Source organism: Paenibacillus sp. SN-8-1 (assembly GCF_050995535.1).
GTDB lineage: Bacteria > Bacillota > Bacilli > Paenibacillales > Paenibacillaceae > Fontibacillus.
Window position 1 is genome coordinate 2,623,307 of sequence record NZ_CP194782.1, and the last position, 41,694, is coordinate 2,665,000.

32 protein-coding genes and 2 rRNA genes (2 of these 34 only partly in view) are annotated in these 41,694 nt (G+C 46.3%); 9 read left to right on the forward strand and 25 right to left on the reverse strand.

The genetic code is table 11. The annotated features are described in order from the left end of the window. Window positions 1–552: the 5' portion of a DMT family transporter gene (locus tag ACRRNK_RS12545; protein WP_433943088.1), read on the reverse strand. The gene continues 336 nt to the left of window position 1, outside the view; the window shows 552 of its 888 coding nt (coding positions 1–552); its start codon is at window positions 550–552; its stop codon lies beyond the left edge, outside the window. A gap of 230 nt (window positions 553–782) precedes the next feature. On the opposite strand from ACRRNK_RS12545, the gene ACRRNK_RS12550 reads away from it, so the two are divergent. After that, complete coding sequence (locus ACRRNK_RS12550) at window positions 783–1,469, forward strand: futalosine hydrolase (RefSeq protein WP_433943089.1); 687 nt, start codon at window positions 783–785, stop codon at window positions 1,467–1,469. Continuing rightward, complete coding sequence (locus ACRRNK_RS12555; protein WP_433943090.1) at window positions 1,466–2,317, forward strand: 1,4-dihydroxy-6-naphthoate synthase; 852 nt, start codon at window positions 1,466–1,468, stop codon at window positions 2,315–2,317. The genes ACRRNK_RS12550 and ACRRNK_RS12555 overlap by 4 nt, the downstream gene beginning before the upstream one ends. Before the next feature lie 257 nt (window positions 2,318–2,574). On the opposite strand, the gene ACRRNK_RS12560 is transcribed toward ACRRNK_RS12555, so the two are convergent. The 8 genes from ACRRNK_RS12560 to ACRRNK_RS12595 all read right to left on the reverse strand — a co-directional run bounded on the left by ACRRNK_RS12560 (window position 2,575) and on the right by ACRRNK_RS12595 (window position 13,243). After that, window positions 2,575–4,530, reverse strand: a complete 1,956-nt coding sequence (locus tag ACRRNK_RS12560) for an ATP-dependent DNA helicase (protein ID WP_433943091.1) — start codon at window positions 4,528–4,530, stop codon at window positions 2,575–2,577. A gap of 319 nt (window positions 4,531–4,849) precedes the next feature. Then, window positions 4,850–6,115 (reverse strand): DUF445 domain-containing protein, encoded by a 1,266-nt coding sequence (locus tag ACRRNK_RS12565; protein WP_433943092.1) that lies wholly within the window; start codon window positions 6,113–6,115, stop codon window positions 4,850–4,852. Between the two features lie 184 nt (window positions 6,116–6,299). Next, window positions 6,300–7,208 (reverse strand): radical SAM/SPASM domain-containing protein, encoded by a 909-nt coding sequence (locus tag ACRRNK_RS12570; protein ID WP_433943093.1) that lies wholly within the window; start codon window positions 7,206–7,208, stop codon window positions 6,300–6,302. Window positions 7,209–7,359: 151 nt separating this feature from the next. Further along, the gene (locus tag ACRRNK_RS12575) at window positions 7,360–8,007 is read right to left on the reverse strand and encodes a phosphatase PAP2 family protein (RefSeq protein ID WP_433943094.1); all 648 of its coding nucleotides are present in this window, start codon (window positions 8,005–8,007) and stop codon (window positions 7,360–7,362) included. A 31-nt stretch (window positions 8,008–8,038) separates the two neighbouring features. Beyond that, window positions 8,039–8,833 carry a polysaccharide deacetylase family protein gene (locus ACRRNK_RS12580; RefSeq protein WP_433943095.1) on the reverse strand — a complete coding sequence of 265 codons (795 nt, stop codon included), beginning with the start codon at window positions 8,831–8,833 and terminating at the stop codon, window positions 8,039–8,041. A gap of 309 nt (window positions 8,834–9,142) precedes the next feature. Next, on the reverse strand, window positions 9,143–10,036 hold the full coding sequence (gene gnd, locus ACRRNK_RS12585; RefSeq protein WP_433943096.1) for a phosphogluconate dehydrogenase (NAD(+)-dependent, decarboxylating): 894 nt from the start codon (window positions 10,034–10,036) through the stop codon (window positions 9,143–9,145). A 33-nt stretch (window positions 10,037–10,069) separates the two neighbouring features. After that, window positions 10,070–11,521 carry a glucose-6-phosphate dehydrogenase gene (zwf, locus tag ACRRNK_RS12590; RefSeq protein ID WP_433943097.1) on the reverse strand — a complete coding sequence of 484 codons (1,452 nt, stop codon included), beginning with the start codon at window positions 11,519–11,521 and terminating at the stop codon, window positions 10,070–10,072. 249 nt (window positions 11,522–11,770) lie between these two features. Continuing rightward, window positions 11,771–13,243, reverse strand: coding sequence for a DHA2 family efflux MFS transporter permease subunit (locus tag ACRRNK_RS12595; RefSeq protein ID WP_433943098.1), 1,473 nt, complete (start codon window positions 13,241–13,243; stop codon window positions 11,771–11,773). 230 nt (window positions 13,244–13,473) lie between these two features. Between ACRRNK_RS12595 and ACRRNK_RS12600 the strand changes: the two genes are divergently transcribed. Then, a complete protein-coding gene (locus ACRRNK_RS12600; protein ID WP_433943099.1) occupies window positions 13,474–14,118 on the forward strand; it encodes a TetR/AcrR family transcriptional regulator in 645 nt (214 codons plus the stop codon). 34 nt (window positions 14,119–14,152) lie between these two features. Here the strand turns inward: ACRRNK_RS12600 and ACRRNK_RS12605 are convergent, their stop codons facing one another. After that, window positions 14,153–14,374 (reverse strand): hypothetical protein, encoded by a 222-nt coding sequence (locus tag ACRRNK_RS12605; RefSeq protein WP_433943100.1) that lies wholly within the window; start codon window positions 14,372–14,374, stop codon window positions 14,153–14,155. A 28-nt stretch (window positions 14,375–14,402) separates the two neighbouring features. Then, window positions 14,403–15,521, reverse strand: a complete 1,119-nt coding sequence (gene rpoD, locus ACRRNK_RS12610; protein WP_433946883.1) for an RNA polymerase sigma factor RpoD — start codon at window positions 15,519–15,521, stop codon at window positions 14,403–14,405. 598 nt (window positions 15,522–16,119) lie between these two features. On the opposite strand from rpoD, the gene ACRRNK_RS12615 reads away from it, so the two are divergent. Further along, entirely contained in the window at window positions 16,120–17,118 is a 999-nt protein-coding gene (locus ACRRNK_RS12615; RefSeq protein ID WP_433946884.1) for a permease, read from the forward strand. Window positions 17,119–17,134: 16 nt separating this feature from the next. Beyond that, window positions 17,135–18,001 (forward strand): TIGR03943 family putative permease subunit, encoded by an 867-nt coding sequence (locus ACRRNK_RS12620; protein WP_433943101.1) that lies wholly within the window; start codon window positions 17,135–17,137, stop codon window positions 17,999–18,001. Between the two features lie 37 nt (window positions 18,002–18,038). Here ACRRNK_RS12620 and ACRRNK_RS12625 read toward each other — a convergent pair whose 3' ends face one another. From ACRRNK_RS12625 to ACRRNK_RS12660, 8 genes are all read right to left on the reverse strand, one after another. Beyond that, a complete protein-coding gene (locus tag ACRRNK_RS12625; RefSeq protein WP_433943102.1) occupies window positions 18,039–18,443 on the reverse strand; it encodes a DUF350 domain-containing protein in 405 nt (134 codons plus the stop codon). Between the two features lie 16 nt (window positions 18,444–18,459). Then, window positions 18,460–19,800 (reverse strand): glutathionylspermidine synthase family protein, encoded by a 1,341-nt coding sequence (locus tag ACRRNK_RS12630; protein ID WP_433943103.1) that lies wholly within the window; start codon window positions 19,798–19,800, stop codon window positions 18,460–18,462. Between the two features lie 7 nt (window positions 19,801–19,807). After that, a complete protein-coding gene (locus ACRRNK_RS12635) occupies window positions 19,808–20,113 on the reverse strand; it encodes a hypothetical protein (RefSeq protein WP_433943104.1) in 306 nt (101 codons plus the stop codon). After that, window positions 20,113–20,655: a hypothetical protein gene (locus ACRRNK_RS12640; protein ID WP_433943105.1), complete on the reverse strand. Its 543-nt coding sequence runs from the start codon at window positions 20,653–20,655 to the stop codon at window positions 20,113–20,115. Before ACRRNK_RS12640 ends, ACRRNK_RS12635 begins: the two co-directional genes overlap by 1 nt. After that, window positions 20,616–21,239: a DUF1796 family putative cysteine peptidase gene (locus ACRRNK_RS12645; RefSeq protein WP_433943106.1), complete on the reverse strand. Its 624-nt coding sequence runs from the start codon at window positions 21,237–21,239 to the stop codon at window positions 20,616–20,618. Before ACRRNK_RS12645 ends, ACRRNK_RS12640 begins: the two co-directional genes overlap by 40 nt. Window positions 21,240–21,369: 130 nt before the next feature. Then, a complete protein-coding gene (locus ACRRNK_RS12650; RefSeq protein ID WP_433943107.1) occupies window positions 21,370–22,254 on the reverse strand; it encodes a DUF2167 domain-containing protein in 885 nt (294 codons plus the stop codon). Window positions 22,255–22,757: 503 nt separating this feature from the next. After that, window positions 22,758–23,504 (reverse strand): NlpC/P60 family protein, encoded by a 747-nt coding sequence (locus ACRRNK_RS12655; protein WP_433943108.1) that lies wholly within the window; start codon window positions 23,502–23,504, stop codon window positions 22,758–22,760. A 317-nt stretch (window positions 23,505–23,821) separates the two neighbouring features. Continuing rightward, window positions 23,822–24,670: a DegV family protein gene (locus ACRRNK_RS12660; RefSeq protein ID WP_433943109.1), complete on the reverse strand. Its 849-nt coding sequence runs from the start codon at window positions 24,668–24,670 to the stop codon at window positions 23,822–23,824. 289 nt (window positions 24,671–24,959) lie between these two features. Between ACRRNK_RS12660 and ACRRNK_RS12665 the strand changes: the two genes are divergently transcribed. After that, a complete protein-coding gene (locus ACRRNK_RS12665) occupies window positions 24,960–25,850 on the forward strand; it encodes a hypothetical protein (RefSeq protein ID WP_433943110.1) in 891 nt (296 codons plus the stop codon). A 190-nt stretch (window positions 25,851–26,040) separates the two neighbouring features. Further along, window positions 26,041–28,491, forward strand: coding sequence for a fibronectin type III domain-containing protein (locus ACRRNK_RS12670; RefSeq protein WP_433943111.1), 2,451 nt, complete (start codon window positions 26,041–26,043; stop codon window positions 28,489–28,491). A 41-nt stretch (window positions 28,492–28,532) separates the two neighbouring features. Here the strand turns inward: ACRRNK_RS12670 and ACRRNK_RS12675 are convergent, their stop codons facing one another. The 4 genes from ACRRNK_RS12675 to ACRRNK_RS12690 form a co-directional block, all read right to left on the reverse strand. After that, window positions 28,533–29,846, reverse strand: a complete 1,314-nt coding sequence (locus ACRRNK_RS12675) for a hemolysin family protein (RefSeq protein ID WP_433943112.1) — start codon at window positions 29,844–29,846, stop codon at window positions 28,533–28,535. A gap of 81 nt (window positions 29,847–29,927) precedes the next feature. Continuing rightward, window positions 29,928–31,091, reverse strand: coding sequence for a hypothetical protein (locus ACRRNK_RS12680; RefSeq protein WP_433943113.1), 1,164 nt, complete (start codon window positions 31,089–31,091; stop codon window positions 29,928–29,930). A gap of 188 nt (window positions 31,092–31,279) precedes the next feature. Beyond that, window positions 31,280–37,012 carry a HAMP domain-containing protein gene (locus ACRRNK_RS12685; RefSeq protein WP_433943114.1) on the reverse strand — a complete coding sequence of 1,911 codons (5,733 nt, stop codon included), beginning with the start codon at window positions 37,010–37,012 and terminating at the stop codon, window positions 31,280–31,282. Window positions 37,013–37,344: 332 nt separating this feature from the next. Beyond that, window positions 37,345–38,562, reverse strand: coding sequence for an MFS transporter (locus tag ACRRNK_RS12690; protein WP_433943115.1), 1,218 nt, complete (start codon window positions 38,560–38,562; stop codon window positions 37,345–37,347). 219 nt (window positions 38,563–38,781) lie between these two features. On the opposite strand from ACRRNK_RS12690, the gene ACRRNK_RS12695 reads away from it, so the two are divergent. Together ACRRNK_RS12695 and ACRRNK_RS12700 are read left to right on the forward strand one after the other, a co-directional pair. Continuing rightward, on the forward strand, window positions 38,782–39,132 hold the full coding sequence (locus ACRRNK_RS12695) for a hypothetical protein (protein WP_433943116.1): 351 nt from the start codon (window positions 38,782–38,784) through the stop codon (window positions 39,130–39,132). Window positions 39,133–39,194: 62 nt separating this feature from the next. Further along, on the forward strand, window positions 39,195–39,545 hold the full coding sequence (locus ACRRNK_RS12700) for a hypothetical protein (protein WP_433943117.1): 351 nt from the start codon (window positions 39,195–39,197) through the stop codon (window positions 39,543–39,545). Between the two features lie 269 nt (window positions 39,546–39,814). Here ACRRNK_RS12700 and rrf read toward each other — a convergent pair. Beyond that, a 5S ribosomal RNA gene (gene rrf, locus ACRRNK_RS12705) occupies window positions 39,815–39,931 on the reverse strand. Window positions 39,932–40,156: 225 nt separating this feature from the next. Then, window positions 40,157–41,694: ribosomal RNA gene (locus ACRRNK_RS12710) — 23S ribosomal RNA — on the reverse strand; it runs 1,514 nt beyond the window's last position.

Below are 41,694 nucleotides of genomic sequence, written 5' to 3' on the forward strand. Positions count from 1 at the left end.
TTGCAGGGTTGCGATCCAGATCGAGTCAACCTTGCCGGTGATTTTCTTCATATAGACGGTACCCAGCGTCCAGCTGACTGCACTCCCAAGCGCGAGCATAACGCCAACCGGAGACAGGCTTCCGGTAAGACCTCCCCCGCCAATCACCCCGACTCCCAGGAATCCCAGAATCAGACCTATGATCTTAAGTCCATACATCCTCTCCCCGAGCCATAACCAGGCACTAATCCCAAGCAGAACCGGCTGCAGGAACACAATGGCGGAGAATAATCCTGCCGGCAAATAGTTCAGGCCGATCGTCTGAAGACCATAGTACAGAATAATATTGAAAATGGCAGAGATGAAATAAAGAGGCCAGGTCTCTTTGAGCCTCAGCTGTCTATACCGTGGGATGGCGATCAACAGCAGCAGAACACCTCCAAGAATTAGACGCAGCCCCGCGAACAGCAGAGGCGGCGAGTATAATAACGCATGTTTGGACAAAGGCCAGTTGACTCCCCATACAAGTACTAAAAATATAAGGTACACCACTGTCCGGGTACGAGATAACACCGTTAATCAACACTCCTTCGTATGCAGCATGCCTCAGGCAATAGAGAACCGGTTTCATGACTGCTTTATAATACTTTCTCTCTTCGTTGCTGTAGCTTGGATATTATAGCGCTTTAACCCATTACTATGTCAATACATATATATCAAATACTCCTATCCGAGTTGTCGGCTAACGAAAATTGGCTTACACTGTATAGATCAGCATCCAACCGATCTAAGGAGATTATGCAATGAATAACCATTTAAATATTCCTGTCTTCAGGCGAGTCCTGATCATGACCGCGGTTCCTGCGGAGCAGGAAGCTGTTCAGCGCGGACTGCTCGGCCGCCCTGGCGCGGCGGCCTTCGATGTTCATCTTGCCGGGGTCGGCTCAGCCGCTGCTGCTGCAAGCACGGCAAGGATACTAGCCACAGCAAGGGAAGGCTACGATCTGGTCATCAGCGCCGGTATCGGAGGCGGCTTCCCCGGCCTTGCCGAGATCGGCACAGTTGTCGTGGCGAGCAATATTACTGCAGCCGACCTGGGTGCGGAGACCCAGGAAGGCTTCTGCAGTGTGGACGAGCTTGGCTTCGGCTCGTCCCGCATTGCGGTCCAGGCGGAGCTTGTCGCCCGCTGGACCCACACCCTTCAGGTTGCGGGAGTCCCCGTCCAATCGGGACCGATTGTAACGGTAACGACCGCAACCGGAACTTCGGCCACGGCCGAGGCACTTGCCGGCCGTGTTCCCGGGGCTTGCGCCGAAGCCATGGAAGGCTTCGGCGTAGCCATTGCTGCAGAGCAAGCCGGGCTGCCGGTGCTTGAGATTCGCGGAATCTCAAATGCCGTCGGCCCGCGCGACCGGTCCGCCTGGCGGATCGGCGATGCGCTTGCTGCACTTGAGGCAGCTTTCACTCAACTTCAGGAGGTACTCAAATGAAAATAGCTTTCTCTCCGTGTCCGAACGACACGTTCGTCTTTCACGCTTTAGTCCATGGATTAGTCCCGGGAGCACCGGAATTCGAAGTCACCTACGCCGATATTGATATTACGAATAATTGGGCCATTGACCGTACAGGCCCTGAGATTCTCAAGATCTCCTATGCAGCCCTTCCCTGGGTTCTTGAAGACTACGCGCTTCTCCCCTGCGGAGGAGCCTTGGGACGGGGATGCGGACCCCTGGTGTTGACCCAGGGTGGCAGTACAGATAAACCTGATCCTGCCGCGCTCAGCGGACGCCGCGTAGCTGTTCCAAGCGAGCGTTCCACCGCTTATCTCTTGTTCAGACTATGGGCGGCAAGAAATGTCCCGGGGGGCGTGGGCGAGATTGTCGTAATGCCTTTTGACAAGATCATGCCCGCAGTCAGAGACGGACAGATTGATGCAGGACTTGTCATACATGAAGCCCGCTTTACTTATCCGAATTACGGATTAGCCTTGATGACCGACCTTGGCAGCTGGTGGGAAGAGACCACAGGGCTCCCCATTCCACTCGGCGCTATCATCGCCCGCAGGTCCCTCGATTTGAAGCGCATCGCTGGCTGGATTCAGGACTCTGTCCGCTATGCATGGGAGCATCCAGAGGTCTCTCGCAGCTATATAGCGAGTCATGCCCAGGAGATGGCACCAGAGGTAACCCAAGCGCATATTGATCTATATGTGAATGAGTTCACCGGGGAACTCGGGGAAGAGGGCTATAACGCGGTCAGCGCCCTGCTGACTCTGGCTGCGGATGAAGGCCTGGTACCTAGAATCGACCCTTCACGGCTTGTCTGGAAGCCGGAGTAAATCTATATTGTCCCAGATACAACGAAGAGAAGCCTTCGGACCATGTCGATTATATGGCCGGAAAACTTCTCTTTTTTGCTGCGCTTGCTTATTCTTGTGTTAGCCAAATCCTTACCTTAGGGCAGTAACGAACAAGATCGGTACGTCAGAGATACCTATACCTCTTCAGATCTTGGTTTGTCCACTTTTGCCCAGTTAGTTGAATCCTGAAGCACTTCTCTCTGCTAAGTTCCACGCACTAATGCTTGAACAGCACACTACTCGCCAAGCACGCTGAGCTGTACTCCTGGCGGGAGTACCGAGATCACGTGTCTTGCTACCTCGGAGTCTGCCTGGTGGAGCGTGCCTCCCAGGATCGCTGCAATACCCTGGTCACTTGAAGTTCGTATCAACCTGCCAAGGCCCTGTCTGAGCCGCAGCTTCATATAGGGAAGGTCAACTTCCTCGAACGGATTATCCACAGATTGATGCTTGGCCATGAATACCGGGTCCTGAGGAGGGAAGGGCAGCGACCATATCACAACATTCGATAACGATGGTCCGGGCACATCAAGTCCCTCCCATAAGCTGACCGCACAGAGAATACTCGGCTCCTCAGATTGGAATCTTGCAATCAGATGACTGATCTCCTGATCCCCTTCATAATAGAACTGATACTCAGCCAGTTCCCCATTCACCTCGGACTGCTGCTTGAACTGACGAAGGTCCTCCATCGTCCGGAACAAGATCAGAGCTCTCCCCTCGGTCTGCTTCAACAGTTGAGTGGCAAGCTTCATCTTCTCTGCAAATGAGCCTTCTTCTCTCCACGCAGGAGCAAATATCTTCATCATATTTGAGTAATCATAAGGTGAAGCCGCTGAGAATGAGAGGTAATCCTGTATCCCAAGGCTATCCGCTACATAATGAAACGAACCATCCACAGACAGGGTCGCCGAGGAGAACACAATCGGGATTCTCAGATTGAACACACGGTCCCTCAGAACTTCCTTAACCGTCTTGGGCATAATGGACAAGGTCAGACCTTCCTTATGCAAGGTTGTCCAGCATATTGGAGCCTCTTCACGCTGAAAAAGGCTTAACGCCTTCTGAATCATTTCCAGATGCTCTTCTACAATACGGAACTGATAATCATTTAATGTGTAGAGTTCTCCCTCAAATACAAGCTCTTCCTCAATCTGATCAAGCAGATTTCTGAACTTCGCAATCTCGCGCAGGAGCTGACTAGTCAGGTCCACCTTCATTCGGTCGGAACCTGCCACTTCGGAGCTGCTGTTCTCAAGCACATGGAACATGATTTCGCTCTGCTCTATCGCCTGGTCAATTAGCACAGCCAAGCTTTCCCGAATCTCACCCTGAAGGAGTCTCAGGACAATCTCTTCAAATACTGTGTGCTTCAAATTATAGCTCAGTGCCTTTTGGGCGGCCGTCTCGAGCAAATGCCCTTCGTCGAATACAACCGCACAGTGATCCGGGAGCAGCGGAAGCTGACCCTCCTGCTTGCGGCCCTCGTAGGTCCATACATGCTCCATGTAATAATCGTGTGAGCATATGATCAGATCTGAAGAAGCCCGGTAGTGATCACGTGATAGCGTCTGCCCGCATCGATGTCTGCGGTCACATACGAAGCAGTCCTGGAATGAATCCCAGCTGATCTTGTGCCACTGCTCGTCATTCAGATCGGGGTAATCCTTCCGGTCACCATAGGCATGGAACGACTGCATGGTCTCCGGAGTTCGCACAAACTTCGGCAGCCCCTCATAAATTTCATCATAGTGCGTGCCTTCCATCTCTCTCGCTCTTGCCTCATCCAGCTTAACCAGACACACATACTGATCCGGCGATTTGCCAAGACGCGCATCAATAGCGAAGTTCAAATGCTTGATCAGCTTCGTGATATCGCCTTCGGGCTTTACGAGCTGTTCTATTAGCGATTCATCCGCGCACGCAATAATCGCGGGCTTCCGCATATAACGGGCATATGCGGCAGCGTAGAGGAGATAGACCAAGGTCTTGCCGGTCCCCACTCCCGCTTCTGCAAATATCGTCTTTTTCTCCGCAAATGCCCTTTCTAATTGATAAGCCATGTAAATCTGCTCATCCCGCACTTCAAAGCCAGCCTCTGGCAATATATCGTAGAACACATCCGCAATCCACTCACCAAGCTGGGGAATGAAGGGCTGTGAGGAATCAAATTCAAACGGGTAACGATCCACTGTGTCTGCCTCCAAGTCAAATCTGTATTGCTATATGGAATGAACTAAAGAAATGAGCGCATGGACCAAGGCTAACACTTGTTATGCAACAGAATCGATCACGCAGTCTTTAGTTCAATCCATATAATAATCAATACGCACAAAGAATTATTATCACATGCTTACCGCCAAAATACAATGTGTGCCGATTCAGATACATGTTAATCTCTTCGCTCTACTAAATTGCTGCCTGTCATTTCGGTCTTACGCATTCCGACAATAAAAAGAAGATGCACGCCCGTACGTTACGGAAGTACATCCTCTTGCCCATCTACTCACTTTATACTAGCGCCCTAATCAGGCTGAGTCCAACGCCAACCAGAAATCCGCAAATCGCCCCGTTAATCCGAATCCACTGAAGATCTCTGCCCACTTTCCCCTCAATGAATGTGACCAGCTCCGCATTGCTAAGCTTATTCAAGTTCTCTCTGACCAGCGCTCCAATCTTGGAGTAATGCTTCTCAATCAGTTGAACGGCCTGCTGCTGGATCCACTGTTCAGCCTGTTCAATCCGCTCCGGGCTCTCTTCCAACCTTTCCAGCATCGTTCTCATGAATGGGGACAACCACTGTTCCTGGAACTCCCCGCTCTCAACAATCCCTTGAAAACGTGTAATCAGTGATTCGATATACGCTTCGATCTTATTCTCCAAGTCCAGCTTCTCCAGAAGGTTGTCCTTCCAGCTTCTTATCTCCTCAAGCAGCTCTGGACGCTCTAGCGCATGGTTCACCTCAACATGAAGGATCGCGAGTAGCTTGAGCCGGTTCAAATTATCCGGATCTCTGAAATTCTCTACCTGTTTCAAGACGAAGCCCTGAATAAGATCCCCCATCTTATCTTCACTAAGGTACCCAAGAAATGCATTTACAGCGAACTGCATCAAGCCACCCAGCTTGATCTGCTGAATTTGCTCAATTCCGATTCTTCCGAGCATATCCCGCGTTTCGGGCTGTCTTGCCCAGGCATCTGCGCGATCCAAAGCCAGATCAAGCACCTTCTCATCATACCCTCGTTCAACGATCTCATTCCATAGCCTGTTCAGGATCGTCTTCTCATCCAGATGGTCTGCCACCTGCTGAATTTCACGCACTAGAATACCGGTTAACTGCTTGACCGGGATATTTCGAATCACGGACAGAAGCACGGATGAAATTACATTATTATACGATCCAGCTTCTATACCCGCCTTCGCCTTGTTAAGGGCAAGCTCAGCTATACGAATGCTTTTGATCTTCTCGCCAATGCTCTCCTTGCGCAGCAATTCCGTCTCGATCATCGCAATCACAGCTTCCGTCAGCTTCTCCCGATTCTTCGGCAGCAGTGCCGTATGAGGCACGGGTATCCCCAGAGGATGTCTGAAGAGTGCAGTGACGGCGAACCAGTCTGCCAGACCGCCGACAAGGCCCGCTTCGAATCCCCCCTGCAGAAGCCTTAGGCCGAGAGCTCCCTCATGAAAGGGAAGCGTAGCTGCGAACCCAGCTCCCATCACCCCAAGAGAAATTCCTGCTATATAGTTTTGTTTAGGTTTTGTTGTTTTTAGCGCCATATTCTACCTCACTTGATCTTCTGCCTTATAGAACCTACCATCTTTTAGACATCATAGCACAAATTTCTCATGTAAAAAAAAGACTGCCTCTTATTACCCAAGAGACAGGCTTCTGAAATGAGATATTCACTCGAAATCATCCTAGTTGCAAAAAAATAATTCCTGCTCAACTCCGATCTTCGAATTACGAGCTTAGTGCCCCGATCTCACCGGGCTCCAGATCAAACCGCTTGCGATAGCCGCATTTACGGCACAGCTCTTCCTTGACTTCCCGTCTGGAGAATCCATCATACAGATTATTCGCTCGTTCGCCCTCAATAATCTCAGAGAATGGCTTCTGGTGGATATTCCCCAGGTTTATAACCCCTTCACCATCCAGGCAGCAAGGGATGACCGTTCCATCCACCAATACTCCGGCCTGATTGCGAAGTCCATGGCAGAATCCGGGACCGTGATCCTCTTCTTCCTTAAGATCAGGCCATTTGAATTCATAATCCTGATTCAGGTAGATCCGGTCTGCAATCTTGACCCCACTTCCCGGAGTTACCTTCTCGATAATTTTGAAATCCAAATTGAATTCGCGTTCGATGTACTCCAATGTCTCCCGGTTGCGGTTTCTCTGCAGGTTGGTGAGATTATCTTCACTCAGATTCCACAGCCGCAGGGATACGATGAGATTCGACTGCGCCACGGCTTCCTTGACAAATTCCAGGACGCTTGAAATATAACCGTCCCGGTCTGTTGAACCTTCGTGGCCATCAAAGCTGTGCAGGGAGAAGTTCATTTGCCGTAGAGCCGGCTTATTAAGCAGCTTGTCCCTGTTCTTACGAATAAGGGTTCCGTTCGTCGTAATATTTACTTTAAACCCCTTCTCATGTGCAATATCCAGCATTTCATCGATCTTGGGATGAAGCAGCGGTTCTCCTTTGACATGGAAGTAAATATAGTCGGTATGGGGCTTAATCTGATCCAGGGTCTTCTGGAAATCCTCCAGTTTAATAAAATTTGCCTGCCGTTTCGTAGGCGGACAGAAGGTGCATGCCAAATTACAAATACTCGTAGTTTCAATATAGAATTTTTTGAATTTTTTCATCAGGTAGAAGCTCCAATTCTCTGCAAGGTATCATTAGTAGAATAATAGCGTAGTGTCATTATAATAACAGCGTCTTATCTATGCAGAAAATAGTAGCGCAGTTATTCAATCTCCGCAAGCTGCAATCCTCCGGCAGGGTGCAGCCGAGCTCTTAAGGCTTCGCCTTCCTCCGCTCAAGATACCCTTGATAGTACCATATGAAGATTGCAAGCAGGCTTCCGCTGAGCAAGTAACCGGCAAGTACATCGCTGGGGTAATGCACGCCGAGATATATTCGGCTAATTCCGATCATAAGGATCAGAATGATACTTGCCGTAAGGATAAGGATACGTCCAATCAAGGCAGGTGCATGCTTCCAGAGCAGAAAGGCAAGACCTCCATATAGCGCAATGGTTGCCATGGCATGCCCGCTTGGGAAGCTGAACCCATTTGCCTCGGCGATCCGGTGCAGTGTCGGCCTATCCCGCTTAAAGATTCTCTTGATCACAGAATTGAGCAGTGATGAAGTTATAGCAAGCGCAGCCAGGAACACAAGCTCGCTCCGATGTTTGAGCAGGGCATACAGGATTACAATCGCTGCAAGAGTGATGACTGTAACAGGAATACCTGATCCAATCCAGGTAAATGCCTTCATGACAACCGTAATTCCTGGAGACTCCAATCCCTGTACCGAGGAGATCACAGTCTGATCGAAGTTGTGAATTTGATGATCGCTGATCGAATAAGCGATAAAGACAAAGCCTAAAATACAAATCAAACTTAGGGCAAAAGCCTTAGTAAACCACTTTTGTCCATGCATCTCCCATTCCCTACTTTCATACTCACATGAATTATTTATTCTCTTGCTTAATTAATTCCGAAACCGTGACTAAGGTATACCCTTGTTCCTTAAGCCATTTGATCTCTTCAGGTAGAGCCGCAATCGTATTATGAACCTTCTTGCCCCCGAAGCTGTGCTGAAGCACGATACTTCCTGGACGTATCTCTTTCTTGAGATTGGCAAGAATCATCTCAGGAGAAGTCTCCTTCCAGTCTCTTGTATCCACAGACCAGTTGATCAGCAGCAAATGACTGTCTTTCAGGACTTCCTTAACTTGCTCTGATGCATTCCCATATGGGGAACGAAATAACACCGGAGTATATCCCGTCAGCTTCTTGATTTTGGCATTGTTATTCTCAACTTCCTGAGAAATCTGTTGTACCTCCATTTTGTTGAGATTAGGATGATTCACTGTATGATTTCCTATCTCATGTCCCTCACTGAATATACGCTTAACCACGCTCGGATCCTTATCGATCTGACGTCCTACCAGAAAGAAAGTCGCTTTTACCTGATTGTCCTTTAGTATATCCAGAATCTGCGGAGTATACCGGTTATCCGGTCCGTCATCAAAGGTGAGTGCCACTTTCTTCTCGCTCGTCTTTACATCATAGATTTCCCGAAAGGTGTATTGAATCTCCTTCACGGGTACCACCTTTTTCTGTTCAGTCTTCTTGGCAACCGCCATCTTCTGCTGTTCCTTATTCACGGCTTCTCTGTGGAGTACAGCGATATGATTGATTATAGAAAGAAGAATAATGAGGCTTCCGATAATAAGAATATAATGGTATCTCTTTAGTTTCATTCTATCCAGATCTCCTATCTCTTATTTTAATAGAGCGCAGACAGTCTAAAGTGCACAGCTAAATAAACACCCCGCCGAGCCAAAAAAGAGGCGACAGGGTGCCCTGCATTCAACAGCAATATATTCCATTATATCTTATATATCGACCTAGAGTTCAACAAAAAGGTAACAATTCGTCAATGTGTGAGCAAGGTTACAGTAAATGGCCTCCCGATCATAGTATATTTGTTAAATAGGACACACGGCACTTGTAAGAAATTAAAAGAAAAGCCTTACCCCGAGCCGTCCGGGATAAGGCCAGAACTTTAATTATTTCTTTTCTACAGCATGTCCGCCAAATTCATTGCGCAGTGCTGCAACTACTTTACCAGTGAACGTATCATTGTCCATCGAACGGTAGCGCATTAGAAGCGACATAGCGATAACCGGAGTTGCGGTCTGCAGATCCATCGCTTCCTCAACTGTCCATTTGCCTTCGCCGGAGGAATGCATAACTCCTTTGATGCCATCCAGCTTGCTGTCTTTGGAGAAAGCATTCTCAGTAAGTTCCATCAGCCAGGAACGAATGACAGAGCCGTTATTCCATACTTTGGCTACTTTTTCATAATCGAAATCGAACGAGCTCTTCTCAAGCACTTCAAAGCCTTCACCGATTGCTGCCATCATGCCGTATTCGATTCCGTTATGAACCATCTTGAGGTAATGACCGCTGCCTGATAGGCCAGCATATAAATATCCATTCTCAACGGCAGTGTCACGGAAAAGGGGTTCAACGATACTCCATGCTTCAGGATCTCCACCGATCATGTAGCAAGCTCCGTTACGAGCGCCTTCCATACCACCTGAAGTTCCAGCATCCATATAATAAATGCCGGCTTCTTTCATTTCCTCTGCACGGCGAATTGATTCTTTGTAATGGGAGTTACCTGCCTCAATTACAATATCTCCTTGGCTAAGAAGAGGTTTAATTTGTCCAAGAACGGTGTCTACAACGCCATGGGGAACCATGATCCAGAGTATACGAGGTGAGCTTAGGGACTGAACCATATCCTGCAGGCTTGTGAAGCCTTCAGCGCCATACTGTTTCATTTCAGTTACGGCTTCAGCATTCAGGTCGAATGCGGCTACCTCATGCTTATGATCGATCAAGTTTTTACCCAGATTGAGACCCATTTTACCTAGGCCAATTAGTCCTAATTTCATGTTAGTTTGTCCTCCTGATTAGTTAATTATCTATTACCACCACTGATTTCCATCTTCAGCCAACAATTGGTGAGCTGCCTCTGGGCCGTTAGTCCCGGCAGGGTATTGATGGAGTGGAATGATATCTTCTTTGAAAGCTTCAAGTACAGGCTGTATCCATTTCCAGGACAATTCAACCTCATCCCAATGCGCGAAGAAGGTCGAATCGCCACGCATAGCGTCGTGGATCAGATTCTCATATGCTTCCGGTGCATCTTTGGAATTCGATGAGAAGTGCATGTGAATTGGCTCCAGCTTGCTATCGTTCGCTGCATTCTTCGTATTCAACTGCAGCGTAATACTTTCCATTGGGTTAATTTCAATCGTTAGAAGGTTAGGTGCTGCTACCTCTTCACTGTTCGATGACATTTTCAGAGGCTCCTTAAACTCAACGACAATTCGCGTAGATTTCTCATGCGTTCTTTTACCCGTACGGATATAGAATGGAACCTCGCTCCAGAATGGAGTGTCAATCCAGACTCTTGCAGCAACATAAGTATCATTGCGGGAACCCGGTTCAACGTCTTTCTCATCCAGATATCCTGGAACAGGCGATTGATTGAGCTCTCCCGCACTATACTGCCCACGAATCACATGGTTAATGACCTCATCTTTAGCAATAGGCCGCAGCGAAGCCACAATATCCCGCTTCTTCATTCGTACTTCTTCAGGAGTACTGCGTTTTGGCAGGTGCATCGTCACCATCATCAAAATTTGCAGCATATGATTCTGGAACATATCTCTAATTGTGCCTGTTTGATCGAAATATCCAGCCCGATCCTCAACCCCAACCAGCTCATTCGCAGTAATCTGTACATTCGCTATATAGCGATTTGTCCAGAGGGCCTGAAGCACTGGATTTGCAAAGCCAAGCACCTCAAGGTTCTGAACCATCGGCTTGCCTAGGTAGTGGTCAATCCGGTAGATCTCTTCCTCAGTAAAGGATTGATCCAAGCTTGCATGTAATGCTCGTGCAGATTCCAGATCATGCCCGAATGGCTTCTCGATAATGAGCCGTCTCCATCCTTTAACCGTACCGAGACCACTTTGATTTATATTTTGTGCAATTGTCCCAAAGTATTCGGGAGCTACGGAAAGATAAAACATCCGGTTTTCGGGAATTTTCAGTTCGTTTTCACGTTCTTGCACAGCAGATAATAGTTTACTATAATCTTCAACATTATTGACGTTAAGAGCGCTGTAGCGGAATGAACTCAAAAAAGACTCCAACCGATCTCCGATACCCAATCGTCTGGAGAACTTGTGGAGCGAGTCTCTTACACTAGCCTGAAAGTCCTCATTGGAGATCTCTCTTCTTCCGAGTCCAAACACGGAGAATCCTTCTGGCAGCTTGTTATCAATATACAGATTATATAACGCAGGATAAATCTTTCTTTTTGCTAAATCTCCTGTGGCTCCAAACAATACAAATGTCATAGCATCCACGACTATCCCTCCAGAAATTTCTCTCTATTAACTATAAAAAGTATATAAGGTTACTAACTGTTAGCATCAAAAAACTCAACTTAGCTAGTTTACACCTGTAGAATTTATACGTCAATAACTATGTCAGGTATGAAAGATGAAGAATTCATGAGGAAATATAAGGTTTCATGAATACAAAAACCCTTCTCGCCTAGAGCCAGAAGGGTTTAAGAGTTACAATGAGACTATCAAATTGAATGAATCATTTTTTTAGTGATTCATCATCATCGCGGAGTTTGATTGATCCGTTCCCTCTACTGGTGCTTCCACCTGAGGTTTTGGTCTGCGTAAAATAATACCCAGCAGTGCTCCTGCGGCAGCAATGCAGGCTGCAACAAGGAAGGTATCTCCATACGCAGCAACTGAAGCTTTAACTAGGTCTTTAGCTTCTGGCATATGGTCAGTAATTCTTGATGTTAGATAACCGGTTAGCCCAGCTACCGCAAAGGACACCATAACCTGCTGAGCAGCTGTCGTGAGCGGTGTTACTCTGCTGACCAGCTTTCTAGGCGCTGCCTGGAGTACGTGCGTATTAATCGCCATCATCGAGAGACCCATCCCCGCCCCCATCATGGTGAGTGCCGTGAGGATGAACCATGAAGCCGTGTCTACAGCAATATTAGACAGCATGAATAATGCCCCTGTGATGACGGACAGACCAATGATCACCAAAGGTCTTGCGCCGATTTTATCGAATAATCTTCCTCCAATCGGCATGAACAAGCCTGAAGCCAAGGCCTGAGGAAGTACAGTAAGTCCGCTCTCAAGCGGGGTATATTCTCTGACCTGCTGAAGATACAGCGGCATTAATAGAATCGCACCGAAGAGTGCAATCTGGGATATCCAGGCAATGAAGATCCCTCTTGTGAAGTCGCTGGATTGAAATACACGAAGCTCCAGAAGTGGCTGCTTCTGCCGTAACTCCACGAAAATAAATAACAGTAAAGCCACACCGCCGACAATTAGTCCGGTCAGCGTTTCTGTCGAAGACCAGCTCTTACCGCCTTCACTAACCCCGTAAGCTAGCATAGCAAAAGCAATCGGGGCGAGGATAATTCCCAAGATATCCAAGGATGGAACAGCTTTGCGTTCAAATTTCGGCAGAAACTTAACGCCTACAATAATTGCAAGTATCCCTACTGGAAGGTTAATCAGGAAGATCCAGTGCCACGAGACATACTCAACCAGATATCCCGACAAGACTGGACCAAGCGCCGGTGCAAGCAGCATCGGAACGCCTAGCATCCCCATAATTGAACCCATTTTCTCCGGAGGAGCCAGTCTGAAGACCATGGCCATACCAATAGGAGCAACCATACCGCCCCCAAGACCCTGAATAACCCGGTACACAATCAGCTGTTCAGGTGAAGTTGCCAATGAACAAAGTACTGAACCTAGTGTAAACAGAGCAATGGTAACCAAGAAGATCTGCTTGGCCCCAAATCGGTCTGTCATCCAACCCGCAAGGGGAATTACCGCCGAAAGGGCAAGTGTATACCCGGTAACGGTCCACTGAATGATAGGCACGGTTGTGTGGAAATCCTTCACCAGTTTGGGAAGTGCCACATTAACAACGGTACTGTCCAAAATAACCATGAACATACCAATAATAACAGCCAGAAGCGGCGCGATCAGCTGCCTGACCGTAAACGGGTTCTGGTCTGCTGCCCTTGTTGAACTCATTTTACAGACCTCCTTCTCCTATGATTTCTCTTTCTTATACCTGAGCGATCTATTGTTCCTGGTGTGTGAATATGTAATTATGATAATAGACGATATGTTCATTAACGCTCACTTTGTTATTGTAGAGAGTCGTTAATTGATTTGCAATAATCAGATTACTCTGAACTGGTTATTAATGAACAAGATAGCACTTCTGTGTCGATTATATAGGGATGAATGGAGTTGAATTTATGGAAGAGATCGTTGACCGCAGGATTATTAGAACCAAGCAAATGCTGCGAAAAGCCCTAATGGAGCTAATTGAGCAGAAAGGATATGACGGGATTAGTGTCTCTCAATTAACTGAGAAGGCAGGTCTCAACAGAGGGACTTTCTATTTGCATTACCGGGATTTGCAGGATTTGCTGGATAAATGTGCGGACTATATGCTGGAAGGCTGGATGAACGTACTGAAGAACTTCAATCCTCTCGAAGTTCATAACAGCAAATATTTGAATGAACCGAATCCTCAAATTGTGGAAATCTATGAATATTTCAAACAGAACTCATGGTTTTTCAAAGTCATATTAGGACCTAAAGGCGACCCTTCCTTTCCCTCACGCATGAAAAGAGCTATGCGGGACCATCTTGAGCGCAACCGGGTAAAGCTCCAGCTTAAGGATGAGGATTTTCTTGTCCCATCCGATTATATCCACGAATATGTCCTGTCTGTAAATATGGGGATTCTTCAGCATTGGTTCGAGACGGATATGTCCAAGACCCCGGAAGAGGTTGCCATAATCTCAACCAGGCTGGCACAGCTGGGTCCGCTGGCATCCTCTGGTGTTGAAAAGCTGAGAGAACCAAATAAGCCATGGAGTCATCTAAAGGGATGACTCCATGGCTTATTTATTTATTAGGCTTGGCCCATTATGGGATTTGTTTCCACTCCACAATGAACTCACCCTCGAAATCCTCACCTTCAAAACGACTGTGTTCTTCAAGTGCATTTCCACATTGACAGGAAATTTGGTCAGCCCCATAATTATCTGTTCCAAATTCAATGGCTTCATTACGATGACTGCGGCGACCTGGTGTGATCGTATGCTCCTGTCCGCATTTCAAGCAGCGGATCATAAATCCAGTATCCATAGGTACACCCTCCCTGTCTTAAGAAATTTTACTCCAGGAAATCCTTAAGCCGTTTGCTTCTGCTCGGATGTCTAAGCTTGCGTAGTGCCTTTGCTTCAATCTGTCTGATCCGCTCACGGGTTACCCCGAACTCCTTGCCTACTTCCTCAAGCGTGCGTGTACGTCCATCATCAATACCAAACCGCAGACGAAGTACATTCTCTTCCCGTTCAGTAAGTGTATCCAGCACCTCTTCAAGCTGTTCCTTGAGCAGCTCATAAGCGGCAGCATCAGCAGGAGCCATAGCTTCATGATCTTCAATAAAGTCGCCCAAATTGGAATCATTCTCTTCACCAATCGGAGTCTCCAGGGAGACCGGTTCCTGAGCGGCCTTCATAATTTCACGAACCTTCTCTACACTTAATTCCATTTCCTTCGCGATCTCTTCTGGAGAAGGCTCGCGTCCAAGATCTTGAAGAAGCTGTCTCGAGATCCGAATTAATTTGTTGATCGTCTCCACCATGTGAACAGGAATACGTATAGTTCTTGCCTGATCGGCAATCGCCCGGGTAATCGCCTGACGAATCCACCAGGTTGCATACGTACTGAATTTGAAGCCCTTATTATAGTCGAACTTCTCCACTGCCTTGATCAATCCCATATTACCTTCCTGGATCAAGTCAAGGAATAGCATTCCACGGCCGACATAACGCCGGGCAATACTAACAACCAGCCGCAAATTTGCTTCAGCCAATCTGCGCTTGGCAGCCTCATCCCCCTGCTCAATACGCTTGGCAAGTTCGACTTCCTCTGTCGCTGAAAGCAATGGCACACGTCCAATTTCCTTGAGGTACATCCGTACAGGGTCATCAATCTTAATACCTGGTGGCAAAGACAGATCATCATCAAAGGTCATTTCATCGTTCTTCGAGTCATCAGAACTGAATCCATTGTTCTCTTCAACGTCATTATCAAGATCTATCCCGTTCTCAGCTAATTGTTCAAGAAATTCGTCAATTTGATCCTGATCCTGATCGAACGGGGCGAGCTTACTTAGAATTTCTTTGTAGTTTAGCGAGGATTCCTTTTTGCCTTGGGCAAGTAACTGATCCTTCACCTGCTCAAGTGTAAGATCTGTATCTAGTTCAGTATGCTGTCCGTTCTCCATCATCCCGCTCCCTTCAACCCAAACAACTTATAAATATTTCAATTCAGCAAGCGACAAATATAAGGTAAAGAATTGAGGCTTTGCTGTCTTAGTCACCTAATTTTAGGGGTTTCATTGTTTGACAAATCGGAAAATTAATGGTAATATAAAATTACACATTTTCCAAATTTAATTGCCATGACATATCTTTAATTGTATCAAATGTCTTGTCTTTTTTCAACTCTATTATTTGTAAATATCCGGCCTTCAGGCCGGTTTTTTTATTTTATGCCTTTACTCTGCATTGTGCAACACCAAAAGAGCCGACATTTACGGCACTTTTTTAAGATATCTTCAGTATTCTTTATTCTCCGCTCCTATAATCACTCCAAATTAAACCATTGTTATTCTACCCCAAAGACCGATTCAGTTTCCGAGCAGTGAAGGCACAACTCGTGATTCACGTAAGCCCTGTGATTTTAATAGTGCGCTTGCTACCTACTCTCTAATAGACAATCATCGTTCTATTCAACCTATCTCGAACATATATTAATAGAAATGGAACCTATTTTAGCCAAGGAGATCTGTAATGAGTAACCAATCTTCTTTTCCCAAGTATATGGCCATACTAATTCCGTTCTCTTTCTTACTTGTCAGTGCTATTGTATTCGCACCTTCAGCACTCTCATTGTTAAATTCTGATGCCGCTGCTACTTTTAAAAATATTTTCAATGGGATATTTCTAGAAGCCATCCCTTTTGTTCTCGCAGGAGCACTACTCTCCTCCATCCTCCATGTTGTTATTCCTGAGCAAATGATTAACCGCTGGATTCCCAGGAATCCCCTAGCTGCTATCTTGTTCGCGTGCTCTATAGGCCTTGTATTTCCCATCTGCGAATGCGGTATGATTCCGCTGGTGAGACGCCTCATCCAAAAAGGAATGCCCGTCTATATGGCCATGGTATTCATCCTTGCCGGCCCTATCCTGAACCCTATCGTGTTCGGCTCAACCTATACGGCTTTCCGCACACATCCCGAGATCGCATACGCCAGAATGGGACTAGCCTTGCTCGTATCCATTTCAATCGGCTTCATCCTGTATATTACCTTAAAGGAGTCTCCCCTTAAGCTATCTAATTCCACAAAGCATAATGGGTCTAGCAGTCAACATCATCATGAACATGATCATCATCATCATCCAAAAAATCGGTTATCCGCCGTGCTTGTCCATACAGCAGATGAACTGTTCGGGATGGGCAAATATCTGATTCTGGGCTGTCTTCTCACAGCAGGAATTCAGACATTTATCGCCAAGGAAAGCCTTACCGCTATAGGAGGACACCCCTTTGGAGCCTATGCCTTTATGATGGGATTCTCGTTTGTGCTGTCCCTCTGCTCTACTTCAGATGCCTTTGTAGCATCAACTTTTTTGCACTCCTTTTCTCCCGGATCCTTGCTTGCCTTTCTGGTTCTAGGGCCAATGCTGGATTTCAAAAATTTCATGATGCTTCTGTCCGCTTTTAAAGTCAGATTCGTACTTTTCTTAACGTTCCTCATCTTATCCTTGGTATTTATCTTCTCTTTTCTTGGAGAACAGATGATCCAGCATCTAAATTAAGCGGGAGGTGGTCAAGATGAAACAATCTTCGCTCATGGGTGCCCACTATCTGACACGTGCCTTTATTCTGCTAACTCTTGCTGCGTATATATATCTTCTAGACCGCAGTGATTCCCTTCATTACTACATTGCGCCCAAGATGGAATTATGGGTTAGCCTTTGTCCTATTCCCCTCGCGTGTGTTGGCATCAGTCTGCTAATACAGGCTCTATTCAAGCGCAGACGTAGCACCTGCTCTTGCGACCATCCGCTTTCTTCCTCTGTGGTTCGAAATGCTGCGGTTTACGGTATATTTACAGTACCCTTACTGCTGGGCTTCCTGCTTCCGAATCAAGCTCTTGGAAGCTCGGCCGCATTGAAGAAAGGAATGGCTTTAAGCGGTCAGTATAGTACCGAACAGACTTTGAAAGAAAAATTCAAATCTCCGGATATTTACAATGAGGAATTTACTGAATTGGCTAGACTGCTCTACACCGAACCTGTGATTCGGGTGAATCAGGACATTTTTTATGAGACCATTGGAGCCCTTGATCTGTTCAAAAAAGAATTCGAGGGCAAACCCATCCGCCTAAGCGGTTTTGTGTACTCAGACCCGTCCCTCAATAAGCGTAAAGCGTTTGCTTTCGGCCGTTTTTTGGTACTGTGCTGTACTGCCGATGCAGCTCCATTCGGTGTATTTATTAAACCCGAGCATACTGTTCATTTTCCCAAAGATACCTGGGTAGAGATAGATGGGCATATCCATGTTACCCAGAACCAAGGCAAAGAGATTCTTAGTATTAACGCCGCACAAATACGGAAGATCAAGCAGCCGAAAACACCGTATATTTATCCAAGTGACGATTCTGTAGCTAAGCTTAAAAGGGAACTGGCCAAAAAATGAGTCCAATTATTAGATGCTTAAAAGTATTGCCCTTTTTTTACATTAGAAATGTACCAATGACCAAAGATACCCCAATCACAATCCCGCGGAGCAGCTGGGCGACCGCCATGTTGCCCTTCGCAATCTCATCCCCAAGCTTTGTCTTCGGCGTCACCAGATCGAACACAATATATACAATACATAATGCTACTATCCCTACCGCAGACCAAGTCAACATGGAGATCCATGAGTGGCTGCTGAAAGAGACCATAGCGACAATAATACAAAGACCCAGCATTTTGCTGCCCATATACATGCCGGCGGCTTCATTCCCCCTGGCTATTTCTTCATTATCCTTGAACTTGGTCATCAGACTAAATACGCAGTAACCTGCAAGCAAAATGATAAATAAAATCAAAATTCCAATGCCGATATCAAGTAAATCCCAGCTAAATTCCTTCACGTTGTACCGCCTCCTGTTATGTAATCGAGCTACCTTTTCGGGGACTAATTGCTGCCGGACAATAATAAGCCAAATCCCCCGTTACTTTTGCGCCAATACGGGAGAGGACGCCTGCATATTTGCCGTTAAATACATACACTCCTGTGAGGACATACCCTTGATATTCGCCAAGCTCTGTTGGAACCACTGCTTGTGACATCGGATAGAGACGCTGATAAATCTTGGGCATGCTCCCATAGTATTCAGCTTCTTCTGGATCTGCCTCCTCAGAAGTACTAGCAGCCTCACTAGACAGCCTGCTGTCTTCAAGACCACCCGGCTCGAACAAATCTGTTCCTTTCCCTTCACGCCCCCAATACCCCTTAGCTGCATAAGACTCACCGGTTAGAAGAAAAGGCTCATTTGTGAAATAGGTAGGCAGCAAATATTTAGAGATAATCCGCATTTCTTCAGCATCAAACAACTTGAATCCGAAGTATTCCTGTGTAAGATCATTTCTTTCATACAGTGACCAGATTGTCGCCATAAATCCCTTGCTTTGCGTAATTATATTTTGCGGGGGATTGATTATACCAATCTTTCCTTCAGCTGCCAGCTTCATGAGTTCCTGGCCAACAAGGACTCCGCTGCTCTCTTCCTGATCATGAATTAAAAATTCAAGCGGATATAGTCGGTATAGGATCATAATTCTCTCATCCCGGTGATACAGCCCTACTCCCGGAACAATCCGTAATTCCTCAAGAGGCGCATAATTGACCTTGATACCCGCCTTCTCACATCTGCGAAGAAGGTATTTCGTATTCGTGCTGTCTTCCAGAATCTCTCCCATACAGGTGAAAGTCACTCTATTCCCAAGCCCTCTTGCCCTGTAATCAGCAACAATATCCTTGAAAGTCTGGGTTAATGTCTCATCCATAGCTGAGGATGGACCGGAGGCATCCATATAGCGTCCCAGGAGCTCCCTCTCCAAAAAAGCAGACTCGGGGATTCCTGTTGGAGTTTCTGTATTATTCTCAATACATTTCATGCCATGTTCCCCGATGATCCAATCCTGACGTTCAATCCCGCTCCAAGGAAGGGGAATCCGGGCAGCAGGGATCATTGCGGGTTCAAGACCAAGCTGCTGGATCAAGTAGCTATCAGGTAAATACTGTTGAGCAAAACGCAGAACCTTCCGATAAATTCGGTTCACTTGTTCGGAAGCAGCCCTTAGCTCTTCAATCTCGTGTTCTTCATATATAACGAATGAAGGAAGGCAGTACTGCTTTCCATACATACGATAATATGGGATTTCCTTGGCGATCTCCCCATCGAACACTTCTTCGTAGTCAACCTTTGGCGTATTGATCTTCCTCATTTGTTATCTATCCTCCAAAAGAAGAGTGCGAGCCCCCGCTTCCGAAGCCGCTGTGACTGCTGCCATCACTTGTACTGCTGGAGCTTCGCGATGACCCTCCATAATACCCTCCGCCCCCATAGTAGTAATGGCCGCTGCTGGAGTCATACTCGCACCCTGTATCATAATCAGGATCACATTCATCCTGCTGACCACAGCCGGACAGCGCTGCAGGGACAGTCAAGAGCAGGGCGAATGCCAGCAATTTAGTCTTGGATACGAAGCCTTCCATCTTCTTCGATTCTAGTTGAATAGGTTGGTGCTCCGGGCGCATTACAAGTCCACCTCTTCCTTTAAATAAAAGACCACCTTTTTCCGGTCCATATCCAGCACGGAATAGATGATTTCATACGTAGTTTCATTCTTCACTATATAATGATCCAGAAGCATTCTTGCGATCTCCATAGTAATCAAGGAAGGAGAACCATTCTCCTTCTGTGGATCAAATTCATGCCCATTCCAAATTAGGTACTCGGGAGCAAGGAGTGAAGTTACTGACACCTGTTCCAGCGCTCTCTTGGACACCGCATGCCCATACTTATCCAGTGAATTTTCACTGTATGAGCTTACATACACATAATGAAGCTGGTTATCTTCCGTCTCATTGGAAATATGAGCCCACAATTTATTATGAACAAGTGTGGCATCAACCAGCTTGTGAACGAATAACTCATCGGAAGAAACATCTAAGGACTGCACTGTACGAACAACTTTCCGGCTTTCTTCAGACCATTCCTGATACTTTAGCGAGAATAGGATACCAATCACATACCTCTCTATTTCTTTATTGTAATATTGTGCAGCAGCTGCTCCCACCCTCTGTCATCTCCGCGCCAATCTGAACCTTTGCTTAACTCAGCGGTTACTATACCATGTTCGAACTTGGGCCGAATCTCTTGAATTGCCTCCTGCCGGGTATTAACAATGAGCAGTGTAAATCGATGGGTGGTTAAATCAGATAAAATTTGCTGAAGCTGTAAAGCCTCGTCTGGTGTGCAATTAAGGCGGACGAACAAGATATGTTCCAACATGCTGACAGCATGTAGGAATCTCTCCTGTCTTCGAACCAGTCTGTCATGAAAATCCGGATATGCATCCGCCCATCGATCCGGTGGTAGTTTAACCGGGAAGTCATGATAAGAGAAAATTCCATACTTCTCATCCTTAATGCAGTAACAAGTCTTAAATTGTCCTACGAGCTTCAAATGTTCAAGTTTCATAAAGTCTTCAAAACGGTTCCGCAGTACGGCAATTAGACCGGAATGAGAGCCTGAGATGAACCAATCAAGCGGGCCCGCGGCTTTGCGCAGATTAAGTCTTCTTAGCTGATAAGCGGTCTGACAATTAGCCCCCAAGCTAAATACAGCATCATAAGATCCCTTTAAAGGCGAGTCTATCAATCCAACCCCTCCATTGACTTGCTGTTATTTAGTACTTCCTCTCACAATATGCAAGCAATAAGCGGTTGGAACAGGCCTCTTGATCATACGTAACACCCGGCAGCAACGCTGCCGGGTGTTATTAAGATAATTATCTTATTTCCATTCCATGATCTGGAGGATCCATATCGTTGTTCTGTTTATTCTTCTTTCTCTTACCACGAATCAGATTCCATAGGAAACCGATACCGGCCACAATAACAATCCATCCTTTCTTTAGCAGGACCAAGAGCAAAGCAAGAAGGCCAGTCTTCTTGGCTACGAAAATACCTGCACCGCCCAGAACCAACCCGGTAAGTCCGTACTCGGCAGTCTTGTCCGTTGATTTATCATAATCCTCGTAACGCTGGCCAGGTTTCATGGTTAAGGTCGGAAGGATTTGACTCTCTACCACGGATTCTGCTCCTGAGAGCATACTTGGATCACAGGCCAATATTGCAGAGATGAACCCTTCACGGGTCAATAGCCGAATCTCCTGGTTAACCAACTGTTCATTATTAGGCGTATGCATAAGAAGTGACCAAGTTAAGCTATGTAAGTTTTCATCATAATGAGGCGGGGTCTCCCACTTATCTACGAATAAATGATTTTCAGCAACCTTCTTCTTGTTAGCTTCTTCAGTCCCATCCTTGTAGCTTTGGAGAAGACTATCTGCATCGATTTCATCCTTCTCATCATCCGCCACGTGCCCAGGCTCTTCATAATCGAAATACAGGACCCAGCTTTCGTCGTCCGGAATAATTGAGCCAATTTCCCTGCCAGTAACCAAATCCCCAATTTGAGTAACAAATTTTTGCGTATTCTCTTTATCCAAGAAATTAAACCCTTGATTCAATTTCAATTCAGCCAGATTGCTCCCAAGATCTATCCTCTGGCCACTTCCGACAGTATAGTCAAAATTCGGTGTGCTGCCTGCTTCTTCTGCACTAACTTGATGTGGAAGACTTAATCCAATGAGCATAGTAACTGCGATCATGGCCGCTCCAAGCCTTGGTATTATCCCTTTTCTCCCCTTCAAAACTGCACCTTACCTTTCATAAATAATTCAAATTTAGGATATCAAAGGATAGCATATACCAATATTAACCTATCCGACAACGGATAACTCATGTTTTTTTCGGAATTTTGATCAAATAGACCTACACAACAAACTCTTTCAACAGGAATGCGTAGTTCCATTAACCTAACGATATGATAATTTCCAATACCTATCTTCAACAAAAAAAACCGCTCATTTTTCAGAGCGGATATCAAAAAATTATATTATTTACTATATAAGTTGAACTAATGATTTACATGCTAGTCAGCCGTATGAAATGTTCCTACGATCGCTGTTGTTCTCAGACTTCTTAATTGAATTTTTATAGGTAGAAGTCTGATCACAAAGGCGAACGCTCCGCTTCTCCAGAATCATTTCACACTCTTGGCTATAGTAATTTTTAAATTCAACTTATATAAGTCCATTAGGGGACTAGGTCTTTAAAGAACTCTTCGCATGGTTAAAATTACGCCATGCCAATAACCTGAATCAAGCGGGCTGATCTGAACCCCAGGGCCACCCCAGGTATGAATAAACTTTCCATCCCCGATATAGATTCCCACGTGTCCGGGAATGCGATCATTCTGAAACCGACCAGGCACTGTAAAGAAAATTAGATCCCCTGCTTTGAGTTCGCTTCGTCCAACGGCAGTTCCTTCCTTGGCCTGTTCACTGGATACCCTTGGCAGATCTACATTGAAATGCTTGAACACATATTGGGTGAATGAGGAACAGTCGAAAGTCCTCGAATTCGTGTACACATCCGCTCCGAACTCGTATCTAACACCAAGAAACTTCTTAGCATAAACAACCAGCTCTTGAGTGTCAACGGAACTCAGGGTCTTGAACCCATCAGACCGATGCCCCTGGGCTCCTCCTGTCTCTTGAACGGGCAGCTTGGAGATTTCGAGCCTCCCTGTCTGATTGTTCCAGACAGTCTTTGTCCCAAGCAGTGTGGAGAGATCGGCAAGACTTACACAGAGCTGATTCTCCCTGCGAACGGGTCGATCTTTAAGCGTTACTTTTTTCCCACTGGATATCGCTGTGCTTTGATCAGTATATACTTCGTAGACTGGATCACTAAATCCAATTAGAGCAGCATCACCAAGATCTTTATATTTCAGACCCAAGGTATTTGCTGCCACGCGTAATGGAATCCAGGTCATTCCACCGGCATCTCTATACATATTCTTCTTTATGACTGAAGCCTTTGAATTTTGTAGTGCTTGTGATTTCAAATTTGAAGAATCCTGTCTCCCTGTGCTGCAGGATGTACTGAGGATAACAAGAGTTCCGACTATGAACCACTTCGGTAATCTCCAATATTGATGACTAGTCATGGTTGATGAGATCTCCATTCTTCATAATAGTTATTTGAAGTATGCGGAGATATCCTGATTTTATGTATTTTAAAGATATTTATTTGATTCCTTTTGAATCAGACAGCAAAAAGCCTTATTTCTAAGGCTTTTTGCAACTATTATCTATAATTGCAGGGCTCTATTTATATTGTTGGCTGATTGCGTACCCACGCCATAGCCACAGTACCTTCACCGGCAAGTATACCTACTACAGGAATAAATGTCATAATTTCTGTTCTGAGTCCCAGATCAAGATTAATCAGTTCCCGTTCCAGCTCCTGGGCTTCTGCAAGATTATTAACATGCATAATACATACCTCTTTGATCTTCCCGATATCCTTCCTCAGATGCTCAATCATTCTTTGCTTCGTTTTCTTGAAGGTTCTAATCTTATCCTCCACCAGAACCTTTCCCTTCTCAAACTTTAATAACAGATGAATCTTGAGAAGCTGACTTACGAGGAGCTGAGTTCCGGTTACCCTTCCGCTGCGATGCAGCCTTTGAAGACTAGCAGGTATCACATAAAATACAAGATTTTGAGCCATGCGCTCTATTCTTTCTTTAATTTCCTGAACTGTCATCCCGTCTTTATGCCACTTAATCCCGCTTAGGATCATTTCTCTTAACGGGAAAGCTCCAGCTTGTGAATCGATTCCGGTTACTTTAACCTCCGCCATTTCCGCAGCTTGCAACGAAGTATTGATTGTTCCACTGAGCTCAGAAGAACAGTGGATCGCGATAATTTCATCATACTCATCCTTTAAAGATTCATACAGCTGGACAAACTCTCCAATTGGAGGCTGTGAACTTCCTGCTTTCTCTTGATCTCTTAATTGCTCATAGAATTGTTCGGCTGTGATATCTACACTCTCCCTATAACACTCATCACCCAGCATTAAACGCAGTGGAACAATATATATATGATTCTCCTTGGCAAAAATGGGATCTATGGTGCAGGTACTGTCGGTAACCCATGCAATGGATTTTTTCAAAAATTCATAACCTCTCTTCTATGATGTTTATACTCACTTTTTAGACTATACGACATATATTAAATCAAAATATAAAGCTTTACGACACATTGATTCCAAAGGCCTATGAATTTAGATAGAAATTGTGACGAAATTAAAATTATACACTTCATTTAACTTAATTTTTCATCTGAAAGTTGGATCAAGGAGTAGGAGAACAGAATCATATTCATTATATCTGAAAGGTGGGCAAATAACTTTAAAAATAAAACTTAGGCAGGATTTACTACATCATAAGGAGAGAGCTATCATGAAATTAAAATTCATCCGTCCTATGTATTTGCTCATTGCCGCCATGCTCCTGACCTTCACATTGGGAGGTTCCCCATTGACTTCAGTTAATGCTGCTACAACAACCCAGAAAGCATCTTGGTTATGGGATACGACACTAATTAAGAAGTCCGGATCAACTGTTCTTAACTTTTACAAGAATCAGAGTGTGAACGTAATCTATTTACAGATTAACCGAAATATTAACATCTCGTACTACAAGACCTTTATTCGACAAGCTGCCGCTCAGGGAATTGAGGTACATGCACTGGACGGTAACTCTACCTGGGCACTTACATCACAGCGGACTCAGTTGACTACACTGCTCAAATGGATAGAGAACTACCAGGCTTCTGCCGCTGAAAATGAGAAATTCAAAGGTATTCATTTCGATATCGAGCCTTATCTGCTGCCGGACTGGAATACGAACCAAAAGTCTATTGTTTCCCAGTGGCAAAGCAATGTTCTGTATATGGTTCAAAGAGCCAATGATCTAAAATTGCCTATTGCCGCAGATCTTCCTTTCTGGCTGCACACAATTAAAGTTCCAGATGGGACCTCAACACTCAGCAGCTGGATGCTTAAGCAGTACAACTCTGTAACTCTTATGTCCTACCGTGATACAAGTAACGGTATCTTCAACGCTGCTAAAGCAATTCTTGAAGAAGGAGCAGCCCTAAATAAGAAAGTATTCACAGGAGTTGAGACCAACAATACTTCTGAAGGCAGTACCATTTCCTTTTATGAGGAAGGTGCCGCCTATATGAACCAGGAGCTTGATAAGCTTGTTCTTCTCACATCGGGCTACGCCTCGTTTGGCGGCATTGCCGTTCATGACTATTTAGGCTGGAAGGCACTAGTTGAACGTTAATCTTTAAATTAATCGTCTTGACTATAATATAAGGCTGAGGAATCGAGTTCTTTCCAAGTGAAAGGCTCGGTTTTTTTTGGCTTAAAAGGACGATATACGGAGATTGTTGTTGGTAGAGGATCGCTCTATGATAGCGATACACATCTTATATGACCCCAACAGAATATCAGAAAAAAGGAGGCGGCTTTATATGCTGCAGGCCAGACCGACGTTTAAGAAGTTGCTGTCAGTCACCCAGCTCTTGAAACTTGTTGTCGTCCTTTCCCTTATCTGTACCCTTCTCCCAATATATCTGCCTAATCTTCCTAAAACCTATGCCGAACCAGCAATCACACTTGATTCGCCTACTAATGGCTCCACTCCTTCTGACACTATTGTCCGCGTAACCGGTCGCTATTCCGAAGTCTATAACATCAGTATTGTCATCAATGGAACCCGCCAAGAGGATGTTCACATGGAAGATGACGCCTCTGGAACAGAGTCCGGCACCTGGTATTACGACTTGGACACCTCAAGCTACGACGGTGCGATTGAGATTGCAGCCGGGGGTCAGCGGCCGGATACACGATACGGAATATCTACCCCATTCGTCACCTTCAATGTCGACCATCCCGAAGCGAACAAACCTACTGTTGAAATTGTCAGTCCTGAAGACGGAAGTTATTTAACTGGACTTCAATTGATTAAGGTCAAGGCAACCGGACGTAACCCGCTCAGTTCGGTACAAATAAGAATTAATGGGAGCGGGTGGAAAAACACGGTCTTGAAAGGCAATCTTTATGAATACGCTTACAGTCCAGTTCTGAAAGGCGATCAGACTTTAAGCATTGAAGCCAGAGCAACGGACGATCATAATAATATCGGCAAAAGCTCGACCAAGTACGTATATACCGGTCAAGGTATACACGAGCCAGTCATCGTGGAAAAACAAGATCGTGCCATGTGGCTATGGGAAAAGGCTGCCTACAATCTGATTCTGAATCCCGGTTCCAGAACCGCACTTGAACAGTTCACCAGTGACACGACGACCTTCAACTCTGGTGCCATCACCACGATTTATATGGGTGTGTTCCCTCATGAAGGTGTAGATATGCTGGAAGATAAGCGAAAGGAAGTTCGCAAGTTCTTGAAGTGGGCTCATGAACACGGGTTGAAAATTCAGGCCTGTATAGCCGGTGGAACAGTTCCTCCGTATTATGGCAGCTACAAGAGATACAATAAGTACGCAATCAATGAGATTGAGAAGGTCATTAACTTCAATCTTTCTTCCCAGCCAGATGAGCGCTTTGACGGGGTGAATGTCGATGTGGAGCCATATATTCTCGGAGAGTTCGGCTCTTCTAAGCCCCAGCTTCAAATCGACTATCTGGATCTGCTGCAGACGATGATGGATCGCAGAAACCTTTCAGGCTTAAACCTTCCTGTTGGCCCTGCCATTCCAAGATGGTATGACACCTCTAATGCGGCTAACGACATCACATGGCATGGGCAGACCAAGTGGATGTCCCAGCATGTCCAGGATATTACGGACTATATATCCATTATGGATTATACCGATAGCAGCAAAGGAATCATTGACGGCGCCCAAGGAGAAATCGATTATGCCAACTCCATTAACAAGCCAAACTCGGTTATCGTAGGCGTAGAAACACTAGACATTGCGAACAGCGGTGATCCGGAGACCATTACCTTCCGAGAAGAAGGACGGACGTACATGGAGAGCCAACTGGCCGCAGTGTATCAGAAGTTTAGCAATCAGCCGGGATTTGGCGGGATAGCGATGCATCACTATGATTCGATAAGATGGCTCCCGACGGAATGGGGACCTAATGCGGTATTTTGGAAGCCACAAATTCCAGATACTACCCCACCAACTCCAATCAATAAAGCGCCTGAAGCCATCACTTTTGATTATCAGACCATTAAGTTGACTTATGGCCGGGCTATTGACAACTCGGACATTGAGGAATACCGAATTTATAGAAGCACCTCTCCAAATTTCACACCTAACGCGTCCAACTACGCTGGAAAGTCCTACAACTTAGACTACACAGATGAAGGGCTGCTCCCACAAACAACCTATTATTACAGAGTCGCAGCCGTCGACATCAGCGGTAACGTCGGACCTTATAGCAGTATAACCTCCGCAACTACTGGCGAGACTCATTTAAAGCCTATGGTCATTGGTTCCATGAAAGTATCGCTGAATGCAGGCAAGATAAGAACTACCCTCAAGGTAAAAGATTACAGTACTAACGAAGAGCTATCAGCTCTTGTGTACGGGCGGTTCACCTATATGGCGGGTAAGTACGTAACTCTTAAACTAATACCTGGCACTACCGTATCCGCTGACTCGGAAGCTGTCCCTACTGCATCAGGTCAGGCCGGGTTCGCTCCGCAGCGAATCATTGCACCTGGATATTACTGGGCATCCGCTTATGATACACCACATAGTGCTACCGTAGTCTGGCCTATACAGCAGCAATCACTGCAAGCGGAAGATCCAAGTTTGGCTCCAGAACCCGTACTTGATCAAGAACCGACAATTGACCAAGAGCCTATAGAGAATCCGGAATCGCAGCCGCAAGAATTAGAACCACCCGCGGACACTAACGATCCCGTTACTGATGGTTCCAATTGAAATTAAAGATAAGACCCGGAAGCTTCTTCCGGGTCTTAATCTTACTCCATTTGTGACGCGTCTTTATCTATGATCTCAATCATTAAATACCGGTTCTTCTTCCTCTTGCGAACCGTATAACGGTAATCTCCATGCTCAAGGCTATCACCAACTGCTAATTCACTATTCTGGGCGAAGAGCCAGCCTCCTATAGTATCCCATTCGCCAGAGTCAAGCTCACTCGTGAGATGACTGCTCACTTCCGTTACAGATACCTTGCCGTTTACGGTCAAGTGCCCAGGCGCCCAAACTTTAACGTCTTCCTCTTCCTCGGTATCGAACTCGTCCCTTATTTCCCCGACAATCTGCTCAAGAATGTCTTCAATGGTTACAAGACCCGATGTCCCGCCATATTCATCAATAAGAATAGCCATATTTGTCCCGTCCTTCTGCAGACGCTTCAGCAGGGTATTCACATGGATAAATTCTGGAACAGCGATAACTGGTTGAATTAGATCAGCGACATCAAGATCGGGGTTGTCCTCATAAGCAAGGAAGAATTGCTTCGTATTAATAATCCCTATTACATTGTCCTTACTTTCTTGGACGACAGGGAATCTGGTGTACTGCTGCTCCTTGATAATTTCCAGATTCTCCTGCCGGGTCTTACCAGTATATAAACAGATCATGTCTGTTCTTGGAACCATAATATCCTTTGCCATCAGGTTATCAAACGCGAAAATTCGATTCACATAACCGAATTCTGCTTGGTTGATCTTGCCGCTCTCCAGACTTTCACTAAGAATAATCCGAAGCTCCTCTTCAGAGTGCGCCTCCTCGTGTTCCGAAGCTGGCTTCACCCCAAACAGCCTTACAAGCTGATTGGCTGATCCATTCAGGACCCAAATGAAGGGATACATAATCTTACTGAACCAAATAATAGGTCTTGCTGTTATAAGAGCGATGGACTCAGCTTTTCGAATCGCCAAGGTTTTGGGTGCCAATTCACCAACGACAACATGAAGATAAGTAATTAGAGCAAATGCAATAATTACAGACACCACGCTGCCTAGGCCCTCAGGGATGTTAAGGCTGTTAAATAATGGATGAAAAATGGCTTCCATGGTGGGTTCTCCAAGCCAACCTAGTCCCAGTGCAGTAATCGTGATACCGAGCTGACATGCGGATAAATAACCATCCAGATTATCTAGCACTTTCTTCACGGCCGTAGCATTCTTCCGGCCCTCAGCGATTAATTGATCCACTCTGCTGCTCCGTAATCGAACCACTGCAAATTCCACGGCAACAAAGAATGCCGTCAGGAAAATCAATAAAGCAATTAACACCAAATTTAAACCATACCTGTCACTTTCCACAAACATCTTCTCCTTAACTTATGTCTATTAACCATATTTGAATGTATACGAAGAAGAACCTTGCTAGGTTTCATAAAATAATTACTGCGGGTTTAACTTTGTTACCTTGACCGAATCGTAAGCATCTCCGATAACTAAATAACCGTCAGGGGAGGATTGTACTACTATTCCGCGATTCACATTTACAGTTCGTTCAATTACTGTCGTCCAGAGCACCATACCTGAGTTATTCAGACGCTGAACAAATTCTTTGGAGACGGTCCCATGCCAATCCTCATTTGCTTTGCCTGTTATTATATATCCTCCGCCTGTAGCAAGCTGAACATCATAAGCGTAACTACGATCAAGGCTGCTTTCAAGCGGATGAGTCCACAGAAGATTGCCTTGCGCATCCGTTTTCAGAATATATCCGGTCGTTAAATTTCGGATACTGTTCAATGGATTCGGGTGATTGAAGAACCCGGTAATCACATAACCACCATCCATATCTTGAACAAGAGCGGTATTCCATAAATTCTCATTATCTGCTGAAGGTGCAAGGGCTTTTTCCCATTCCAGCTTGCTGGTGCTGCTGAATTTGGCCAGCGAAATCTTACTGACACCAGTGCCCGCGGATGATGCCTCGCCGAGTACAACAAAGCCACCATCCTCCGTATGTCTAACCAGAGCTACAGAATCTTCCGTAGGCTTGCTCTGAGTTTTCTGCCAGATCACATTCCCGCTGCTTGACAGCTTCAGCAGAATCGGATCCCAGCCCTGTCCTTGGGCACCCGGTGTAGTTCCAGCAACGATATAACTTCCATCCCCCAGTTGATCCACAGACACTAAATAAGTATTTGCTAAAGGTAGTGTATACCCCCAGTCCTTTTTGCCCTGCTCATTAACCTTCAGAATTTCATTTCCACCTGTAGATATATACCCGCCCTCTCGGGTTTGATGAAAGGAAGCCAGGTAGGAGAGATTATACTTTGGAAAAGTCACCTTCTCTTTCTTGACTCCTCCTGAGTTAATGGAGCTCACTGTAATTTGATCATTTTGAAGAGAGGCCGCCAGGATTTCGTGTTCACCATGCTCATAAATCGAGTCCAGAGGCAGATCGACATCCTTATCCCATACTACCCGGGGAGTCGGCTGTTTCAGACTATCTGCCGATACGAAGGATCCGACTGAGAAGGTGAGGGTTAAGGCAATGACTGAATAGATCACAATCCGAATTTTTTTATTTGCGAAAGTTCTACTACTCATTATTATTTCTCCTCCTTCAATTAATATGTCTATCCATTCTCATTATGTTTCGCCACGATCATTAAGAACAAGCGGACAAAGGCTTACTTGAAGAGGAAATTTTTCTTTCATGTGATTACTATTGACCTAGTCCTGAAATAACAAGGCTCCCCAAGATGGTACATTCCATCTTAGGGAGCCTACGTTTATTATTCGCTTAATAAGCCTTCATTGGCTGCATTCTGTTCTCCGTCAAGCCAGCTTCGGATCATGGACAGCAGCTGCGCGCTATTCACCGGCTTCGTAATGTAGTCCGACGCTCCTGCTTCCAGACATTCTTCCCAGTCTCCCTTCATCGCTTTTGCGGTTAGGGCAATAATCGGGAGATCCTTGAACTGTTCCTTCTTACGAATAGCCCTTGTGGTCTCATAACCATCCATAACCGGCATCATGATATCCATTAGGACAATCTCGATATCCGGGGTTTCCTCCAGGATTCGGATAGCCTCCTGACCGTTCTCCGCAGGAATAACCTTCATATTGTGCCGTTCCAGAATAGTCATAAGCGCAAATATATTACGCACATCATCATCAACGACGAGCACCTTCTTATATTTGATCATTTCATCAGACTGATGAAGCTTAACAAGCTTCTCCCGGCTATCAGTCGGCAGATCCTCCGTGCGACGATGAAGGAATAGACTGGTCTCATCCATGACCTGGTTGGAAGTCTTCACTTCTTTGATCACAGCGGTCTTGATGAGCTCCTCCAATTCGTTCTCTTCCTCACTGTCCCACTTTCTGCTGCGATGCAGAACGATAGGAACATGCTTATTCTGCGGGTTCTTGTACATTTCCCGAATGAGAGACAAAGCGTCCATATCAGCCAAGTTATTATCGATCAGCACACAATCAAACTCTTTAGTTTTCAGCTGATTCAATGCCTTTCTCGAAGTATCAACAGCAGTAATCTTCAGGTCCTTGTTGTTGATCATTTGAACAAATTCCTTACGAGGCTGCTCTTCATGTACAACAACCAGTAGCGTATGAATATTCTTATCCGCAAAGGCATTAAGCTCATCGAGCGTGCTGTCCAGTTCCTCATTGGTAACCGGTTTGCACAAATATCCATGAACACCCTTCTGCTTCAGTTCAAACTGGTCTTCCTCAACGGTAATCACGCATACAGGAATATGCCGAACGTCCATATCATTCTTCAGATGTTCAATCACAAGCCAGCCGTCCGTATCTTTCAAACGCAGATCCAAGGTAATTGCAGCAGGCTTATACTTTCTTGCGAGCTCCAGCGCGTTCGAGCCCTTGGTTGTAATTACCGCCTTGATTCCTTTTCGGTGAAGGGCATCAAGCAGGATCTCATTGAACTTGAGATCATCCTCAATGATCAGGAAGACCCGGTCATCTGGCCCAATATTATCCCTGTCATCCTTCACCTCACTGCGTGAAATGAAGCGATGGGCCTCTGGAGGGGCTACATCAATTACCTCAGGGACGTATTTCGGTGTATGTTCAGATTCCGGCGCATCAGCATCTACAGGAAGATATAAATTAAAAATACTTCCCTTATTCAGCACACTGTACAGCGTAATCTCTCCTCCAAGCATCGCTGCGATTTCACGGGAGATTGCAAGACCCAGGCCGGTTCCGCCATATTCGCGATTCGTACTTCCATCAGCTTGCTGGAAGGCTTCAAAAATAATATTCTGCTTGTCGTCCGCAATCCCGATTCCGGTATCACTTACCGAGAAGCACAGAACCATCCTAGCTTCGTTCAGCGTCTCGTTATCTTCGCTCCAGCCGTCCAGTGCCTTACGCAGGTGAAGTGAAATTTGACCCTTCTCGGTGAACTTGAAGGCGTTCGACAACAGGTTTTTGAGAATTTGCTGCAGTCTCTTTTGATCCGTAACAATTCTTTGTGGAACATCCGAATCCGTTTTGAGCGTGAAATCAAGCTCTTTGTCTCCAATTAATGGGCGGAATGCACGGTTCAAGCCCTCAAGCAGATCGACAAGTGAGACCTCGCTAAGATCTGCCGAAGCCGTCCCTGATTCGATTTTGGACAGATCAAGAATATCATTAATCAGGTTCAGCAGATCAAGTCCGGAGTCCTGAATCGTCTTCGCATATTTCACCTGGTTGTCTGAGAGATTCTCATCCGGATTCTCTGCGAGCTGCTCCGCGAGCAGCAGAAGTGAATTCAGTGGTGTGCGAAGTTCGTGTGACATGTTGGCCAGGAACTCGGATTTGTATCGCGAAGTCAGCGCCAGCTGTTCCGCCTTCTCTTCCAGGAAGCGCTTAGCGACTTCCACTTCATTATTCTTGCTTTCGACCTCAGCCTTCTGAATGACTAGAAGTTTGGCTTTATCCTCAAGCTCTTCATTCGTATTCTTAAGCTCCATTTGCTGCTTTTGCAGTTCTTCCGTGAGGGATTGTGACTGCATAAGCAGCTCTTCCGTACGCTGATTCGCCTGCATGGTATTAATAACGATACCGATAGACTCTGTCAATTGATCCAGGAAGGCGAGGTCAATTTCATTGAACTGCCGGAATGAAGCAAGCTCAAGCACTGCCAAGACCTGATCTTCAAAAATAATCGGCAGAAGCACAATGTTCAGCGGGGTAGCCTCACCAAGTCCTGAGGAAATCATCACATAATCTCCAGGTACATTGGTCAGTAGAATCCGCTGTTTCTCAATAAGACATTGCCCCACTAAGCCTTGCCCGGCACGGAACTCATTAGAAAGGTGTTTACGCTGCTGATAAGCATAGCTTGCGAACAGCTCAAGCACAGGTTCTCCATTGACCGGTTCGTTAATATAGAACACACCATGCTGCATCGATACCAATGGAGCAAGCTCGGACAGGATCATCCGGCTGACCGCATATAGATCACGCTGACCCTGAAGGAGACGCGAGAACTTCGCAAGGTTGGTCTTCAGCCAATCCTGCTCTGTGTTAATCCGGGTAGTTTCCTTCAGATTGCGAATCATTTCATTCACATTGTCTTTAAGCGCGGCAACTTCACCGGCAGCGGCTACATCAATGGTACGAGATAGGTCCCCTTTGGTTACTGCGGTTGCTACGTTCGTGATCGCACGTACCTGTGTCGTGAGCGTACTCGCCATATAGTTAACGTTATCGGTAAGATCACGCCACGTTCCTGCCGCGCCCGGTACACTAGCTTGTCCGCCCAGCTTACCTTCCGCTCCTACTTCCCTTGCTACTGTGGTTACCTGATCGGCAAATGTTGCAAGAGTATCAATCATATTATTAATCGTGTCGGTCAGTTCGGCGATTTCACCCTTGGCCTCCACGGTTAACTTTTGCTTCAAATTCCCGTTTGCGACAGCCGTTACGACTTTAGCGATTCCCCGTACCTGATCGGTCAGATTCGTCGCCATAATATTTACGTTATCCGTAAGATCCTTCCAGATTCCGCCTACTCCGCGAACTTGAGCCTGGCCACCCAGCTTACCATCAGTACCTACTTCAGAAGCCACACGAGTAACCTCGGAGGCAAATGAATTGAGCTGATCCACCATCGTATTGATTGTGTTCTTCAGCTCAAGAAGCTCCCCTTTAACGTCCACCGTGATCTTCTTGGACAGGTCGCCGTTCGCAACGGCCGTCGTTACTCCGGCAATATTACGCATCTGAATCGTCAGGTTGCTCGCCATGTAGTTAACCGTATCCGTCAAGTCTTTCCAGGTTCCCGATACATCCTTCACTTCGGCCTGGGCGCCCAGCTTTCCTTCCGTTCCGACTTCACGCGCAACACGGGTTACCTCGGAGGCAAAATTACTGAGCTGATCCACCATCGTATTCATGGTATTCTTAAGCTCAAGAATTTCCCCTTTAACATCTACGGTGATCTTCTTCGAGAGATCCCCTTTGGCGACCGCGGTAGTCACGTCCGCAATGTTACGCACCTGGTCGGTCAGATTCCGGGCCATGCTGTTAACCCCTTCAGTCAGATCCTTCCAGGTTCCGCCTACTCCCTTAACCTGAGCCTGACCGCCGAGCTTTCCTTCCGTACCAACCTCGTTGGCCACGCGCGTTACCTCGGAAGCGAAGGTTGAGAGCTGATCCACCATCGTATTGATCGTGATTTTAAGCTCTAGAATCTCACCTTGAACATCGGCTGTAATCTTCTTGGACAGATCCCCGTTCGCGACCGCAGTTGTAACGACGGCGATATTGCGCACCTGATTCGTCAGGTTGCTCGCCATATAGTTAACACTCTCCGTTAGATCACGCCATGTTCCTGCTACACCTTTTACCTGGGCTTGGCCTCCCAGCATCCCGAGCGTTCCTACCTCACGAGCTACACGGGTTACCTCGGAGGCAAAAGTCGAGAGCTGATCCACCATCGTATTGATCGTGTTCTTAAGCTCCAGAATCTCACCTTTGGCATTCACGGTAATATGCTTGGAAAGGTCCCCCTTCGCTACTGCCGTAGTCACCTCTGCGATATTACGCACCTGATCCGTAAGTGTACCGGCCATGAAATTAACGCTGTCCGTTAAGTCCTTCCACGTTCCCGATACGTCCTTAACATCTGCTTGGCCACCCAGCTTACCCTCCGTTGATACCTCTCTGGCGACACGTGTAACCTCGGAAGCGAAGTTGCTGAGCTGATCCACCATGATGTTGATCGTACTCTTGAGCTGCAGGATTTCACCTTTGGCATCAACCGTAATTTTCTTGGACAGATCCCCTTGCGCTACTGCTGTTGTCACTTCGGCGATATTACGCACCTGGTTCGTCAGATTGCTCGCCATATAGTTAACGCTTTCCGTCAAATCGCGCCATGTTCCAGCAACCCCGCTAACCTCAGCCTGACCTCCCAAAATCCCCTCGGTGCCTACTTCACGGGCCATACGGGTTACCTCTGAGGCAAAGGTTGAAAGCTGATCCACCATCGTATTAATCGTAATTTTGAGCTCAAGAATTTCCCCTTGAACGTCAGCTGTTATTTTCTTCGATAGATCCCCGTTCGCCACCGCAGTCGTTACCACCGCGATATTACGCACCTGATCGGTAAGATTGGAGGCCATATCATTAACGCTTTCCGTAAGATCTCTCCATGTGCCCGAGACATCCTTAACGTTAGCCTGCCCGCCCAGCTTACCTTCGGTTCCTACCTCACGGGCCATACGGGTTACCTCTGAGGCAAAAGTAGAGAGCTGATCCACCATCGTATTAATCGTGTCCTTAAGCTCCAGGATTTCTCCCTTAGCATTAACCGTGATCTGCTTCGACAGATCTCCTTTCGCAACGGCTGTGGTCACAGCTGCGATATTACGCACCTGATCCGTCAAGTTCGTCGCCATGTTATTAACGCTGTCAGTGAGATCTTTCCAAGTACCTGAAACTCCTTTCACATCCGCCTGACCGCCAAGGATACCTTCTGTACCTACTTCTCGCGCCACACGGGTAACCTCTGAGGCAAACGTGCTTAGCTGAGTTACCATCATGTTGATATTGGTAGCTGTCCGCTGGAATTCCCCGGTTAGTGGTCTGCCTTCAAATTCAAGATCCACTTTCTGAGAGAGATCCCCCTGAGCTACTGCATTGATAACACGTACCATTTCACTCGTAGGCTGAATCAGATCAGCGACGAGGCCATTGATCGATTCAGATACGATTTCCCACTGGCCCCCTGTGTTTTTGTGCGTGAAACGCCGTGTTGACTTACCTTCCTTACCTACTACCTTGGCTACAGTTTGAACCTCGGTCACGAGGCTTTCCTGCATATCCATAATTTCATTAAATGTATCAGCTACTTTGCCGGCGATGCCTGTGTGATCGTAAGGCATACGGTATGAGAAATCTCCCTTTTTTAAAGCCATTAAAGCATTTAACAACTCCCCGGTATTTACCTGGTCATGGGATGATCGTTTGGGTTCTTCATGTTCTGACATGATCCAATTTCCTCTCCGACATTTTTTTGTTTTTCTCGAAATTTAATAGATATATGAATTGTTCCAAAGAATGCCTGATAATTCCTAGCCCAGCAATCGGTTGTCTTCATCCAAATGCTCGCTTCTTTAGCTCATTTCATATAAACATGGTCTATCATATTTTACTATGAAGTGGGATGCGCTGTCATTGGTTGCTAAGGCAATAATATACGCAAAAACTCGACATTCTTCACCTTTCTTCTACATTTCCCTCCAAAAAGGAGTCTTAGCATCACAAAAAAGCGAGCACTACCAATTTCAGTGTGCCCGCTTCTGTAATTTGCTGACCAGATTTAATCCTGCAGCTCAAGCCCCTTGGTTTCTTTGCCGAGGAACAACACGGCTGCTGCTCCCACAATAATGGTCACAAAGAAAAATGCAAATATCCTGTCTATGTGGACCCCAGCTCCGACCCAGCCTCCAACTAACAGCGGCCCAATAACTCCCCCAATGCGTCCAATAGAAGTAGCTAGTCCTACTCCAGTAGAACGAATCCGGGTAGGATACAGCTCTGGACTATAGGCATACAGTCCGCCCCATGCTCCAAGATTGAAGAATGACAAACAGATTCCCGCTGCAAGCAGCATGCCTTCCGAGGTAGAGTATCCAAACCAGATAGCGCTAAGAGCGGTAAGTACCAAATAACCTACAAGAACGAATTTACGGCCAAATTTCTCAATGAAATAAGCTGCTGTGAAATAACCTGGAAGCTGCGCAACCGTCATGATCAACACATATTCAAAACTCTTGATTAAGCTGTAACCCTTCATCATCATTACATTGGGAAGCCATAAGAACATGCCGTAATAAGACAGCACCACCGTGAACCACAGAATCCACAGCATGATCGTAGATCTACGGTTCCCCGCAGACCAGACCAGCTTCATTTTCTCGCCGAAGCCAGGTCTTCTCTCGGACTTCATCTTCTCAAACCGCGGCGAATCATCAATGGCCCGCCGAAGATATATCGCATACAGAGCCGGTAGAGCTCCGATAACAAAAGCGGCCTGCCAACCATAATGAGGAATCACGAAATAAGAAATAAGCGCGGAGAGTATCCATCCCGCCGCCCAGAAGCTTTCAAGCAGTACCACCGCTCTTCCTCTCTCCTGAACTGGCATCGTTTCGGATACTAGTGTTGACGCAACCGGCAGTTCTCCACCCAACCCTACTCCAGATACAAACCTAAGCACACAGAGCATAGTGAAGCTTGCGGCAAGTGCCGACAGTCCACTGGCTGCCGAGAAAATAAGAAGCGTCCACAGCAGGATATTCTTACGGCCATAGCGATCAGCAAAATATCCGGCCAATGCAGCTCCCAGTACCATTCCAACTGAATTAATACTTCCAAGAAGCCCCACTTGTCCAGGTGACAAGTCCCACTCCACTTTCAATGCAGCAATAATAAAAGACAGAATTCCAACATCCATCGCATCGAACATCCAGCTGAGTCCCGCACTGAACAGTAGCTTCCGGTGTTTTGGGCTCTGCAATACACTCAGGTTATTCATATTGTATGTACTCCCTCCGCCGACTCCTATTGACCGGCTTCATCCTTTTGTGACTATATTCTACCCCACTTACTATTGAACATCTACAACCATGTGAAAAAAATTGCTTATGTACACTAGAAAATAACCCTTTTTCGCAAAGTCTAGTAACATAGCACAGTCTAAAACATTTCCAATCACATTTAATATATTAACTGGAACTGAGGAGGTGACTTTCAAATGGCTAAACGCCCTGCTCGTGCAGTCCGTAAAGGAACGGGCCGAAAGCTTGATGTTTCCAAGTACAGCAAACTCCTGAAACCTACACAAAGATTGCGCCGATTAACGATTATTTGGACTAATTCCTCCGGTAATCCCTATAACACCTCCGGCTTCTTCGCTACCGTAAGCACAACCTCTGGTAGATTAATCCAGACTGCAAGATTTGACGGCTTTGGTGTTGTCGTATTTTCTCGAGTTTCTACACCTACCACTCGAGACCTAATCGTACGAACCTACTCCAGTAATGGCACACTATATACTGTAACTACAGTACCTGAGGATAATGCGGCCTATGTAATCATTTCCTAACACTCAATCTCGGTCAATGGTATTTGAATTTCTGAAAACAAACTTAGAGGAGTGATTTGAGAATGGCTAAACGCCCTGCTCGTGCAGTCCGTAAAGGAACGGGTCGAAAACTTGATGTTTCCAAGTACAGTAAACTCCTGAAACCTACACAAAGATTGCGCAGATTAACGCTCGTATGGACTAATTCTTTGGGTAATCCTTACAACACATCTGGCTTCTTCGCTACCGTAAGCACAACTTCTGGTCGATTGATCCAGACTGCTAGATTTGACGGCTTTGGTGTAGTTGTATTTTCCCGAGTTTCTACACCTACCTTACGTGACCTCATCGTACGGACCTATTCCAGCAATGGTACACTGTATACTGTTACCACTGTACCTGCGGATAATGCGGCATACGTAATCATTTCCTAACACTTCAGGCGGCGATAATTCGGATCTCCCCCCAATTTTATAGAATGTGATATCTAAGAATTCATAATATTGGATCGGTAAGCTACAAGTGACTAATATACATGGATTCCTCCTTGATCCAACTATGAAGCCAAAACTAAATATAGCAATCCACTAAGATTATACATGGCATTGTTTGAGCCTGAATCCAATATTCCAAGGTCCAATCTCATATGGAATGCAAAGCAAAAAAAGCCATTGCTAGGTATTCTAGCAATGGCTTTCATATTGCTTGGCGGCGTCCTACTCTCCCAGGACCCTGCGGTCCAAGTACCATCGGCGCTGGAGGGCTTAACGGTCGTGTTCGGGATGGGTACGTGTGGAACCCCTCCGCCATCGCCACCAAACATAATTCTTGAAGCATTCGCTTCTCGAAATCGCGATAACTCCTACTAGGATAAGCTAGTAGCAACATATAACTCAGGTTTCAGCATCGCCAAATGCTGAAAGCTTATTCATTCTGTTAGAAGACTCGCTTCTTCACAGCGTTGAAGTTTTCTCCCTGAAAACTAGATACGAAACGAACTTGCGTGTTAGATTGTAGCTTTCCCCGTTGTTCTCGGGAATTTATATTGGATAAGCCCTCGACCGATTAGTACTGGTCAGCTCCATGCATTACTGCACTTCCACCCCCAGCCTATCTACCTCGTCGTCTTCAAGGGGTCTTACATACTGGGAAATCTCATCTTGAGGGGGGCTTCACGCTTAGATGCTTTCAGCGCTTATCCCTTCCGCACTTAGCTACCCAGCTGTGCTCCTGGCGGAACAACTGGTGCACCAGCGGTGCGTCCATCCCGGTCCTCTCGTACTAAGGACAGCTCCTCTCAAATTTCCTACGCCCACGACAGATAGGGACCGAACTGTCTCACGACGTTCTGAACCCAGCTCGCGTACCGCTTTAATGGGCGAACAGCCCAACCCTTGGGACCTACTTCAGCCCCAGGATGCGATGAGCCGACATCGAGGTGCCAAACCTCCCCGTCGATGTGGACTCTTGGGGGAGATAAGCCTGTTATCCCCAGGGTAGCTTTTATCCGTTGAGCGATGGCCCTTCCATGCGGTACCACCGGATCACTAAGCCCGACTTTCGTCCCTGCTCGACTTGTCAGTCTCGCAGTCAAGCTCCCTTATGCCTTTGCACTCTTCGAATGATTTCCAACCATTCTGAGGGAACCTTGGGGCGCCTCCGTTACTCTTTAGGAGGCGACCGCCCCAGTCAAACTGCCCACCTGACACTGTCCCCATACCGGTTCACGGTACCAGGTTAGAACTCCGATACGATCAGGGTGGTATCCCAACGTTGCCTCCACAGAAGCTGGCGCTCCTGCTTCTTAGGCTCCCACCTATCCTGTACAAATCGTATCAAAGTCCAATATCAAGCTGCAGTAAAGCTCCATGGGGTCTTTCCGTCTTGTCGCGGGTAACCTGCATCTTCACAGGTATTAAAATTTCACCGGATCTCTCGTTGAGACAGCGCCCAAGTCGTTACGCCATTCGTGCGGGTCAGAATTTACCTGACAAGGAATTTCGCTACCTTAGGACCGTTATAGTTACGGCCGCCGTTTACTGGGGCTTCGGTTCATAGCTTCGGGTTACCCCTAACCACTCCCCTTAACCTTCCAGCACCGGGCAGGCGTCAGCCCGTATACTTCGCCTTGCGGCTTCGCACAGACCTGTGTTTTTGCTAAACAGTCGCTTGGGCCTTTTCACTGCGGCCCCCTCGTGCTATTCACACTACCGGGGCACCCCTTCTCCCGAAGTTACGGGGTCATTTTGCCGAGTTCCTTAACGAGAGTTCTTCCGCGCGCCTTAGAATTCTCTTCTCGCCTACCTGTGTCGGTTTGCGGTACGGGCACCTTCTCCTGACTAGAGGCTTTTCTTGGCAGTGTGAGATCATGACCTTCGCTACTGTAATTTTCACTCCCCATCACAGCCCAGCCTTAACGGTGTGCGGATTTGCCTACACACCAGCCTCACTGCTTGGACAGACATCCATCAGTCTGCGTCACTACCCTGCTGCGTCACCCCATCGCTCATAACGGATTACGGTGGTACAGGAATTAGGGCCTGTTGTCCTTCGACTACGCCTTTCGGCCTCGCCTTAGGTCCC

Coding starts and splice junctions, on each gene's coding strand:
- ACRRNK_RS12655 (WP_433943108.1), bottom strand. CDS start 23,504: ATGTATAGAGATGCCGGTGGAATGACCTGGATTCCATTACGCGTGGCA.
- ACRRNK_RS12600 (WP_433943099.1), top strand. CDS start 13,474: ATGGAAGAGATCGTTGACCGCAGGATTATTAGAACCAAGCAAATGCTG.
- ACRRNK_RS12685 (WP_433943114.1), bottom strand. CDS start 37,012: ATGTCAGAACATGAAGAACCCAAACGATCATCCCATGACCAGGTAAAT.
- ACRRNK_RS12630 (WP_433943103.1), bottom strand. CDS start 19,800: ATGAGGAAGATCAATACGCCAAAGGTTGACTACGAAGAAGTGTTCGAT.
- ACRRNK_RS12550 (WP_433943089.1), top strand. CDS start 783: ATGAATAACCATTTAAATATTCCTGTCTTCAGGCGAGTCCTGATCATG.
- ACRRNK_RS12595 (WP_433943098.1), bottom strand. CDS start 13,243: ATGAGTTCAACAAGGGCAGCAGACCAGAACCCGTTTACGGTCAGGCAG.
- ACRRNK_RS12695 (WP_433943116.1), top strand. CDS start 38,782: ATGGCTAAACGCCCTGCTCGTGCAGTCCGTAAAGGAACGGGCCGAAAG.
- rpoD (WP_433946883.1), bottom strand. CDS start 15,521: ATGGAGAACGGACAGCATACTGAACTAGATACAGATCTTACACTTGAG.
- ACRRNK_RS12650 (WP_433943107.1), bottom strand. CDS start 22,254: ATGATCGCAGTTACTATGCTCATTGGATTAAGTCTTCCACATCAAGTT.
- ACRRNK_RS12555 (WP_433943090.1), top strand. CDS start 1,466: ATGAAAATAGCTTTCTCTCCGTGTCCGAACGACACGTTCGTCTTTCAC.
- ACRRNK_RS12700 (WP_433943117.1), top strand. CDS start 39,195: ATGGCTAAACGCCCTGCTCGTGCAGTCCGTAAAGGAACGGGTCGAAAA.
- ACRRNK_RS12575 (WP_433943094.1), bottom strand. CDS start 8,007: ATGCATGGACAAAAGTGGTTTACTAAGGCTTTTGCCCTAAGTTTGATT.
- ACRRNK_RS12605 (WP_433943100.1), bottom strand. CDS start 14,374: ATGGATACTGGATTTATGATCCGCTGCTTGAAATGCGGACAGGAGCAT.
- ACRRNK_RS12680 (WP_433943113.1), bottom strand. CDS start 31,091: ATGAGTAGTAGAACTTTCGCAAATAAAAAAATTCGGATTGTGATCTAT.
- ACRRNK_RS12690 (WP_433943115.1), bottom strand. CDS start 38,562: ATGAATAACCTGAGTGTATTGCAGAGCCCAAAACACCGGAAGCTACTG.
- ACRRNK_RS12665 (WP_433943110.1), top strand. CDS start 24,960: ATGAAATTAAAATTCATCCGTCCTATGTATTTGCTCATTGCCGCCATG.
- ACRRNK_RS12565 (WP_433943092.1), bottom strand. CDS start 6,115: ATGGCGCTAAAAACAACAAAACCTAAACAAAACTATATAGCAGGAATT.
- ACRRNK_RS12635 (WP_433943104.1), bottom strand. CDS start 20,113: ATGCGCCCGGAGCACCAACCTATTCAACTAGAATCGAAGAAGATGGAA.
- ACRRNK_RS12670 (WP_433943111.1), top strand. CDS start 26,041: ATGCTGCAGGCCAGACCGACGTTTAAGAAGTTGCTGTCAGTCACCCAG.
- gnd (WP_433943096.1), bottom strand. CDS start 10,036: ATGAAATTAGGACTAATTGGCCTAGGTAAAATGGGTCTCAATCTGGGT.
- ACRRNK_RS12580 (WP_433943095.1), bottom strand. CDS start 8,833: ATGAAACTAAAGAGATACCATTATATTCTTATTATCGGAAGCCTCATT.
- ACRRNK_RS12620 (WP_433943101.1), top strand. CDS start 17,135: ATGAAACAATCTTCGCTCATGGGTGCCCACTATCTGACACGTGCCTTT.
- ACRRNK_RS12615 (WP_433946884.1), top strand. CDS start 16,120: ATGGCCATACTAATTCCGTTCTCTTTCTTACTTGTCAGTGCTATTGTA.
- ACRRNK_RS12570 (WP_433943093.1), bottom strand. CDS start 7,208: ATGAAAAAATTCAAAAAATTCTATATTGAAACTACGAGTATTTGTAAT.